Genomic DNA, 57,671 nt, shown 5'->3' on the forward strand with positions numbered 1-57,671 from the left:
AGATGCATTGAAAGGTACAGCACAAGGCTTGGTTGATGCATTACCTGCATCAGCAGCTAAAGATGATCTAGATGCTCGTTTAGATGCTCTAGATACAGTTGTACCAGCAGTGAACGATACAGATAGCAATGGTATTGCTGATGATGTTGATGCTGCGATTGCAGCAGCAACACAAGCGGTTCAAACTGCAGAAGCTAAGCATGATGAATTGGTAGAGGCAATTGCTGCTAAAAATGGTGTAATCAGTCCAGCAACGCAAGCTGAATTACAAGCGATCAAAGATCAATTGGATGCGTTGAAAGGTACAGCACAAGGCTTGGTTGATGCATTACCTGCATCAGCAGCTAAAGATGATCTAGATGCTCGTTTAGATGCTCTGGATACAGCAGTACCGGCAGTGAACGATTTAGATAACAATGGTATTGTCGATGATCTTCAAGAAATAGTACTTCCAGCGGATAACTCAGTTAATTTCATTCCTGAAGTGATTAACCCGACTACTAAATTACCTTCAGCAGAACAACAACTTGAAGATAAAACTGCATTTGCTGTAGCAAGTGTTGGCTTGGGTGCAGTGCTCGAAGCTAATGTTTTAACAGAAGTTCTTCAAAATTCATTAACAGTAGATGTTGCTGATGGGACAGTTCGCAACTTAACATTGAAATCACAATCAGGTGGTGTTTCGATCGTCTCGATGTACGATCTTAAAATTTATCAATTTGATGAAGAAACTGGTCAATACAAAGAGTACATGACTGAGAAACAATGGTTGAAAGCTTATTTACTGGCTGGTGTTTCTGAAGAATTGAACGTGAGCCTTCCTGAAGGTAAATATATTGTATTCTTAACACCTTCTGTTGGGGTAACAGTATTAAGTGGTTATACATTGAAGGTATTGAATGACATTATTCTGGATTATAATGAAGTTGTGTCAGTCGATGGCGAAGCAACTGGTAATGTAATCACAGATGCAGATGCTGTTGATGGTCAGGATGTACTGCCAACTGGTACGATTGTAGAGTCAGTTATGGCTGGTTCTAATGCAGCAATTACGTTGAATAGTAATTCTGAAACCGCGATCGAAGGTAAATTTGGTACGTTATTTATTAATCAAGACGGAAGCTATCGTTACGAGATTAATGAAGACTTTAAAGGCCCATTCGGGCAAGTAGATGAGTTTACCTATTACGTTAAAACAGAACTAGGTAATACAGCTTCTGCGAAGCTTAATATATCGATTGATAATAAAGTTGTTGAGGTAAAACAATCAGAAATCAACGACACTGTTATCATCAATCCACTTCCTGAGATTAAAGATATCACTGGTGAAGTGCCTAAATTAACAAATGTCAAAGTTCTAGATGTAAGTTTGTTAGATCCAGTTATTAAAGCTGGTGCAGTTGATTTATCTTCGTTCATGAATTTCACAGTGAATGAAAATAATGTTCGTGAAATGACTTTCCAAGGCGATGGCGGCGGTGTAAGTTTAACTTCATACTCGTTATTTATTTATAAATTCAACGCTGATACCAATGAATATGTCCAAGTTCACAGCATAAATAACTGGTACACAGTAATTTTAGGTGGTAAATCTGATGAAGTTACACTTAAATTTACAGAGGGTGACTATTATGCAGTGACTGTTCCAACAGGACTTAATGTGCTTGGTGGATCTGGTCTATATGTAAATAAAGACACACTTTATGATTATTCGACTGTTAAAACAGACAATGATTTTGTCGGTCAAACCTCAGGTCAGATTGAATTATCTAATGGTTCAGAAATCATTATTGCTGGTAATACTCAACTTGTTGAAGAATCAGAACTTCAAGGTGTCTATGGTAAATTAATTCTCAATAAGGATGGAACTTACCAATACTTCGTAAATAAACCTAGTGAAGGCACAAGCTTACCATATGGTGAAATCGAGACATTTACTTATGTCATTAAAGATCAGAATGGAAATAGTTCACTAGAAACGTTAACGATTAAAATTGATTTAGCTGTTGCGCAAGATGATTTTGAAGAATCTGAAATTGTAATGCAAAATAAATCAGAAACTATTGTGAATGATACAATTTTAGATATTGGTCTGGCTCAACGCACTATCGATGCTAAATTTGCAATAGCTGAAAACTCAGTCAGTACAGTTGCAATTTCTTTTGAAAGTACTCTATCTCTAACTTCATCACGAAGTATTAGTTACACAGTGAAAAATGCAGATGGCACAGTAGTTAAGACTGGTGAGTTAAATGCTGTTACTGGAAAAGTATTACAGTTAAATGATCTTCCCGCTGGTGTATATACTGTACAAGCTAATCTTGTTAATCCTGGCCTTGCTTATTTCGAGGACTCTACAATCACGTTTAATACAACTTACTTGAATGAATTTACTCCAGTTGCTTTAGATCCAGTTATTGGAAACGTTTCCAATAATGATGAAGGTTTAAATTCTATTAGTTCTTATACTATTAATGGATTAACGACGTCGACTTATAGTGGTAATCCTAGTGTAACTGTCGAAGGTAAATTTGGTACTCTTGTTTTCAATAATGATGGTAGCTATACGTATACACCATCAGGAAAAGGATTTGGTAAAGAAGAATTTAGCTATACTGTTTCGACAGTTGGTGGAACGACTTCAACAGCTACTTTAAGCTTTGATGTAAACAAATCATTTACAAGTTCGAAATTTAATGACGCATTCACTGGAAGTGATATCGCGGATAAATTAATCTTCAACTTACTTGATGAAGCCGATGCAACGGGTGGAAATGGTTTTGATACGTGGTCAGATTTCGAAGCAGGTGTCGATGTAATTGATGTATCTCAACTATTTGTTGATGCTAATACTTCAACTACATTCTCAACAGATTCGACTGATCAAGTTGCGGATATCTTAAGTAAATATATCACTGTTAAAGATTCTGTAATTTCAATCGATCGCGATGGTGAAGGTACACAATTTGAACCTACTCAATTGTTGAATATTGGTCCTCAAAATGCAGATCTGACGTTGGAGCAGTTACTTCAAAACGGTCAAATCATTTATTAATTCTTTAAAAATACGCATACTACGGTATGCGTTTTATCAAAAAAGGCGAAACAATGTTTCGCCTTTTTTATGTCAATTTAATCTTTTAATTCAGGAGGGAAACCATCTTCAGTCAAAACTTCAGCGATTTTTTCAAAGCTATATGTTGTACGAATATCTGCAATTTTGTTGGCAACATCTACATTGACGCTTGCATTAGGATCAAGTGACAATACAGATGCAGTGACACCTTTAGCACAACCCGAACAACTAATATTTTCAATAAATAATTTCATAATAACCTCTTGCGTTAGTTAACATCTATCACTGTCACGATTGAATATGTTCAATTTTATTCAGAATACTGCAGTTTGAAGTCGAATCATTAGAGCACATCTGACTCGCAGCCTTTAATTTTAAAATCATTGATTGCATCGAATGAATTTGTTCTGTCAAAAAGTGGATATGTTGATCTGTAATTTTTTTCACATCAGCACTTTTTCTGTCAGGATTTTTCCAAAGCTCAACTAAACTTTTGATTTGATCGATCGAAAAACCAAGATCTTTAGCATGTTTAATAAAACTTAAAGTCGAAAGGTCTTGCTCTGTGTAAACACGATAACCGCTAGCGCTTCTGATCGGAACAGAAATGAGATCGATTTTTTCGTAATATCGAATCATTTTAGCAGTTAAGCCTGAACGTCGTGCTAATTTGCCAATATTCATGATCTTTCCTTTGTTTAAGCGTCTAATTTAGTTTCAAAGTTTTGAGTCTTAAAGCATTCGCTAATACAAATATCGAAGAAAGTGCCATTCCGATCGCAGCTAAAACAGGTGAGAGCAGGATACCAGTCAATGGATAAAGGATACCTGCAGCAATCGGAATCAAACAAATATTGTATAGAAAAGCCCAGAACAGATTTTGATGAATATTTCTAATGGTCATTTCGCTTAATTTGATGGCTTTAGATAAGTTATTTAAATTTGATGACATTAAAATAAGGTCAGCCGTTTCAATGGCGACATCTGTACCTGAACCTATCGCAATACCGACTTGAGCTTGAGCAAGTGCTGGAGCATCATTAATCCCATCACCAACAAAAGCAACATTTCCATATCGCGTTTGAAGGGTCTCAACGATGTTTAACTTTTCATGTGGTTTGACCTGTGCATAAACTGCATTGATATTAAGTTGATTCGCCACATATTGCGCTGCATTTTGATGATCGCCAGTAATCAAAGCAATGTGCTTGTCGTTCTTTTTAAGTTGAGTCATTACCTCGTAGGTTTCAGGTCTTAATTGATCCGTGATTAAAATAATTGATGCAAGCTCACCATCGATGGAGACCGCGATGGGTGTTTGAGCTTCATCTAGTAATCTTTGATGGTGAGAGAGTGCATGAGAAAGCTTTGCATTTTCTCGAGTAATAAATTCTACAGATCCAATTTTAATATCCTGACCATTCAATTGTGCTTGAATGCCCAATCCTGAAATACTCTTAAACTCAGAAATTTCGATCATCTTTATATGATGATCGGATGCATATTGAACAATCGCTTTAGCAATTGGGTGCTCGGAATGATATTCAACGGATGCAACAGTTTGTAGAACCTGTTGATGTGTAAATGGTGCGAAAATCTCGATATGACTAATCGCAGGTTGCCCTATTGTTAATGTTCCAGTTTTATCAAATGCAAATGTTGAAATTTCTCGAAGTTTTTGAAGTGAAGTCGCATTTTTAAATAAAATTCCGTGTTCAGCAGCACGTCCCGTCGCAACCATTATCGACATCGGGGTTGCAAGTCCCATCGCACAAGGGCATGCAATAATCAAAACAGAAACGGCGTTAATCAAAGCATAGCTGAGATTAGGTTCAGGTCCAAGCACAAACCAAGCGATGAAAGTAATCATCGAAATCAAGAGGATAACTGGAACAAACCATAAGGTGATTTTATCGACTAAAGATTGTATGGGGAGCTTTTGTGTCTGAGCATTTTCAACCAACTGAATAATTGAAGATAAAATACTACTTTCAGCAGTATGCTTGGTTTCAATGACAAGAAATCCATTTTGATTGAGGGTTCCCCCAACAACTTCTGAACCCATCAATTTGTGGATTGGAAAAGATTCTCCACTGATCATTGACTCATCTACAAAGCCTTCACCTGAAATAACCACGCCATCTACAGGAATTTTTTCACCAGGCCGAACTTCAACCTGCATACCGATTGTAATTTTATCAATCGGTATATCTTTAGTCTGGAGGTCAGATACTCTAACTCGCGCTGTTTTAGGTTGTAAGCCAATCAGATGTTGAATCGCTGCAGAAGTTCGACCTTTAGCTCGTGCTTCTAGATATTTGCCTAACAAAATAAATGTAATAATGAGTGTTGCAGGCTCGTAATAGACATGTACTGACTGTTGTGGCAATAAACTTGGAAAGAACGTAGCAACAATAGAATATAAATAGGCAGCTCCTGATCCTAAACTCACTAAAGAATTCATGTCAGGATGTAAATTTATCAGTGACTTGATACCTTGTGTGAAAAAATGCCGTCCAGGTATAAAAATAACTAAAGTCGCAAGAATAAATTGGAATAACCAACTCTGATTCTGACTGATGTAAGTACCTATAAGATGATGAAATGAAGGCAAGAGGTGCGAGCCCATTTCAATGATAAATATAGGTAAACTGAGTACAAGTGCGATAATAAAATGCTTGAGAATTTTTTTTGATTCAAGTTCGCGATCTGGAAGTGCTGTGATCGCTTGCTGTTCAAGTACAGCTTCAAACCCTGATCTTACAATACGCTCAATAACTTGATCAACAGGAACTTGATAAAGTAGATCAATGCTTGCTGTCTCAGTCGCCAAACTTACTTGTGCTGCTAATACACCGGGTATTTTTAGTAAAGAACGTTCAACTCGGCTCACACAAGCAGCACAAGTCATGCCTAAAATTTTTAATTTTATTGTTGCCCATTTTTTAGTGTTAAAACCTGTTTTATTTACGGCTTGAATGATTTGTTGATCTTGTACATCTGTTGTTAACTCAATTTGTACTATTTCAGTGGCGAGGTTCACACTGGCATTTTGAATACCTTCGACTTTTTTTAATGAGTTTTCAACTCGGCTTACACAAGCAGCACAGGTCATTCCTTCAATTTTGATTTGAATAGATTTAGTTGAAGTAGATGACATACTTAACTCCATATGCTGATTGAAATAAGGTCATGATCATTCTAAACCTTCCCATTGTGGTAAGGTCAATAAGATTGTTTCTTGTTTCATCATTACTGATTAGAATCCAATTTAGGCGTATGTTCTTTCCTCACTTAAATTAAAAACAATATTCCAAAAATCCATTTAAATTGAATAAATTTTCTTAAATAAAAAATCATCAAAACAAATCAGAATAAAAAATAACCAACAAAAAGAATTATCGATATGATCTAAAGCATTCAATTTAATTGATTAACAATCTTCAAAATTTCAGATATTTATAAAAAATGGGTAATGATATGAATGATAAATTAAGTTTTGGTTTATTCGCGATTTTATTGAGTACCGTGGCATTAAGTTCTAATGCGCACAGCGCAGATTATAAATGGAAGCTAAGAGGTGCGATTAGCAATATTGATCCCACATCTTCTCCAGGTAGTATTTTTAATCAAACAGCACCCGTCACAATAGATGATGCTTGGGGAGTCACTGGCACGATCTCTTATTTTTATACACCAAATATTGCATTTGATGTATTAGTCGGTTTGCCACCAGAGCATAAAATTAATGTTGCTGGTAATGAAGTCGCAAAAACAAAACATTTACCTCCAATTTTCAGTGTGCAATATCACTTCTTACCCAATGAAAAGTTACAACCTTATGTGGGTCTGGGCTTAAATTACACCTATTTTTTTAATGACCGATTATATAGTGGTGATAAGTTCGATCTCTCAGATTCTTTTGGTTGGGCTGGTCAAATAGGCGTAGATTACCAATTTAACCCTCAATGGAGTGTTGGTGCTGATATCCGATATGCGGATATCAAAACTGATGTAAAAGTAAATGGAGAAAAGGTAGGAAGTGTGGACGTAGATCCAACGGTGTATAGTTTAAATATCGGATATAGATTCTAAATATTAGGGTTTAAAAAAAAGGAGTCAATGATAAGACTCCTTTTTTATAAATATCAACAACAACCTTCAATTAGCCATTGATGATCCCAGTAACACCAGTCACGATCATATCAATGGCAATCGTACCGATAAGCAATGCAGCAACACGACCCACGATATCTACATATAAGTCGATATAATTAGAATATTTATGCTGTAAATTATCATGCAAATATTTCATTAATATCAAAAGACTACAGGTTAAGAATAAGGTCATAAAGATGACTGTGATCGTCTGCCATAAACTTAATTGAATGCCAGTGATTACAGATGCAGAGATTGTTCCTGGACCGATCATAAAAGGCATGGCGATCGTACCAGCCAAATGGTTTGGTGCTCCACGCATGACCCCAATCGTATCAGCACCTTCAAATACATAACGGTATCCAATCACCAAGAAAATGATTCCACCAAAAATTTGGAAAGATTCAAATCGTGCATGAAGTACATCATTAAAGAAGGCTTCACCTGTTTTAGCAAAAATGACAAAAACCACAAAGCTAATCAAACTACCTTGGATCAGCGCCATATTAAAAACTTTTGCATCTGAATTTCGAATAATCCCAAGCATATAAATGCTCATTAAAAAGGGATTAAGCAACGAAAAAAATAGAGCAAAGGCGTTTAGACTTTCTGACATGGTCATTTTCCTTGTTTAGATGAGCTACTACTAACTAAATGTCACGATCAGGAAATTGTGGACGTTTACCTGGACTGATGCGGTTAATATGAAGGTACATCATATGACGTTCATATTTGTCCAAAATGTCGTTAATCACTTGTTCTTTGTTGTAACCGACCAAATCATTACCTTGTGAACCTTCAAACAAGTAACTTTCTAAACGATAGTAATAACGCTTTGTTCGTTTAGCACGGGTACTAAAGTTAGGGGTGTCATAACGAACGGGCCAAATCTCATATACGAAATTTTCTTCTTCATTCAAGTGAATAATGAGGTCCAAATGATAAAGTTCAGCATTATCTTCAAGACGCTTGGTATTCACATCGACTTTGACACCTTTGGATAAAAGTTCCTGTGCCACGGCATCCATTGCAGGTTTACACACGTCATCTAACATTTTTAATGTTTGTTCATGGCTTGGGTGCAGCATTACGCGACTGAGTCGCTTTTTCCAATTGAGAATATCCACATTGCCCACGACTGGCGCAGCATTTAAGCTAGTACTGGCTTGTCTGAAATCTTCCAATCTCAAGGATTTGTACAAACCCGCCATCACAAAGAATATGACAAAGCTAAAAGGCAGACCCATGATGATGGTTGTGTTCTGTAATGCAGTAATACCATTTGCCATCAGCATCGCTAAGGTTAATAAACCAATGGCTATAGCCCAAAATACGCTAAGCCATCTTGGAGAGTCATGCTCGATATTGGTGAATTTTGTTGTGAAATTACCCAAAACAAGAGCGCCTGAGTCTGCAGAAGTAACGTAAAATAATAATCCTGTAATTGTTGCTATACCTGCTAAGAAGGTAAAACCAGGATATTGTGCAAGTAGGTCATAGAAACCATGCGCTGGATTTTCTAAAACGGTTGTTGCAAGTTGTGCATTACCATCAAAAATTACATTGTGGAGCGCACTATTTCCAAAGATGGATAGCCAAGTCAATGTAAATAGTAGAGGAATAATCAACGTACCAAATACAAACTCACGAATGGTACGACCACGAGAAATTCGTGCTAAAAACAGACCGACAAATGGCGACCATGCAATCCACCAAGCCCAAAAGAAAAGCGTCCAACTGTTCATCCATTCTTTAGGTTGTTCGAATGGAAAACTCATTAAACTCAATTTCGGGAATTGACTGAGGTAATCACCTAAATTTTGGATTAAGCCTGCGAGTAAGAATTCTGTATTACCAATCAAAAGAATAAAGAGGAGTAACCCAATCGAGACATAGATATTGATTTCAGAAAGTACGCGAATCCCTTTATTCACACCTGCCGTTACTGAGATGACAGTAATAACCACTGCGATCCCGATTAGACCAGCTTGAATCCACAAATTTTCAGGTAGATTGAAGAGAACATGAAGACCATAATTGAGTTGTACGACACCAATACCACAGGTAGTCGCGATACCAAAAATTGTACCTAAGACGGCTGCTGTATCTACAGTGTGACCTATAGGGCCGTTAATTTTTTTTCCAAAAATAGGGTAGAGAGCTGAACGGATCGTAAGGGGAAGGTTATAACGATAACTGAAGTAACCTAAGGCTACACCAACCAATGCATACATGCTCCAACCAGTTAAACCATAATGAAACAAGGTCCATACCATAGACTGACGTGCTGCTTCAAAGGTTTGTCCTTCGCCCACAGGTGGGTTCATGTAATGCGATAAAGGTTCAGCCACGGAAAAGAACATGAGATCAATACCAATACCCGCAGAAAAGAGCATTGCAGACCAACTTAGTAAACTAAATTCAGGCTTAGAGTGTTTAGGTCCTAATTTAATTTCGCCATATCGAGAGCATGCGATAAATACAATAAAGACAAAATAGAGTGTCGCAGCCAACAGGTAATACCAACTAAAGGTTCTGCTTACCCAATTGAGGGTTTGTGTAATGACGTTATTAGCAGCTTCATTAAACAAAATTGTGGTGATCGAAAACAAAAGTATCAATGATGCTGATACATAGAACACGACCTTATTCAAACTATCCTGCGTTTGATCATTTTTGTTATGCATAAATCAGTGACCATTCAATGAGTAATGAAATGATCTACAGCGCAGTTCGATTTATATCCTGATAGAAGCTTGCTTGATCCACAATTACAAACTTTTGCAAATACAAAACAAACTGAGCTGTACATCATGGAAGTAATAGCACTATAATTTTTATTGATTGATCGTTCAATTAAAAAAACGTTTACTAATGTTACAGCGTTCTTATTGATAAACGCTGATTATAATCTCCTGTAGGTTTAGGTCATCTTATGCCAAAAGTTGGTATGCAACCCATTCGTCGTCAACAATTGATTGATGCCACTCTCTCCACTGTGAATGAGCTCGGTTTTGCTGATGCATCCATTCAACAGATCGCGCAAAGAGCAGGTGTCTCCACGGGCATTATTAGTCATTATTTTGGTGGCAAGAATGGATTGATTGAGGCAACCATGCGCTATTTACTACAGCAACTTGGAGAAAGTGTAAGGGATCTAAAATCAGAGGTTGGGCATTCTCCAGAAGATCGTTTAATGGCGATTGTTAAAGCGAATTTTGCAACTCCTCAGACCAATCAAGCCGCGATGAAAGTATGGCTCGCGTTTTGGGCTATTAGTTTGCATCAACCCGATCTACAACGATTACAGCAAGTGAATCACTGTCGGCTACATTCAAATTTAAAACATGAGTTTTTAAAACGTTTAAGCCCCATAAAAGCTGAACAAGCAGCCCAAGGGTTGGCTGCATTAATTGATGGGTTCTGGTTAAGGGGCGCATTAACAAGAAGTGAGATTGATACCGATCTTTCTATCCGTCTTTGCCATGCCTTTATCCAGCAGCAACTTACACAATAATTTTTAATATTTACTATATCTGAGGCTAATCGTATGAATAAATTCCCGTTACAACGTCCTTATATTCATGGACAATTCGTCGATGCTCAATCAGGTCAAACTTTTGATTCGATTAATCCAGCCACGGGTCAAGTTCTTGCGACCATTCAAGCATGTTCTCAACAGGATGTGGATCAAGCCATTCTATCTGCCCAACAAGGACAGAAAATTTGGGCAGAAATGACTTTTATGCAGCGTTCAAGAATTTTAAATAAAGCTGTAGCTATTTTACGTGAAAGAAATGATGAACTTGCCACCATTGAGTCCTTAGATAGTGGGAAAGCCTATAGTGAAACATCGACTGTAGATATTGTGACAGGTGCTGATGTACTCGAATACTACGCTGGAATTTTACCTGTACTCGAGGGTCAACAGATTCCTTTAAGAACAGATTCATTTGTCTATACACGCCGTGAACCTTTGGGAATTGTAGCTGGTATAGGAGCATGGAATTATCCAATTCAAATTGCCTTATGGAAGTCAGCACCTGCTTTGGCGGCGGGGAATGCAATGATTTTCAAAGCCAGCGAGATTACCCCATTAACAGCCTTTAAATTGGCAGAAATTTATACCGAAGCTGGAGTGCCAGATGGGGTATTCAATGTTGTAACAGGGGGCGGTGATATTGGTGCCTATTTAAGCCAGCATGTAGATATTGCGAAAATTTCATTTACTGGTGGTGTGAGCACTGGAAAAAAAGTGATGGCTCAAGCTGCTGAATCCAGTCTTAAAGAAGTCACGATGGAGTTGGGTGGGAAGTCACCATTAATTATTTGTGAAGATGCTGATTTAGACTTAGCTGCAGATATTGCAATGATGGCAAATTTCTATAGTTCTGGACAGGTTTGTACGAATGGGACACGAGTATTTATTCCAGAATCATTACAGCCAAAATTTGAAGAAAAGCTATTAGAACGTATTCCTTATATCCGCTTAGGTAATCCGCTTGATCCAGAAACAAATTTTGGACCAGTATCTAGCTTTGCGCATATGAATAAAATTTTGGCATTCATTGATTCTGCTAAAAGGGAGGGAGCACGTTTAGTGTGTGGTGGTTCTAGAGCAACAGATGATCATTTAAAAAATGGTGCTTTTGTACTGCCTACAATCTTCAGTGATTGTCGAGATGAGATGACCATTGTTCAAGAGGAAATCTTCGGTCCTGTGATGAGTATTTTGACATATACATCAGAAGAAGAAGTGATTCGTCGCGCTAATAATACTTCTTATGGATTAGCTGCTGGCGTGGTTACCCCTGATATTGTCAAAGCACATCGAATCATCCACCAAATTGAAGCAGGTATATGTTGGATCAATACGTGGGGTGAATCGCCAGCTGAAATGCCAGTCGGTGGCTATAAGCATTCTGGTGTAGGAAGAGAGAATGGTTTAACGACTTTACAACACTACACGCAAATCAAATCGGTACAAGTGGAATTAAGTCCATTTCAATCTGTATTTAAAGCCTAAGGAGAACACTATGACATATGATTACATTATCATAGGTGCAGGTTCTGCTGGGAATGTACTTGCAGCGAGACTCACCGAAGATCCAGATATTAAAGTTCTGCTCCTTGAAGCGGGTGGCCCTGACTACCGTTTAGATTTTAGAACTCAAATGCCTGCTGCTTTGGCTTATCCTTTACAAGGTCGACGTTATAATTGGGCATATTTGACCGATCCAGAACCACATATGAATAACCGCCGTATGGAATGTGGACGTGGTAAAGGTTTAGGTGGTTCATCATTAATTAATGGTATGTGTTATATCCGTGGGAATGCCATGGATTTAGAGCAATGGTCTCAAATGAAAGGACTCAGTCATTGGCGCTATGCTGAATGTTTACCTTACTATAAAAAAGCAGAGTCTAGAGATATTGGTGCAAATGAATATCACGGTGATCAAGGCCCAGTAAGTGTTGCTACGCCAAAGTCAGACAATAATGAGTTATTTCATGCAATGGTTGAAGCGGGTGTGCAAGCTGGATATCCACGTACGGATGATTTAAATGGATACCAACAAGAAGGCTTTGGTCCAATGGATCGTACGGTGACACCTCAAGGCAGACGTTCCAGTACCGCTCGTGGCTATTTAGATATGGCTAAAGGTCGTCAGAATTTAACGATTATTACGCATGCCACAACCAATCGAATCTTATTTGAAAAAAAACAAGCTATCGGTGTTGAATACATTCTTGGTCAAGATGTAACTAATTTACACAAGGTCTATGCTGAGCGAGAAGTATTGCTGTGCGCAGGTGCTATTGCATCGCCTCAAATTTTACAGCGCTCTGGGGTAGGAGCTAAGTCATTATTAGAGTCACTGGATGTAAAGGTTGTGCAAGATTTACCGGGAGTGGGTGAAAATCTGCAAGATCATTTAGAAATGTATCTTCAATACCAATGTAAGAAGCCCGTCAGTCTTTACCCTGCATTAAAATGGTATAACCAACCTAAAATTGGCGCTGAATGGCTGTTTTTGGGTAAAGGAATTGGTGCAAGCAATCAGTTTGAAGCAGGTGGATTCATTCGCTCTAGTGATGAGTTTGAGTGGCCGAATCTCCAGTATCACTTTTTACCAATTGCAATTAACTACAATGGTACCAATGCAATCAATGAACATGGTTTTCAAGCACATGTTGGATCTATGCGATCGCCGTCAAGAGGAAGAATTCGCTTAACCTCGAAAAATCCTTTTGATCATCCGAGCATTTTATTTAACTACATGAGCACTGAACAAGATTGGCGCGAATTCCGTGATGCAGTGAGAATTACACGAGAAATTATGCATCAGCCTGCATTAGATCAGTATCGAGGTAGAGAAATTAGTCCAGATTCAGCATTAAAAACAGATCAGCAAATTGATGAATTTGTAAAAAATCATGCAGAAACAGCGTATCATCCTTCGTGTAGCTGTAAAATGGGTGAAGATGATTTAGCTGTTGTAGATGGTTACGGTCGTGTCCATGAAATAGATGGGTTGCGAGTGGTCGATGCTTCTATCATGCCGCTGATTATTACTGGTAATCTCAATGCAACGACGATTATGATGGCCGAGAAGATTGCTGATCACATTCGTAATCGACCTGCTTTAACCCCTTCAGATGCACCATTTTATCGTGCAGAAACTTCACCCTTATTTTCGTAATTATAAATTTTATGATGATTAAAACGACTCAAGCAGTGCTGTTGAGCACTGCTAGCTTTATTATTTTACCCAGTTATGCAAACTCTACGAATCAAGAAACAAATTCACCAATTCAATTTGATGGATATGTCACATTAACCTCCAAATACATTTCACGTGGTTTAACAAATGCACCAGAAAATGATGACCTCGCAATTCAAACAGGTCTAAACCTCAGTTATAACAACTTCTATGTCGGGTATTGGGGGTCTACATTAGGCTACTCTTATGCTGAACTTCAAGGTGATAAGCGCCGTAAAACTGATAAATTAGAGCACGACTTTATTGTCGGCTATAGTTTTGATACTGGTAGGACAAATTGGAATATTTGGAATGCCACTTATTTCTATCCGAACACGTCAAATACAACTTCCAATGAAATGGGGGTAACTGCCACACACCAATTCAATGATAAAAACTCTTTATCAACCAGTTTATCTGCATATACATATGATGTCGTGTATGCAAACCAAGGGGATACTTATCTAAACGTAATATATACCCATCAACTCAATGATAAATTATCTGCTACAGCAAGTGCTGCAGCGAGCTATTTTAATGATAATGGGAAATATGAAGGTCTAGAGCTCGGTGATACAAAACGAGAATTTGCTTATCGCTTCTCATCTATCGGGCTAGATTATGCCTTGACACCAGAACTCGGATTGAGTGGACAATATATTTTTGGTGGTAAGAACCGCTATAACGAAAATCAGAAAAATTTAGGTGTAGTGGCTTTCACCTATAGTTTCTAATTTAAGAAAATCTTCAAATGCTTAGGATTAAATTTTGAATACCAAAATAGCCTAAGCAAAAGTGTAATTTTTAAATTAGACTCATCAATAAATAAAATATCGACATATCAAAGATTATTAGTAAAAAATTTATCAACTTAGTGTTTATTTAATGAGTGATAGAAGTAAAGCATTCACCAAAAATAGGTCATGAATATGACGAGGAGAGTAAAATTTTACGCAATTTTTTCACATGAATTTATTTAGAAATAGTTCTTGTGAAAAAAGTTCACTAAGATTTTTTGCTGTTACATAGATGACTATGCTCAAGTATTAACTGATTTCAGCCAAATTCATAAATCAACTAGATATCCTATAATTTATAATTCATGAAGGACAATGGATTAAAAAAATAGAACTATGAATGTTCATAATAAACATGAGGTTAGAATTTGATTCTCTCCAATATTAAAATAGGGCTTTTGATTTCTATCTTCAGAGATAAATAACTAAACGTCTAATCTCATTTATTAAGTTTTAATATTTTGAAGAATTTTGTTCTCATCATTAACGGCGCTATCGGAAAAATAGCAAAGATTTATGAAGAATATTTTTAATTGTTTTTATTTTATTGCTGTCATCAATATTACAAATATACCTTAGACAATATCTCCCTAAAATCATTGAACTTATTTCGCTTTTTGAGCCAGTATTAAGAAGGCTTTTAACCTGAGTGAGCTGGCTTATCTATGAGTAAAATCTCTAATTTAGATATCTAATTTTACTAAAATTAGTACGAGTCACTCAAAGAAAGCAAAAAAATTAAAATTTCAGCATTAAAATTCAGAGCTTTAAATGCTAAAGCTCTGAATTTAATAAGTTAACGTGTAATTTTCCAGGTTTGATATGAATTATTGCTTTGACATCCAATCATTTGTAGGCGTGCCATACTATTTGCACCATCAGCGGCATCAAGGCATAGACCTGTTTTTAAGTTGATATATTGGCTTGTGTGGCGACTATACATCCATCGTTGACTACTATCATTATTGCACGGCGCAACTTTAACGAAATTATCTTTAACATCGCCCATCAAACACGCATCCCGATGAGTTAAATATAAGCGATGGGTGTGATCCGTACTCAGACGTTGATTACCGTTGTTGAGATCACATGAATACAATCCCATTTGTTGACCACCATTCAAGCTATCTGCACAAAAACCTCGTGCACCATTTTTCAAAATGAAAGGTTTTTGCTGGGTATAATTGGCATTATTCACAGTAGAAATACAAGTAGAATCATCCGTGCAATGCGCTGATGCCACTTGTACACAGTTTCCATAAGTTTTAGTCGTTTGTGATTTAGACTTGATTGAAGAATTTGCTATTGCAGGATAGGTCGCAGAAACAGATGTATGAACATCAGCACAGCTGTTATAGCCATAAATGCCATTGGCTTGTTTGTGTTGTCTGAAATTTTCGGTAAATGTAGTTAGGCTGTCAAAACCACCCCAAAATTGTGGCACATTGATTTTTGCAATTTCAAGTTGTTTACCAGTACTCATGTCTTTAACAAAGGTTGAGACTGTACTGTCATTATTTTTCACAATCTTAAAATTATATTTCGTGCCTTCCTTCCATTCATAAGGTAAATCACATTGAACGCCATCACCTTCGTGATCGAATTGTCTGCAATACGCAGGGTATCCTGTTTTCCAAGATGTCGCTTTCCAGATTGAGAAATTTAAATATTTCTGATCATTGCTTCGTTGTTGCAATCCAACATAGCCACCATCACCATGCTTGATTGAAAATTGATTGGCCCAAAATGTATTACCATCATTTCCTGGCTCATTGGTAATGATGATTTGATTTTCGAGTGTTGCAAAGCCATTAGCAGGAATATTGTTCCAATGGTAGTCAGTCGAAACCATTCCGCCTGCAACCACGGCATACGCATTTGAAACTCCAAGTAACAAAGAAGTACTTAAAGTGGTACGAATAATGAGATCGGTCAAATTCATTGTTATATGCTCATATGATTATAAAAATTAAGTTATAGATTCTTTAGTTTTACTTATGATTCTATAGTGATGAATACAAATTAGAAACACTATAAATAAATTTTATTAAAGTTTAACTAAATAATAAACATATTGAAATGTTATAACATAGCAATTATGATTTAGGTTATTTCAAAAATCAAGATCATTCATTGATTGCAATAAGCGATCAAATGATGTGGTTGAACATGAAAACGAGTAACTCACCATGAATATTGATTCTTCACAACCGTATAAATTACCTGTCACTGTGCTATCTGGATTTCTTGGTGCAGGAAAAACCACACTTTTAAATCATATTTTAAATAATAGAGAAGGAAAACGTGTCGCAGTAATTGTGAACGATATGTCAGAAGTCAATATTGATGCGGCTTTAGTCAGAGAAGGTGGGGCGGAATTATCACGAACGGAAGAAAAACTCGTTGAAATGAGTAATGGATGTATTTGCTGTACTTTGAGAGAAGATTTATTAGTAGAAGTAAGACGATTAGCGGAAGAGAAAAAATTTGATCAACTCGTCATTGAATCTACCGGAATATCAGAGCCTCTACCTGTAGCCGAAACATTTACGTTTGAAGATGAAGACGGCGTATCTCTAAATGAGTACGCTCGTTTAGATACCATGGTGACCGTAGTCGATGCATTCAATTTTTTACGTGATTATCGTTCATATGATCTTCTTCATGAGCGTGGCGAATCACTTGGAGAATTTGACCAACGTACTGTTGTGGATTTACTGATAGATCAAATCGAATTTTGTGATGTTATTATTCTAAACAAAACTGATTTAATCGATGAGCATCAGAAGTCCCAGCTTTATGCGATTCTCAAAAAGCTTAACCCTAGAGCAAAAATTGAGGCATCCATATTTGGTCAGGTTGAACTCGATAAAATACTCAACACAGAGCTTTTTAATTTTGATGAAGCCTCACAAGCACCTGGTTGGTTAAAAGAATTAAGAGGAGAGCATACGCCTGAAACTGAACAATATGGAATCGAAAGTTTCGTATACAGAGCAAGAAGACCCTTTCACCCACAACGTTTTTACAATTTTATTCATTCAGAATGGAAAGGTGTTATACGCTCAAAAGGATTTTTTTGGCTTGCTGTGGAACCAACAATGGCTATGTCTTGGTCACAAGCTGGAGGTATGGCTCGGCATGGTCAAGCAGGATATTGGTGGGCTTCGGTACCACAAGAGGAATGGCCACAAGATACGCAATCTATTCAGGAAATTGAATCGAGTTGGCATCCAGAAACGGGTGATGCCAGACAGGAAATTGTTTTAATTGGTCAAGAGATGGATAAAGAGCAATTAATCCAAAATTTTGATCAATGTTTACTTACTGATTCGGAGATGAGTTTAGGACCAATCGTTTGGTGTAATTTCTTTAATCCATTTGAAGCTGAAAAAGAATTGCTCGCCTAAATTGAGCAAGGAATTCCTTAACAAATTAAGAGTAATCTGAGTTCTCCTGCATTTTCTTTTGGAGCACGGTGAACACAAGGAAGTACTTTCTGATCAGGATGATCTACAGCCAAACGCCAGAGATGACCAATTCCTAAATTTAAAGGTGTTGCACCATTTTTAGGTTGATAGTGAAGATCCATATAGGTCTCTTCAAGAAAATCGTCAAACTCATGGTCTTCGCCATCAAACAATGATTTAATTTTTTGACGGATTTCTGGAATATGAATTTTTTGTTCAACCTGATCATTGGAAATAATATCGCTAGCTGCCCCGTAATAGGTACATAGATATGTATCCGTTGCTAATGGCGATCGATCTACATGAAAAGAATATACATCAGTGCTGATAAAATTCAATTCTTCATCACGTTGATATTTTTTGATTAAGTTTAAAGACGGCGATGCACCCAATTCGGTGAGTAACATTATATCATTGAGGATAATGTCTCTCGCTTTGATTGCAGAGTCTGAAAGTTTGAGTTGCTCTAATTGAGTGATGGTAATTTCAGTAATATCTTCTATGAGTGTAAGTTTTTCAACGATTTCTTTGAAATTGTAATCTAAATGCCTATACCAACATAAAGCATTGACATGGTCTTCAAAAACTTCATTCGCTAATGCTTGGAAGGTATTCACCAATTTGGCTTGAGGATATGAGTGAATGAGTTCGAGCATATGATCTAAAACTTTTTAAAAACATATTATAGCTTTTAGCTCTAGACTTGATAAGACTGGATTTAGATGATTGATCGTTGTCCTATGTAGTAGGAGAGTGGGGCTTACACCCATAACTACACGATGTCAACAAAAACGATAGATACTCATTAAGGCTATTCTACGATTGGGTCTAAAAGATTAAACATAGCGTGAGTTTTTTTGTTGGCTACAATTTCTGTTTAGCTTTTTGACGGAGAACATACAAATATAAGCTTTCTACTTTTTCACGTGCCCATGGAGTAGTCCGTAGAAATCGTAAAGATGATTTAACACTTGGGTCGATGCAAAAACAACGAATTTCAATTTTACGACTTAATCCTTCAAAGCCTCCGTAGTAATCCAATAACTCATCTAAAATGTCAGCGAGTTTTTTTCCATGTAAAGGGTCATTGGAGGTGTTCATAGTTGATCAACTGAATTGTTTAAGATAAGCATTATAACCTGAGCTAGTTAAAAATTGAGAACGTTGCTGTATATACTCAATGAACCATCAAAAATGACAGATTGTGTTTTGGTTTTAAAAAAAATTTTCCTAATTTGAATTCTAATCATTCGTTCTTTTATGCCATGTAACAAGACGATGGGTAGTATTGGTGTGCTGTTTAAAATAAAGTAATAGGAGTTGATAATGTCTGGTATTCTGATTGTTGAATAACTTATATTATGTTTCTTAAGATATTTAGCAACGTGAATTTTCATGTTGCTGAGCTGTAGCATAGCAGCAAACAAACTGTGTAGGCCTACAGTCTCAGATATTTTATTTAACATAAAATGAAGTTATGCGACTTCAGAATGACTTAATACTTGAGAAAAAGATGACTGACAATCAAATAGATTATTCCACCTATGTACCTATTGGAGGAGATTTCTCTAATGTTTTTGATCATAATGATTATCGTGCAATGATTAATTCCCCAGATACTATGGGGGTTATTTTACGTGGGCATTTAATTCTAGAAGATTTTCTTAATATTTGGTGTGCCAAAATTACACATACAAATGATTTATTCTCAGGCCGAGGAAGTAATCCTTCATTTAAAGCTAAATTAAATATATCTAAGAATCTAGGTTTGAATGAAGATTTTTACGATGCTATTGACAAGTTTAATGACATAAGAAATAGATATTCACATCGTCGACAATATTTACTTGAAGATAGCCGTTTAGATTCACTTAGATTGAAAGTTGATGCCTTACCTTCAGGTCATAGTGGATTTCTGCCTTGTGATCAGCTATGTGTATATTTAGAAGGAACTAACATGACGACTGGTGAACGAGTAAAACAGGAATACCTTTATAAAGATGCTGATTTAAATAAGAAAATTATGATTGTATTTGTGACTTTAGTTATGAAGCTACTTATATGGATGCAAGAACAGTTTATTCAACGTAGAATTGATTATAAATTAATTTCAGATTTACCTGTGCCTAAATAAATGGTTTGAGCTATTGTAAATATGAAATTTAAACGTTTTTTTAAAAAAGATGAACCAAAAGCTGAGTTACCAAAGGTTGATAGAGAGAAATATAAAGCTCTTTATGAATATCAAAAAGCTCAGCTTGAAGATGAAAAAAATAGATTTGGTAAATTAGAAGATAAAGCAGCTAAATATTTAACTGCTTTGACTGTAGCAATAACTGCATATGTCCTAATAGTTAGATGGGTTTTTGAGTGGACTTCAAAGCCAGAGTATCTATATTTCTTATTAGTTAAGGCGGTTATTTCGATTACTTTTTTTCTTTTCTGTATTGCATGGGGCTTTATTCTCTCAAGCATAAAACTTCGTTCAGTTGCAAAGATGTCTTCAGATGAAAGTCTTATCAATTTTTTTAAAGAGAAAAAATTAGAATCTGTTTATTTAACATTAGCGAAAAATTATGCTCAAATTATATCTAAATATCGCATAGAAAATGAGAAAAAAACTGGATTAATGATTTGGGGATATAGGTTTACTATTGGTGCAGGTATCTTTTTTATGGTATCTATGATTCTTATTTTCTTTTATAAAATGGCTTAGATATGAGTATAGATCCAAATATTTCGCAAAATGATTCTGAAGCAGTACCAGAAGAGTTTGATGTTCCTTTCGTTGTAGATATTCTTGAAAGTGATCAATCTGGTGGAAGCACAAGTGAATACTTCAGCGAAGATTGATTTTTTATGAACAAAAAAGGAGTCCACGTTATCTAATGGTGGACTCTAGTCTTAAATTTGAGAATAAAAGGACAGTTAATCTTCCTTACCTAAAACTTCTTCTCGGCATTTTATAACTTCTTCTGCTTTTAGATTCTTCAAGTCATATTTAATCAGAGCATGTAGTACATCTGATTCTTTCATCAAAATTTTTTTCTTAATGACGGGTTTTATCTAAGATTCCTTGATACTGAATTCTTAGCCATCACAAATTATATAAACCAATGTTAAGGGTTGTTGTTCCAGATACTCTATTTAACATAATATACATTATGCGAAATTGTGGTAATTCAATCTCTGGTCAATCGACAAATCAATATTTCATGTGTATACATATGCTTAGTCAATTTTAAAGAAAATCGATTATGGAAAATCAAAAAAGAATTCACGCTTTCACGGATGATATATTAGGTACGAGTGATGCGATTGAGCTCTCAAACAGAATTCAATCTAAAGACATCTCAATTGATGAAGTTATAAGAGCTACGATTGAACGCGCAAAATTCTTAAATCCTCTGCTAAATGCAATTGAATTCGAAAACTTCGAACAAATACTTAAATCGCCTACTTTTAAACCAAATCAGATTTTTTCTGCAATCCCTACATTTATTAAGGATAATTTGGATCTTATTGGTTTTCCTACGCAACAAGGATCAACATCGTTCAAATCCAAGGAAAAGGTCAAAAATTCTAAAATTACTCAACAAATGTTAGATACAGGCTTAATTGCACTGGGTAAATCCAAAATGCCTGAATTTGGCTTAAATGCTTCAACAGAATTTAAGTCTGGGGATTACACACGCAATCCTTGGCATACTGATTATTCGTGTGGAGCTTCTTCAGGTGGAGCTGCGGCACTAGTAGCTTCAGGCGTAGTACCAATTGCACATGCAAATGATGGTGGTGGTTCGATACGAATTCCTGCAGCAAATTGCGGTTTAGTCGGTTTAAAGCCGACACGTGGTCGTTGGTATCCAAATGAAGGTTCGCAGTATTTACCAATTGACCTTGTTTCAGATGGTGTTTTAACACGTTCTGTGCGGGATACCGCGTTTTTCTTTGCTGAAATGGAAAAACAATATAAGCCAAAAAAATTACCCGAAATTGGCTTAATCCAGCATCCATCCAGCAAACCTTTACGGATTGGTCTTGTTTATGATTCATTACAAACCAATACTGATGCTGAGACCCGTCAAACTGTTGAGTCTACTGCTCAATTACTCAGGAATTTAGGTCATCATATTGAAGAATTTTCACTTCCTATTCCAGATTGGTTTGTAGATGATTTCAGCCACTATTGGGGTTTTTTATCATTTATGATTCAACAGTTTGGAAAACCGCTACTTAGCAAAGATTTTAACGTGAATGAGTTAGATCATCTAACAGTTGGGCTTGCAAACTTGTACAAGAAAAATTTCTATAAAACCCCTTTATTTTTATACCGTTTAAAGCAAATCCAACGCATCTATCAACAAATCTTCCAACAATATGATGTCATCCTTTCGCCAGTTTTAGCGCATGTTTCGCCTCAAATTGGATATCTTTCACCTCAACTCGAATTTGATGTTTTATTTGAGCGTTTAAGGAATTATGTGGCATTCACACCTATTCAAAATATCGCAGGTGCTCCAGCGATATCATTGCCGATGGGTATGACCAAATTAGATTCAAGACCGATAGGTATTCAGCTTTCTGCTGATTTGGGACAAGAACGTTTACTGATAGATCTCGCTTATCAGCTTGAACAGATACAACCTTTTAAAAAAATATTCGATTAAATTCATACGCTAAGGATCATTAATCAAATTCTTGATGATCCTTATCAACTATACTCAGTGCTTGTTTATCACTTTTTATGCATAATATATACATAAATGTGATTTAGAGATTTGTATGGATTTAACGAAGCATTCTGTGGAACGAATCATCCCAGCTTGGAAATGGTTAAGAAAATACAATACTCAAGATTTTAAATCTGATCTTCTTGCATCTGTGATCGTGCTTGCAATGCTTGTACCACAAGGCATGGCATATGCCATGATTGCAGGCTTACCTCCAATTATGGGGTTATATGCCAGTATTATCCCTATGATTGCTTATGCATTGATTGGAGGGAGTACTACCCTTTCAATTGGTCCAGTTGCATTAATCTCCATGATGACTTTTGCTACATTAAAGCCATTATATGAAGTGGGTTCACCAGTCTATATTCAAGCTTCCTATTTGCTAGCAGTAATGGTTGGCATAATTTCATTTTTATTGGGACTATTTAGATTTGGTTTTTTGATTCGTCTCATTAGCCATCCTGTGATTAAGAGTTTTATCATTGCTTCAGCTGTCTTAATTGCATTAGGTCAAATAAAATTTATTCTTAATATTCCATTGCAATCCAGTAATTTAATCGAATTTTTTACGAGTTTGGCTAAATATATTTCTTTATATGATTTGGCCAGCTTATCTTTGGGTTTAGCTTCAATTTTAGCGCTCATTTATTTACCACAATTACTTAAAATTCCAGCATTTTCAAATCATCAAAAATTAATGCAATTTGTACAAAAAGCATTACCGTTATGCTTAGTGCTTTTTTCAATCTTACTGGTTCAATCCTTTGATTTAACTGCCTATGGAATTAAAACAGTAGGTGAAATTCCAAGTGGATTACCCCCTATTCAAATGCCGTACTGGACTTGGGACATGGTAAAAATATTGCTTCCTGGCGCAGTAATGATCGCTATGGTGAGTTTCGTTGAATCTATTTCGATCGCGCAAGCTACGGCTTTTCAATCACGTAGTAATTTGAACAGTAATCAAGAGCTTGTTGCGCTCGGTGTTGCAAATTTTGGCGCTGGAATCAGTGGCGCATTTCCTGTCACTGGTAGCTTATCACGTACAGTGGTCAATGCTGATGCTGGTGCAAAAACACCTATGGCTGGGGTTTTATCCTCGCTACTTATTATTGTGGTCAGTCTATATTTTACAAGCCTATTTGAATATTTACCTTTAGGAGTATTGGCTGCAACAATCATTGTGTCGATATGGAAACTTGTTGAAATTAAACCATTTATAGAGGCTTGGAAATATTCTAAAGCAGATGGTTTAGCAATGACTCTTACATTTTTAGGAGTGCTGTGTGTAGATATTACGACAGGCTTAATGGTGGGTATTATTTCAACATTTGTGTTGCTATTATGGAGAATTAGCCGTCCACATATTGCAGTGATTGGTCTCGTTGAAGGCACGCAGCATTTTAGAAATATTTCAAGACACCAGGTTATTACCAGTAAAAGGCTCGTTTCGGTGAGAATTGATGAAAATTTGAGTTTTCTCAATGCAAACACCCTGAAGGAATTTATTATTTCAGAGGTTAGCCAACATGATGAGCTTCAACATGTGGTCATTAACTGTTCCAGTATTAGTAATATTGACTATTCAGCTTTAGAGACTCTTGAAGAAATGAATTCTGAGTTATCTAAACTCAATATTCAACTACACTTAAGCGAAGTTAAAGGTCCTGTTATGGATCGCTTAAATTCAACCAATTGGATACATCATCTGACAGGTAAAATATACCTCACTCATTTCCAAGCAGTGTATGAATTAGACCCGCATTTCAGCGAAAATAAATCATCTTTTGCATAAGAATTTGATATTCTTAAGTAAGAATTATCAAAAAAAATCCAGTGATTTGATTCACTTAATTTTTATTATGAATAAGTTTTATATTTAAAATCATTTTTAAGTATAGAATACCCCACTTATTTATCCGATTTTAAGCCAGACTCGGCATTATTAGGTTCAGTTATGTTCACTGCTCTAGCACGTTTGAGTTTAGTCACCAAAATCATTATCGCCATTATTCTTGGCGTTTTGGTGGCTATATTTTTTCCTCAAGTTGCACCACAATTAAGCTTGCTGGGTGATTTATTTATTAAAGCCCTTAAATCTGTTGCACCAATTCTTGTTTTTGTTTTGGTCCTTTCTTCGATTGCAAACTTTAAAGTTGGTGATAGCAGCAGTGCGAAAATCAAACCCATTATGATGATGTATGCCGTAGGTATGTTTTTATCTGCGTTAACTGCTGTCATTGTGAGTAATTTATTTCCAAGCACTCTTTTCTTAGATGTCGCTGCGCAAGCTGATTTACAACCACCTGGCAGCTTGACTGAAATTCTTAAAAATTTATTACTCAGTTTTGTTGCGAATCCTATCGTTGCATTAAGTGAAGCAAACTTTATTGGGATTTTGGGTTGGGCTGTTGCACTGGGTATAGCATTTCGTCATGCCACAGACACCACAAAACAGTGTCTGACGGATGCTGCGAATGCCGTGAATCACGTGATTCGTCTTGTCATCAGTTTTGCACCTTTCGGTATTTTGGGACTTGTTGCAGTGACTTTTGCAGATGCAGGTCTTAAAACCTTAGCAAGTTATGCACAATTATTGTCTGTTCTATTAGGGACTATGTTCTTTGTTGCACTTGTAATTAACCCAATTATGGTGGCATTTGTTACGCGTTCAAATCCTTATCCATTGGTTATTCAATGTCTACGTGAAAGTGGGATCACCGCATTTTTCACCCGTAGTTCAGCAGCAAATATTCCGGTGAACTTGGATCTTGCCAAGCGTTTGGGCGTGAATGAATCGACATCGAGTGTAGCAATCCCGTTGGGAGCTGCAATTAATATGGCGGGCGCATCAGTAACGATTACTGTATTAACATTAGCAGCGGTGAATACACTTGGTATTTCCGTTGACTTTACTACAATGCTTGTTCTTTCTGTTGTGGCTACTGTTTCTGCCTGCGGTGCTTCAGGTGTAGCGGGTGGTTCACTGTTATTGATTCCTGTCGCTTGTGGCTTATTCAATATTTCACCAGATGTGGCTATGCAAGTTGTAGCCATCGGTATGGTGATCAGTGTTCTACAAGATTCAACTGAAACAGCCCTCAACTCATCTACAGATGTATTGTTTACTGCTGCGGTTGATCGCGCTCCTTCAAAATAATATATTCATGGCATAAACTTTTAGAATGAAAGATATGCCATTTCAATTCCTTCCAAACTGGGTACAATTTGGGGCTTTCATGCTTGCAGTAAATGCAGGCATGATCAACGTTTTGGGTCTCATTTCTTTATTACATCAGTCAGTTTCACACATGACAGGCAATGCAAGTTTGCTTGCCATCGGTCTTATTGACCATGATTTCAAAGCTGTAATTTTTCTTATTCTTATTATCCTGAGTTATGTTTTAGGCTCTAGTTTTAGCGGTCTGATATTGGGGAATAGTCAATTTAAACTCGGGCGCAGATATGGTCTACCATTGAGTTTAGTGACTCTTTTTATTCTGCTCTGTTGGGTATTTATTCCCTATTATCCTCGTTATGCACTGCTATGGGCATGTTGTGCGATGGGTGTACAAAATGCCATGGTAAGTCATTATAAAGGTGCGATTATACGCACGACTCACCTTTCTGGTGTCTTAACCGATCTTGGTTTAGCATTTGGATATTTTGTAAGAGGTCTTACAACGGAATCCAGAAAAGTTATTTTGCATTTAGTGATTTTATTTGGTTTTATTATTGGCAGTACTGTTGCGGCATTCAGCTATCCTTATTTACAATTAGAAGCGTTTTTAATTCCTGCAGGTTTAAGTTTTTTACTGACCCTGATCTATTGGATTTTATATTTCCGTCATTGTTATTTTCAAAAATCGTAGTTGGTATTACTCATGGTAAAAAATGCCTTGCAAGCACAATTGCTCAAAGCTGGTTTAGTCGATCAAAAAAAGGCTAAAAAACTTTCTAAACAAGCTGTGCATGAGCAACGCACGGGTCAAAGCAACGAAGCTGAGATTAAAGCTAAAATTGAACAAGATTTAAAGCAAAAACTAGAAAAAGATCAGAATCTTAATCTTGAAATCAAACGCCAGCAAGATGAAAAAGCATTACGTGCAGCAGTAGTGCAAATGATTGGTCAACATAAAATCAAAGATATTGATGGTGAAATCAGCTACCAGTTCGTTGATGAAAATAAAATCAAGAAAATTTATATTAATCAACAAGTTTACAATGCACTCGTGGCAGGCACATTAGTCATCGCTAAAGATCAAGCCGGTTATGCAGTTCTACCAAGAGCGCTATCTGAGCGGATTAATGAAAAAGTCGAAGGATTTATTATTGTGAATAATGCTGAGAAAAATGAAGCTATTACAGATGAGGAAGATCCATATGCAGCTTATGTTATTCCAGATGATTTAATGTGGTAAATTACTCTAAAGCCTAATTTATTAGGCTTTTTTAACGCTTTATATGTGATTCAGATTGCGGTTCAGCAAGTATAAATTCACGATTAAGTTGCTTTGAGTCATATTGCTGCTTCCAATCATCACGAGATGAGTCTATCAATTTTCTGCGCTCGTCTTCTATTCTCTGATTCGATTTTTTTTCAATCGATGGTATTTTGGAGAGCTCAAAAAAATCAATGGATTGACTTTCTCTCATTATTTTTTCATTTTCTAACTGCTGAAGATGAGCAAGTTCAATAATGCTTCTTTGAGGAGCTTTCGCAAAAAGCAAAGAACACAGAGAGATCGATATAAAAAAGATTAAATTAGATTTAAATATGGGTTTTATAATTTGAAAATGTAATGACGATAATCTACGAAATTTTTATAGTGTGACTTATTTCACATTAATTTTATTTAAAATAGAATTTCATAAAATGTATTTCAAGTAATTAATTTAATCTATTCTGTTTGATAAACGTTAACTCTAATAAATTTAATAACTTAAACCATTAAGCTAATGCCAATTCATTTAGAGGTGATCAAGTTGGACAGATTAAATTTTGTAACTCAAATCCAAGAATGGTCAGATCAATTTCCTTGGTTAGAGATGTTGACCTCTCTGAGCATTCTTATTCTCATTGCATTTATCGCAAATTTTATTGCTAAACAAGTGGTCGTCCGTGGTATTCGCAAAATTATTAGCAAACTACGTTTTAGTTATAGTGATGTCTTAGCGGAACATAGCGTTATTCGAAGAATTGCAAACATTGTCCCAGCATTGGTGATTATGAATGGAATTGTGACGGTTCCTCACCTGTCTGAAAAAGTCATTACATTGATTCAGATGTTTGCACAAGCCTTCATTTTCTTAACCATTGCCTTGGCAATTAGTCAGCTTCTCACCATTTTTAATATTATTTATCAACGTAATCCTAAATCTCACAATAAGCCAATTAAGGGTTATTTACAGTTAGTTAAACTCATTATTTTTGTTGTTTGTGCACTGATGGTCATAGGAACATTTCTTAAAAAAGATGTTTTCACGCTATTGGCAGGTTTCGGGGCAATGGCAGCAGTGCTCATGCTGGTTTTCCAAAATACAATTCTATCTCTAGTGGCTTCAGTTCAAATCTCTTCATATGACATGGTTCGGATTGGTGATTGGATTGAAATGCCAACCTTAAATGCGGATGGCGATGTCATTGATATGTCATTACATACGGTGACCGTACAAAACTTTGATAAGACCTATACCACTATTCCGACCAATCGTTTGGTGACAGATACTTTTAAGAACTGGCGAGGTATGCAAGAGCAAGGTGTTCGTCGTATTAAACGTGCACTCTATATCGATCAAAATAGTGTTCACTTCTTATCTGCAATGGAATACAGCAAACTTAAAGAATTTCTGATTTTAGAAAAGTATCTGGATGAGAAACAAACTGAGTTAAAAAACTTTAATCAGCAATACGCAAATAATGGGGTCAATAACCAACGTCGTTTAACCAATTTAGGAACATTCCGCGCATATATTGAATACTATTTAAAAAATCATCCAGGTATTGCACAAAATCAGTCCTTAATCGTTCGTCAATTACAACCGACAGGTGAAGGTTTGCCTATAGAAATTTATGCTTTTACAAATACGACAGCATGGGTGGCTTATGAGGCGATCCAATCCGATATTTTTGATCATCTTTTGGCGATTCTTCCTGAGTTTGGATTAAAAATATTCCAGATTCCTTCTGGGAATGATTTCAAGATTCCTCAAGACACAGTAAACTGAGTTTTGATTAGATGAATTAAGATTAGTCGTATGCTGCAGTGGTTTGAAAGACTCGTTGATCCATATCCATCCAAAGATTTAAATCAGCCCTTGCCGAAGAAATTTTTTCCATTTGTTTGGCAAGCAGCATCAGGAGTTAAGCGCTATCTCTTGGTGTTGGTGTTATTTACTGCAGCAACAGCTTCATTTGAAGCTATTTTCTTCTCTCAAATTGGTCATTTAGTTGATTGGTTGTCCGCATCGACGCCTCAAAATTTTCTCGAAAATAACCAAACAAATCTGATGATTTTGTCTGGTTTTTTACTTGCTAATATTTTCTTTGCAAGTTTGCAATCAATCATAAGGCATCAGATATTATTCAGCAGCTTTCCAATGCGCTTGCGTTGGCGTTTTCACAATTTATTACTTCTTCAAGGCTTGGACTTTTTTCATAATGATTTTGCAGGTCGATTGTCAGCTAAAGTCATGCAAACTTCACTTGCAGTTCGTGAATTTTGGGTAATTTTGGGGGATATCGTTACTTATGTGGTGATTTATTTTATTACCATCAGTGTGGTTTTAGGAAACGTCTCCCCTCTTCTCCTTATTCCCCTGATGGCATGGCTGATTTTATTCATTGGCGCGGCATCCTTCTTTATCCCGCGACTTGGAAAAATTTCAAAAAAGCAGGCTGATGCACGCGCGGTGATGACTGGTCGTGTGACTGATGCTTATACAAATATACAAACAGTAAAATTGTTTGCACATGCTGGTCGTGAAAGCCAATATGCCAAAGAGTCTATGCAACTTTTTATGAAGACGGTGTATACCCAGATGCGTCTGGGAACTGCTTATGAAATTAGCATTAATCTACTGACCGCAATTTTATTTTTTGGCGTTTTAGGTACAGCAGTTTGGCTTTGGTTTATTGGTGAAGCAAACATCGGTGTGATCGCCGCAACGACAGCCATGATTTTAAAGCTGAATAGTATGGCTTCTTTTATGATGTGGCAAACTTCAGCCTTATTTGAAAATATTGGTACCATCCAAGATGGGATGACCACGCTAGCCAAACCAATAGCAATTCAAGACAAAGAAGCTGCACTGCCACTCGAGGTACACTCTGGTGCGATTAAATTTGATAATGTGAGCTTTGCATATAATCAAAAAAATGTTATTAATCACTTGAATTTAGAAATTAAACCGGGTGAAAAAATTGGAATTGTCGGTCGGTCTGGTGCTGGAAAATCGACACTGATCCAACTACTACTTCATTTTTATCAAACCCAACAAGGTAAAATTTATATCGATGGCCAAGCGATTGATGAAGTCACCCAAGATAGTTTAAGAAAAAACATTGCTCTCGTGACGCAGGATACTTCTTTGCTGCATCGAAGTGTTGCTGAGAATATTAAATATGGTCGACCTGAAGCGACCGATGAAGAAATGTATGAAGCTGTCCGTAAAGCTCGAGCAGAAGAGTTTATTCCACAGCTTACAGATCTACGTGGTCAGACAGGATATGACGCTTATGTAGGTGAGCGTGGTGTAAAATTATCTGGTGGGCAAAGACAGCGTATAGCAATTGCACGGGTATTCCTAAAAGATGCTCCAATTTTGATTTTAGATGAAGCAACCAGCGCACTCGATTCAGAAGTGGAGGCTGCGATTCAGGCAAGCCTTGATGACCTGATGGAAGGTAAAACGGTAATTGCAATTGCACACCGCCTTTCAACAATCGCTCAAATGGATCGATTAATTGTTTTGGATCAAGGAAATATCGTAGAACAAGGATCTCACGATGAGCTGATCCAACAGAATGGAATTTATGCCCAACTTTGGCAACGCCAAACGGGTGGATTTTTAGTTGAACAAAAAGTGAAAGACAAGGAATTAGACGAAGATGCTTTATCTTGATGATTTAAAAGTGGGTGATCAGTTTAAAAGTCGTGAATATGAGTTAACACTCGAAGAAATTAAAGAATTTGCACAAAAATATGACCCTCAAGTCTTTCATACTGATGAAGAGGCTGCAAAAGATCATCCTATTTTTCAAGGTATCGCAGCCAGTGGTTGGCAAACTTCAGCCATTACCATGCGTCTCTGGACTGAATGTTTTCCAATTGCCAAGGGGCTTATCGGTTCAGAGTCAAGCTTAAGATGGCCAAAACCAGCTCGTGCAGGTGATCGTTTGCATGTGGAAGTTGAAATTGTTGCTATCAATCCTTCAAAAACAAAGCTAGATCGTGGAATTGTGAGTTATGTCACACAAACAAAAAATCAGCATGGTGATGTTTTGTTGATTTCAACCACAAAAATTGTCGTTTTTAAGGCTTAAACATCGGTTTCACACTAGATTTGTCCGACAAAATTGGTATTTTCTATCTGGAATTTATGTCAGTATTATTTTCACCAAAAATTATGAAAAAAATTGTGTAAAGCAATGGATCGCACATGAAAACAGTTTCAGTTCGCCCAGATTTAGGCATTCCAGGTGTTTACGGACTCTTACTTTTAGATGTTGTTTCTCGTTGGGGTTATAGTGCTGAGTCGCTATTCGCTCCCTTTGGATTCACCAACGAGCAACTTGCCGATCCTGAATTTAGAATTCCACTACATGTAGCGAATGAGATGATTATTCTCGCGCGCAAAATGACAGGTGAAAGTTCTCTTGGTTATCATCTTGGAAACCAAATGCGGATTTCTATCCATGGTTTTATTGGCTATGCCATTATGACCTCGAATGAGATTACTGATGCACTTATTTTAGCCAATCGCTTTATACAACTGCGTATGCCTTTTCTGCAATTTCATTTCTCGACATTTACAGAACAAGTTTCTTTGCAGTTACAATGTGATATTGATCTTGAACCGCTGAGAACTGAAATTGTCATGGCTTTGACTTTTGGTGTCATTACCATGGCAAAAGCACTGACAGGCATAAATGATTTGTATGGCGAAATTAATTTCGACTTTCCTAAACCTGAAGGCTTTGACAAATACATCAGTCGTCTACACCCTAAAACGATTATTCATTTTGACCAGACTCATTTTCTTGCCAGTTTCGATAAAAGTTATTTAGGCTTGAAGATGGTTAACGCAGATCCGATTGCCAGTCAAATTGCAATTAATCAGTGTGAAGCAGAACTATCAGAGCTTGGAGAACGCCGTCGAATTTCAATGCGTGTTCGCGATATTTTGACACATTCTGAACAGCACTATTTAAGTATTGAAAATGTGGCAGATCGCCTGCATATGTCTGATCGTACACTGAAACGTCAGTTGGCTGCAGAAGGAACTTCTTTTTCAACCTTAGTGGATGAAGTTCGATATCGTCATGCAACCTCCCTACTGTCACGTACTGACTATTCACTTGAACAAATCGCAGATGAACTCGGTTATTCAGATGTTGCGAATTTCAGTCGTGCATTTAAACGTTGGAGTGGTCGAAGTCCAAGCAGTTGGCGTAAAGATCCATATTTATAGAACTTTCGTTTTTAAATAAAACACTGTATAACACAAGAAAATTTTTCAAATCGAATTGAGGAGTCGTGATGAATCATCCTTCAGAGCTTAAATATGCTCGCACACACGAATGGGTACGTATTGAAGGTGATCTCGTTGTTACTGGGATCTCAGATCACGCACAAGATGCATTGGGTGATCTTGTCTATGTAGAAGCACCTGAAGTAGGTCGTGAATTGACTGCTGGTGAACAAGCGGGTGTAGTTGAGTCTGTGAAAACAGCTTCTGATATTCATGCTCCTGTAAGTGGTGTAGTTGTAGAAATTAATGAAAATCTAGAAGATGATCCAGATTTTGTAAATGATGATCCCTATGGCAAAGGCTGGATCTACAAAATTAAACCATCTAATTTGGCAGATGTAGAACAACTTCTCTCAAATACAGATTATGAATCAGGTTTGTGATATTTATGACCAGTCTTCGGACTGGTTTTTTATTTATACATTTTCGGATGAATGGCTCACTTTTTGCTGTAATTTTCATGTAATTTGATTATAATTAATTCAACTTCTCTCCCTACTTCATTGCTGACCAAAACCAAAAATAATTTTATTTGGCACAGATTGAAGCTTTTAATGGTTCAATATTTCAAGGTTGTCTATGTCTTCTATACATGCTGAGCATCTATGGAATAAATCTTTTATTCTGTGTCTAATTAATAACTTATTTATTTTCATCTTCTATTTTGCTCAGACAACGATATTGCCAATTTATATTCTTAATGATTTAAATGGTAATATTACCCAAGCTGGGCTTGCACTGACTTTGTTTCTAGCTTCATCGATCGCAATACGACCGTTTACCGGTCTCATTATCGAGAAGATTGGGCTTAAAAAAGCACTTTATATCTCTGAGTCATTTTTTGTACTGCTCTCTTTCGCTTATATCTTTGCTGATAATCTAACCTTATTACTGGTCATTCGGTTACTACAAGGAATTTGGTTCAGTATTTTGACCACTGCCATGATACCAATCGTCAATGACTTCATTCCAAATCAGCGTAAAGGTGAAGGCATGGGCTATTTTGTCATGTCAGTCAATCTTGCCATTGTACTAGGACCCATGTTGGGCTTGATTCTCATTCAACCATGGGGATATATTCCAGTGGCTACACTTTTAGCTGCAATTGTTTTTATTGGTTATTTGTTCTGCTTTTTGATCCCGATCCAGACACAATTTCAAACTGTTAAGCGCAAAACAAAAATTAGTGTTCATGATTTTGTTGAGATTAAAGCTTTACCTGTTGCGATGATGGCGATGCTCATCTCATTTTCTTATGCAAGTATCATGTCTTTTATCTCGACATATGCTGAATCAAAAAATTTATTGACCTATGCGAGCTTATTCTTTGCTGTTTTTGCAATTTCCATGATGCTTCTAAGACCCTTCACAGGAAAGTTATATGACTCTAAGGGTCCTGCCTACGTTGTCTATCCAGCGATTGTGAGCTTTAGCATTGGGCTATTCATTCTAAGCCAAATTCATTCTGCTGCCGGATTATTGATATCTGCTGTCTTTATTGGTATAGGCTTTGGGTCTGCTCAGCCATGTCTCCAAACGCAAGCCATTCAAGCTGTTGCACGTGAACGAGTTGGACATGCGAGTTCAACTTTTTACACCTTTTACGATATTGGCATCGCATTAGGTTCTTTTATTCTAGGTATTGTGATCACACACTATCAGTATTCGATTGCATATATATTATGCGCTATATTGACGCTTTTGAGCTTGCTGTTTTACCGCTTCGTTGTTCAAACTAAAGTTAAAACGGTCTAGATAGCTAAAAATTTGTCCAAAAAAAAGCCTTCAGATGAAGGCTTTTTTATTTAATTAGCTCTCTGCATCTTCATCAAACATACTGAAGGTTTGTGAAGAGGTTTCAGCATTCTCTCGGACGCGTGTACTTTTTAGCTTAATCTGTAGACGTAATTCATTTTTAGAGTCAGCATTACGAATGGCTTCATCATAACTGATCGCACCTTCGTTATATAAATCAAATAATGCTTGGTCAAATGTTTGCATACCAAGTTCTCGCGACTTGGTCATAATTTCTTTCAACTCATGAAAGTTACCTTTCAAAATCAAATCAGAAACTAAAGGTGTATTTAGCATGACCTCTACAGCAGCTCTACGTCCGACACCATCTTCAGTTCGAACTAAACGTTGAGAAATAATGGCTTTCATATTTGATGAAAGATCCATAAGCAACTGATTGCGCCGTTCTTCAGGGAAAAAGTTGATAATTCGATCCAAGGTTTGATTGGCATTATTCGAATGTAACGTGCCTAAGCACAGATGACCGGTCTCTGCAAAAGCGATCGCATGCTCCATGGTCTCCGTATCACGGATTTCGCCAATTAAAATTACATCTGGTGCCTGACGAAGTGTATTTTTAAGCGCATTATGCCATGAGTGACAGTCCACTCCGACTTCTCGGTGAGTGACCATTGATTTTTTATGTTTATGCACGTATTCAACTGGATCTTCTACAGTAATGATGTGCCCTGCTGAGTTCTCATTACGGTAATCAATCATGGCAGCAAGTGAAGTAGATTTACCCGATCCAGTGCCACCAACCACTAGAATTAAACCTCGCTTTTCCATTACCACATCTTTCAATGTTTCTGGTAATTTCAACTTTTCAAAGTTTGGAATTTCAGAGGTAATGGTACGAATGACCATCCCTACATTAAGTTGCTGTTGAAAAACATTCACGCGAAAGCGCGATACATCTGGGACATTAATGGCAAAATTACATTCTAATTCACTCTCAAATTCTGCTCTTTGTTTTTCATTCATTAAGCTATAAGCGAATAGCTTTGTTTTTTCTGCAGTCAGAGCTTGAGAACTTAAAGGCTTCATTGCACCTTGATGTTTCATACTTGGTGGAAAATCAGCTGAAATAAATAAATCCGATCCCTCATGGTCAAAAACGCTTTTAAGCAATCTGAACATGAATTGCCGAGCTTCGCTAAGTAATTCATTACTGAACATTAATTTCCCCAAGTTATAAATATTAAATACTTAAAATACTAATAGAAATATAAGGTTATTTCAGCTGTTTCATCAAATATTTAATGCTTTAAACGAACATTCAAATCTTAAGGGCATAAAAAAGAACCCATATTTCATGAGTTCTTTTTTACGAATTATATTAGGAGAGTTGTTGGGCAATATCCAAAATCAATTGCTCTGTACTTAACCAACCCAAGCATCCATCAGTCACTGATTGACCATAAGTCATGTGATCAGAAATTTTCTGATTGCCATCGACTAAAAAGCTTTCTAGCATGACGCCGCGGACTTGTGTTTGAGGTCGTTCATTCACAATTTGCTTTAATACAGCAGGTTGATTCAATGGATTCTTAGCACTGTTTCCATGGCTACAATCAATAATCAAAGATGGTAATATATGGTTATTGTTTTCTTGAATCTTTTTAATTTCAGCGAATTGGTAATTTGTACCCTGATTCGATCCACGTAAGATCAAATGTGCGTGCGGATTACCCTTTGAAGATAAAATGCTTGGAGCACCATCTTGACTTAAACCAAGAAATTGATGCGGTTGTGAAGCGGACTGAATGGCATCCAATGCAATTTGGATTGATCCATCTGTACCATTTTTGAACCCAATGCTATAAGGCATATGGCTAGATATTTCACGGTGAATTTGCGATTCGCTTGTTCTCGCCCCAATCGCGCCCCATGAAATCAAATCATCAAAATATCCTGTTGCCATTGGGCTTAAGATTTCTGTGGCCAACGGCAAACCCATTTCAGCAATTTGAATGAAGAATGATCTAGACTGTTCAAGTCCTTTTTGCATATCTGCTGAACCATTTAAATCTGGATCATACAAGAAGCCTTTCCATCCTACAGTGGTGCGAGGTTTTTCAATATAAGTACGCATCACGATGAAAATCTGATCTTTGACTTGTTCTTGCAGTTGTTTTAATTTTTGTGCGTATTCGAGGGTTGCTTTAGGATCATGAATCGAACATGGACCAGTAATGACCAATAAACGTGGATCATGACCCGCTAAAATGTCTTGTATTGTTTGGCGATGTTGACGAATTTGAAGTGAAACTATCGGACTAACAGGTAAAGTTGATTTTAGTTCTAATGGTAAGCTTAATTTTTTTTCTAAAGTATGTTGAGCCGTGGTTATAAGCTGAGAATTAATTGCATTCATCTTGAATTCCTTTGGGCAGCAATTGCCCTATCTTTTATTTGAGCGTGAGGTGTCTATTGGCTGGGTTTTGTTCTTGACTAAAATAGAACCAATAACCGTTGCTAAAATAAAAAGTATTCAATGTTTTCATGAGATGCTCCTATATTTGTTGAGATGAAAAAAAACCTGATTGGTGTTGCCAATCAGGTATAAACTTGATGGGCAACATTTTTGTTGCCCGAACACGTCTAGGCAACTAGATGTTAAATTGCCAAAAATAATAATAAGCGTTAGTAATCAAGTGTGTCGTTTTCATCAAATTATCTAAAATATAACCCTTAAAAGTAAAATACGCATAAATAAACTGATTGACAAGCAATTTATATAAAAAATATCGTTATATCAATCATAACTCAAATATATCAATGGTTTATTGCTTATCTGTAGGAAGCCAATCTTTTATAGCACATACTTGTTTGAGCATCAGTTGCTCAGCCTCAGACTTACAAATCGCTTGGCTAAATAAAAAGCCTTGACCATATGCACAGCCAACATCCTGAAGACTTAAGAGCTGTTGGCATGTTTCGACACCTTCTGCGATTACATCCAATGACAGAATAGGTCCGAGCTTAGCAATGCCCTCTACAATTGAATTGATTGACTTTTCCTCATTCATTCGATTCACAAAAGCATAATCAATCTTGAGACAGTCGACAGGATAATCTCTTAAATGCGTCATTGAAGAATGACCGGTTCCGAAATCATCCAATGAGATTCGAAGACCATAATTTTTGAGCTTTTGTAGTGCTCGAATCACAAATTCTATTCCACGCTCAGCCAGAATATGTTCTGTAATCTCAACCTCGATTAAATGAGCAGGAATTTGATGTCGTTCTAAACGTTGAATTAACAATTCTGCATAATTGTCACGCATGAATTCAACTGGAGAGGCATTAATTGAGATCGGTACAAGTTGAACGCCCTTAGACATCCAATCTGCCATGTCACTGAAAATCTTTTGATGCATGATTTCACTGATTTTACTGGCCAGCTCATAATCGTTAAACGCTTCTGAGATTGAAGCTGGATAATGAAGTTGCTGCTGTGTATCATGCCAACGCATCAAAGCCTCAAATCCGATTAGCTGACAGTTATCTAAGCGAACCTTAGGTTGATAATACGGTTCGATTAAATTGTCCTGTATGATATAGCGAGCAGTATCAAGTTGTTGCATCTTCTTTTCAGCAAGTGCAAACATTTCGTCATCATACATACGATACCCACCACGACCTTTTTCTTTAAGATCATTTAGAGCGGTATCCGCACATTTCATCAATCCGAATACATCTTGAGCATCTTTAGGATAAATGGCACATCCAATACTCATCCCACTATTAATCACTTTTCCTGCATAAGTAATGGGGGCAATATTTTGTTTAAGCACTTTCTGTGTAGTTTGATGTAATTCTTCTTCTGAGGTCATCCCTGAGACAATAATTGCAAATTCATCTCCACCTAAACGTGAAACAATACACTTGCGATCCAAACTCTTTTGCAGACGTTTAGATAAGACTTTAAGTAGATGATCTCCAGCAGGATGACCTAAAGTATCGTTAATGTTTTTAAAATGATCGAGATCAATAAACATCATACCAATAAGTGTTTTTTCACGATTTGCTTGTGAAATCGCCGCTTTTAATTTATTTTTGAAGGCACGACGATTCATCAGACCAGTCAGATCATCATATTCACTGCTGATTTTTAGTTTAGCTTCGGCAACACGTTGACGGGTAATATCACGTGATACACAGAGAATACTGGTCGTATTTCCTTGTTCATCATGCACAGGTGTTAAAATATTATCCCAATACATCACAGTATCGCCGTGTGTGCTCATCCCCGCAAAACGGGCATTCTTCCCTCGAGCTGCTGTTTTAATCGCTTTTGCCCCCTGTTCACGTACTTCAGGTGGTAACAGCGTTAACCAATCCATTCCAAATTTCTTAACACGCTCTTGACCCAGTAATGCCATGCATCCAGATTTGTTCATGTGTTCAAGCTTGCCATCTGGTGTGATAATTTTTATACAGTCTACGCTGACATCGAGCATATCTGTATTGGCACGCAAGGCCTCAGCAGTTTCACGCATTTTGATTGTACGATCATGGATATTTGTGCAACTTATCATCCAATTTTGCTGGTTGGATTGAATCACCTTAGGTTCAGCAAGCATTAAGAACCAAAGATATTCACCTGATTTATTTTTTATACGACACTCTTTTTCAAATTTCTGACCGTTTTTTTGAGCATCATTCCAAATCTGATAAAGATGTTCAGCATCATCAGGATGAACAAATTTAAGCCAGTCTACGTCACGTAAGATTTGCGTATCCGCACCGATATATTGTTTAAATGCGAGATTACAATACCCTGAGTTGGTGTGACTGACCCAAATCAAATTGGGCAGTAAATCGAGTGCAAATTTAAAGTCATCTGACAGTGTTAGATGCAAAGGCACAGCTTTGGACTGTAAATGATCAGCTCTATTCAGATCCAGAATGCTCATAGTTCACCTATTCGAAAATAACAACCCATCAAAATGACGAATACAAAAATCAGCGTAAAAATTTAGAATTTAATTAATCAGTATTTAAATTTAGTTAATAATGATTATTAATCATCATTAATTATAAAATACGTGATAATAATAACACTTAAATGGATTAAATTAATACAAATACCATTTCTGCATGATACATAATTTTTATCACTTGTGAATATTAAATAGACAAAATGCATAAAAAATAATGAAATACGACACAATAATGAATTTATTTGATAATTCGACATCTTAGAATTAAATAATTTCGATTTTAATTAAAAAAAATACCTACTTATATTAAGTAGGTGTTGAATAATATAAAAATAATCTAAACTTATTATTAATTTATTATAAAAAATCTTTAATGTTTTTGATAACCTCACTTGGTTTTTCTGCATGTAACCAATGTCCAGTGCCATCAATCGTCACAAATTTAGCTTTAGGATATTGGAACCGAATAAGATCGTTATCACGCTCGAGATTAATATAATCGGATAATTCTCCTTTTAAAAACAAAGTTTCATTCGATTGTGGATTAAGACGTTCCCATGACAAAATCTGAAAATATTGTTGTTTAAGTGCATCTAAGTTGAATAGCCACTGTCCATTGCGGAAAGATTTGAGCAGAAATTGAATAACGCCAATTTCATTAATATATTTCTGCATCAACTCGGTTGCCTCCTTTCTTGAAACAACTTGAGCTTTTTGAACTTCTTCTAAAGCTTTGAAAATTTGATCATGATGAGATTTTTGATAAGCGACGGGTGCCATATCAAGTACAATCAACTTAACTACTCGATGTGGTACAAGGTTTGCTAAGTGCATGGCAACTTTCCCCCCCATCGAATGACCAATGATGTGAAATTGTTGCACATTCATATCATCTAAAGTTTCTACAACATCTTGCGCCATGAGTTGATAACTCATTTGATTAGAATGAGGTGATAAACCGTGATTACGCAAATCAATTTGGATGACATCATGCGTTTCCTGAAATGCTCTCGCGAGCATGCCGAGGTTCGATAAACTACCAAAAAGACCATGAATCAGAACAAGAGCAGGTTGACGTTGATTCGCATTTGATTTGGTGATCTCAGCATTTAGTCGCATATATATACTCAAATAGCTTTAAAAATGTGATTCAAATTCTAACAGTAGAGTTTGTATTTTAGTGTTAGTTTAATTTTTATTTATATAATTCAGTAAATTAAAGACAATCAAAAAAATTCGGTTATAAGTAAAAGTATTGAGTTTTATAAAAATTAGTCCTGTAATTCGATCTTGTGATCGTGCGGAAATTATATATATTATCCGATTAAACTTTTTACTTTGAACATTTTAGGAAATTTAGACCATGTTTCATCATGTAGATGCTTATGCAGGTGACCCTATTCTTTCACTTATGGAAGAATATAGTAAAGATGAGCGTACTCAAAAAGTGAATTTGAGTATTGGTCTATATTATAACGAAGACAGTATTGTACCTCAGTTAAATGCGGTCAAAGCTGCGTACAAAAATATTGAACCGAGCAACGATAAAGTTAAACTTTATTTACCAATGGATGGTTTGAAATCTTATAACGAAGCGACTCAAGCATTAGTTTTAGGTCCTGATAGTCAAGCACGTAAAGATGGTCGTGCTGTCACGATTCAGACACTTGGTGGCTCAGGCGCACTTAAAGTCGGTGCTGATTTTTTGAAAAAATATTTCCCTGAGTCAGATATCTGGGTAAGTCAGCCAACTTGGGATAATCATATCGCAATTTTTAATGGCGCTGGTATCCAATCTCATTTCTATCCTTATTTTGATGCTGAAACAAATGGCGTTAACGTTCCAGCGATGCTTGAGGAATTAAAAACATTAAAAGCAAAAAGTATTGTTTTGCTTCATCCTTGCTGCCATAACCCAACTGGTGCAGATTTAACGCCAGCAGAATGGGATCAAGTGATCGAAGTACTTAAGACGAATGATCTTATTCCATTCCTTGACATCGCTTACCAAGGTTTCGGTAAAGGTCTTGAAGAAGATGCATACCTTATTCGTGCTTTAGATAAATCAGGTATGAATTTCATTGTGAGTAATTCATTCTCAAAAATCTTCTCACTGTATGGTGAGCGTGTCGGTGGCTTAACATTTGTCTGTGATGATCAAGCTACTGCTCAAAAAGTGCTTGGACAATTAAAAGCAACTGTACGCCGTATTTATTCTAGTCCAGCAAGCACAGGTGCATTGTTGGTTGAAAACGTGTTAAACAACGCAGATCTAACTGCTCAATGGCAAGCTGAATTACAAGAAATGCGTGAACGTATTATTAAAATGCGTGAATTGTTAAATGCTAAATTGAGTGCGGCTCTGCCTGAACGTGACTTTAGCTATCTAGTAAAACAACAAGGTATGTTCAGTTATACAGGTTTGACTGGCGAACAAGTGGATATTTTGAAAGATAAATATGGTATTTATTTAGTCCGTAGTGGCCGTATGTGCGCAGCAGGATTAAACTTGAATAATATTGATTATGTGGCTGATTCAATTGCAGAAGTTTTGAAAACTACAGCTTAAAAATAAAAAAACGGGCATATCGCCCGTTTTTTATTGCCCAATTAAAAATGTACAACTGTACGGATTGATTTACCTTCGTGCATTAACTCAAAGGCTTTATTAATGTCTTCTAGCCCCATAGTATGAGTAACAAAAGGTTCTAATTGAATGTCACCCTTCATCGCATCTTCAACCATTTTTGGTAATTGAGTACGACCTTTTACACCACCAAATGCTGTACCCATCCATTTACGTCCAGTCACTAATTGGAATGGACGAGTTGAGATTTCTTGACCAGCACCAGCTACACCGATAATGACAGATTGACCCCAACCACGGTGTGCACATTCAAGCGCTGAACGCATCACGTTTGTATTACCGATACACTCGAATGAATGATCTACCCCCCATCCAGTCATTTCTACAATCACTTGTTGAATAGGTTGATCATAGTCCTTAGGATTGAGGAAATCTGTTGCACCAAACTGTTCAGCCAATTTAAATTTTTCTGGATTGGTATCCACTACAATAATCCGGCCAGCTTTGGCTTGTTTAGCACCTTGAACAACTGCTAAACCAATACCACCTAAACCGAACACAGCAACAGTGTCACCTTCCTGTACTTTTGCAGTATTATGAACCGCACCAATACCAGTCGTCACGCCACAACCCAATAAACAAACGTGTTCAGGGTTTGCTTCAGGATTAATTTTTGCTAACGATACTTCGGCAACAACTGTGTATTCACTGAATGTTGAACACCCCATATAATGGTAAATAGGTTCGCCATTATAAGAGAATCGAGTCGTTCCATCAGGCATAACACCTTTACCTTGAGTGGCACGTACAGAGACACATAAGTTTGTTTTATTTGATTTGCAGAACAAACATTCGCCACATTCTGCAGTATAAAGTGGAATGACATGATCACCTGGTTTTACACTGGTTACGCCTTCACCAACTTCAACTACAATACCTGCACCTTCGTGACCAAGTACCGCAGGGAATACGCCCTCTGGGTCTTCACCAGAAAGTGTAAATGCATCTGTATGACAAACACCTGTATGCGTAATTTTCACCAATACTTCACCAGCTTGTGGTGGAGCAACATCTAATTCAACAATTTGTAATGGCTGACCTGGACCGAATGCCACCGCTGCACGAGATTTCATGATGAAAACTTCCTTTGTAAATTAAGATTTAAAAGATAAGTTACAGTAACCGCTTTTGATAAAAACATTCAACTATTTGATTGATGATATTATAGCCATACAACTGAACAATAAGATTTAGGAACGACAGCTTTGATGCTTATGTTGCGACATATATTGTGTTTACTCACATTCTTTATTTTAACTGGATGTAATTTGGCGATGAATACAAGTATAAAACAAGCCCCAATCCAACCTCATACCACACTTTGGCTCAGCAATACACCAGAAACAAGACGCAATATTGAACAAGGTTTAACCGCATTTTTACCACTTCATGATCCTTTTATGAGTATGGCTTCACGTGTTCATTTAATACGTGAAGCAAATCATACGATCGATTTACAGTACTATATCTGGGAAAATGATGTGATAGGTCAGCATTTATTGTCTGACCTACTCAAAGCAGCTGATCGTAATGTGAAGGTTCGACTGTTAATTGATGATCAAAATGGCACTCAATTAGACTCGACCTTAAGTGCATTGTCTAAACATCCTAATATCGAAATTAAGCTATTTAATCCCTACAAATTTCGCAGCTTTAGAGTTTTGGATTATGTGTTTCGCTTTAATAAAGTCAATCATAGAATGCATAACAAACTGATTATTGCTGACGGAGCGATTGCTGTTACTGGGGGGCGTAATATCAGTAATGAATATTTTGATGCCAGTGACAATTTTCAATTCGCGGATATGGATATTTTATTTGCAGGGCAATCAGTTTCAGCTGCAAACACGGTGTTTCACCAATTTTGGAATGATGAGCTGAGTTATAATATTCAGCAAATAATTCCTCAGTCTCAAAAAGAATTAGCGTATTTAAGATCGCATTATTCAACCAAGCAAAATTTTCAAGGTGCTGAAACTAAAAAACGTATTGATCAAGCAGAACGTTTTTTAGAAGAAAATTTAAAAAAACATCCTATTCGTTGGTCTAAAGCTCATTTTGTTGCAGACAGCCCCAATAAAATCAGAGCGAAAGCTCAATCTCATGAACTGCTGTTTAATCAGTTCAAATCCATTATGGGGAAACCTGCTCAAGAAATAAACTTGGTGTCTGCCTATTTTGTTCCTACTGTTCATGGTGAGTCTTTCCTCAAACAATTGAGTGAGCAGAATGTCAAAGTTCGAGTTTTAACAAACTCATATTTGGCAAATGATGTCCCGATTGTTCATGCATTTTATCAAAAATATCGAACCCCACTCTTAAGGTCAGATGTAAAACTTTACGAGTTTAAACCTTATATTGAACGGTCTGATCGGACTTGGTATGAAATTATGACGGGTAATGTTATTCCTGCGAAAGGAAAAAATGCGTCGCGTCTTCATGCTAAATTTTTTACTGTAGATGATAAAGTTTTTATTGGAACATTCAATTTTGATCCACGTTCAGCGTATTTGAATACTGAACTTGGACTGATCATTGAGTCAGCCGATTTTAAAACAGAGATATCTCAATCTTTAGATGAAAATCTTCCCAAAGTTGCCTATCAACTACATTTGGATGCACATCAAAACTTAAGATGGGAAGAACAACGAGGTGAAGAAAAGTTAATACATGATCATGACCCTGAAACGACTCGTTTTCAGAGATTTATGTTCAAGTCTTTGTCCTATCTCCCAATCGAATGGATGATGTAAATTCTTTGTTGTGACTGGTTTGTACAACCAGGATAAATTGCATTATTATTCACGTTTTATTTTTTGAACCCTTGGTTCTACTCTACTCCCATGCAATTTTTTGATCTTAGTCGACAGTATAATCTGAACGACATACTCACCCCTTTTTTATCACTTGAAGATTTATCTCAGCATGAATGGTATTTAGCTAAAATTAGTGTTGATTATGATTGCCTTACTGATGAAGACTTAGTTGAAGGTTCTATCACGTTAAAATCTAACCATAATGTTCAAATTGATTTGGCTTGGTTAATTTTAGACAATGGTCATGAGTTACAAGTTTTTTTCAAAGGCATTGAAACCTCTGTCTCAGAACAAACGCTCGTGATTGTGAAGGGTGCCCGCTTAGTTGATGAAGAAGGACAAGAATTATCTGCTCAAGCATTATCTTTATGGATTGATGGTACTCTACTCAATATGCTTCCACATATTCGTAAAGAAATTAAATCACGTTTAAACTTGTGGGATTATGTAGATTATGATGTGTAATAAGCATCTCGATTGACTTTAACAGGTTGTTAAATTAATCCAATTGACTGGAAAAGTTCACGATAGTATTCGGCTTTCTTTTCAAGAGCTAAAGGATAAGCTCTTGAAGAAGATGGCATACGATGAATTCGGATATCTTTGTTATCAAATTGCAGATCCACGACTGTACCCATTTTAACTTTAGTGTGTACAGACGCATTCATTGACTTTAATAAGGTCTCAGTTGCTTTATCACCTGTGGTCATAATATCTCGACAATATGGAATTTTTTTAAGCAATAGAAACATATCTGTCGGTGTAACGATTTCTAGAAATTGATCTGAGGCATTGTCTTTCAAACGCCGTACTTGATAGGCTGTATCAAATATTGCAATGCCCAACTCATTTAGAAAATCTTTCAGCATTTGCTCTTTGAATTGTTTATTTTCACGGTCTAGAAAATAATAAGAGTCTTGAAAAAAGATCAACCCATATATTTTCCACATATCATTTTGAAAATTCGGATAATAAAAATCCATTTTCCATCTTGCTTTCGGCGGAGGAAAACTACCAAGCATGAGCAATTTGGCTTGTTGAGGTACAAATGGCTCAAGTGGATGTGTTTCGATATCACTCATATCAAATTTCGGTCTAACTTTTCGATCTACAGTGATTTTGAATAATCGAACTAATTTTTTTTGCCCAAAGCTGATAGATTTCTTTACTTGGATGAAATCCATCCTCAGCCATCTTCAAATTGAGTTGTTTATACTCATCCAAATCATATTTAACCAATTCAAATTTTGGTTGTGGTTCAATCCAATTTTCCAATTCAACATTCATTTGATGGGCATATTTTCCAAACAACCAAGCTAAAGGATTTGGTAATGCAGGAAACTCATTCATCGGTGGAACTCCAGTCGCGATAATGAGCTTGGGTGAAAATTTCTCAGCGATCAGTGAATATAATTGTTCTTGTAGGCAGATCCATTTTTGTGGTGAGATGAGCTGTGTTACATCATTGACCCCTATCGAAGTTACTACAATATCAAACTGATCGTTATTAATAGCCTGTATAGTTCGAATTACATCTGAAGTACGATTTCCAGTTTTTGCAATTAATGACCAGCGAATTTGAAAATGATCTCTTAGTTCTTGTAACAATGTTCCGCTTAGCGCATCTTCTTGAAATTGCACACCCACACCAGCAGCAGCTGAATCACCTAAAATTAAAATTGATATTTGAGGGCCATTACCAACCAAACCATTTCTTTCCCCCAAAGCTTCTGCTAAACGAGGTGTATTTTTCTTGACTTGGTAACCTTGCACAAGTAAAGCTGGAATGAGTGCGATTGTCGCTAATTTAAGAAACATGTATTTGATTTTAGGTTTTGATATTTCCTATTTTAAACGATTTTTTGATATTTTCATTGCTATTTATTATTGAAAATAATTATCATTTACAATGATTAATTCAAAGCTAAAATCTATGAATCATCATATCAAATTTTTTTCTATATTGATGTTAATGAGTGCCGCAGTAAGTGCTGATCTTTCTGTAAATCATTCATTACAAGTCAGCACTCAACTTTATGCCCCTGCATGTGAAGATATGGATGCCAAAAGTAAAGTGCTTCAGCAAATCCAAAACAAGATTCAGATGCATCCTGAGCAAAAAAATCATCTCCTCGATCAATTTTGGTCGGAAACTCGTAAAAATCAAACCCCAATAATTGAACATTCTAATGAAACACACCAACGTGTCATTTATTTATATCGTGGTGCAAAACACAATGTGCGATTAATCGGTGGTCCGAGTAATGATCATGAGTGGTTAACTCGACTTAAAGGTACTGATATTTGGTTTAAAGAAAGTATTGTTGATTCAAGATTTATCGGAAGTTATAGTTTTGCTGTGGATTCGCCGAATATCGATGGATATTTATCAAATTACTGCCCACATTTAAACCCAAATTTAAAAGAATCACGAGATCAGCGTCGATCTATTTTAAAGGTACAACAACTCGACCCTTTCAATCCTCATAAGTGGTTTGATTCTAAAAACATTGCCATAAAAACGAATACCACGCTGAGGAATGAAAATATCGCAAAACTTAGTCGAGCGCCTAACTTTATTGATCCAACTCAAATGGCTGAAAATAGTGAAAAACAATTAGTTTCATCCGTGTTGAAAAGTAAAGTTTTGGGAAATGATCGTCTTATTCAGATTTATGCAACTCCACCTCAAGTCGGAAAATCATATATCACACTGATTTTTTTTGATGGTGAGCAATATGCGCATTTAGTTAAAGTTCCCCAGATATTAGATCAGTTGGTTCAACAACAGCAACTCCCACCTATACAGGCTGTTTTTGTTGGACATCCTAATGATCAATTACGTGCTAAAGAACTTAGCCCCAATCCAGAATACACACAGTTTTTTCAAGAAGAATTATTGCCTTGGATGAGTCAATATTTGCCCTATCAACGTGATCACAACAAAACAGTCTTATTGGGTTCAAGTTTAGGTGGTCTGAGTTCTGCTTATTTGGCGTTAAAAACATCCAATGATATTAGTCACGTCGTGCCACTTTCTGGTTCATTTTGGTGGAAATCTGATCCAAACGATACAATCAATGGTATGAGTAAACTGATCAGAGCTTCAACATTAGACAATACAAAGAAACTCAATTGGTATATTTCAGCCAATAGCTATGAATATTCGAGACAAAATAATAGCTTAAGCATTCTAGAAACCTCTCCGATTGTCGCTCAGGATTTAATCGATCAGGGACACAATGTTCACTATCAAGAATATATAGGCGGACATTCATATGCCGTTTGGCAAATCGTCATACAAGATGCTTTGAAATATTTCTTTAAAAATAAATCCCACTAAATGTGGGATTTATAAGACGTTATTTTAACTCAGCTTATTGACGAGCTGAAGCGGTAAAACCTTCATTGCAAAACCCAATGGCAACCATGGCCACTTTGGTACATATGCTTTGACTGGTTGCTTTTCGATTGCTTCAGCTAATAGTCGTGATCCTGTGGCTTGATCGACCTCAAAAGGTAATTTTCCAGCACCTTCATTAATTTCAGTTCGAATGTAACCAGGATAAATCGTTGAAACTTTAATTGGTGTTCCAAGAAGTTCAGCCCGAATCCCTTCGGCTAAATGTGCAATTCCCGCTTTACTGGCAGCATAAGCTGTAAGATGTTTTGGCATACCACGCAAAGCACTCATCGATGATATTACAACTAAATGTCCTGAATTTTGAGATCTAAAAATTTCGACCGCTGCTTCACATTGTGCCATCGCAGAAATAAAATTAGTTTCAACTGTTCCTTTATTAATCGCAAAATTACCTTTACCGATACGACGTCCTTCGCCCACACCAGCATTGACTATCACTCGATCGATAGTGCCTAGCTCATCTTTAAACTCTTTAAATACACGGAAGACTTGCTCATCATCCGTGACATCCAATACCTTCGCACTTACTTTTACCTGATAGCGTTGTTCTATTTCATCTTTTAAAGCATACAACCTTTCTAAACGACGAGCACAGATCGCTAGGTTATATCCTTTTTTTGCAAACTCTTGTGCCATCCCAGCACCGATACCTGAGCTTGCACCTGTAATTAATATAGTTTTGTTCATTCCATTTTCTCTCTATGGCATATAGCCTTGATCAAATCCAAGTGAGCAAATCACGATCTTGTTCTTTTAAATAATGATGTTCATTTAAACTGAGTAATTGTGGTTCTGTACCAACCAATCTCAAGGTGGTAAAACTGGTATTAGTGATTGCCCAGTTCAATGCAAAAGTTTTGTCTGCACTTAAACCAAGTAAATGCCCTGCAACGACAGATATCACACCACCAGACGTATAAACTACGGCATAGCGAGGTTTTTCTGTTTCAAGTTGTATACATAGTTTGTTCAAGCCATGAAGCACTCGTTGCTGAAATTGAGGCCAGCTTTCATCATAATCATGATGATGATCCCCCTTAGTCCAACGTTGAATTGCACCTTCAAAAATTTTTCCTAAATAGGCACGAGGATCTACAGCTTGACCAACATCTTTTTTAAGTAATGCAGGATCTGCAAAACGTGGTTCATATTTTGCAAACACTTGTTGATGATTGAACTCGTTCCAATGTGGATCGATATCAATCTGACTGTCAGGAAAACATTCATTCAAAGAGATATACGCCGTTTGCTGATGACGTTTCATCGAGCCAGCTATGACATATGGTCGCTCTTGTAGTAACTTTTGAAAATATTGTCCCAACACACGTGCTTGAACTTCACCTTTCTGAGAAAGCTGATCATAACTTTCAGCACCAAATGAAGCTTGACCATGTCTGACCAAATATATTGTCGTCATCTTGGCAGAATATCCTGTAATTTTGCGAGATAAGTTTTTGCAATTTCATTCGCTTCAAGCTTTTGTATACCTATGAGTTTTAAAGCACGAATATGTAATGCATGAATCACAATCCAAAAATCCTTAAATGCAGGATTATCCGTTTGTTTATGGTAATAACGATAATAAATTTGTTGTGCTATGACCGCTAATCTAAAGATCCCAAAAACTTCATAGAACGTCCAGTTAGATGGCTTTAGTCCTGTTTTTTCTAGGTAATAATCCACAACTTCTTTACGTGTAAACATGCCTTTAAGATGTGTAGGTTGTCGACGTGTCGATTTAAAGATCATATTGTCGTTTTCTTCAACCCAATATGCTAAGGCTGATCCTAAATCCATAAGTGGATCACCAATTGTCGCCATTTCCCAATCCAACACCCCGATGACCTCAGTAGGCTGTTGAGGATTCAAAATGACATTATCAAAACGCCAATCGTTGTGAATAATACAGTTGGTTGAATCCTCAGGAATATTGTCTTTAAGCCAATTTCGTACAAACTTAAAGGTCGGCACATTGATGGTATGGGCTTTGTCGTAGCGACTGTCCCAACCTTCGACCTGACGACGGCAGTAACCCTCACCTTTTCCAATTTGCTCAAGTGCTGTTCCTTGATAAGGAACTTGGTGCAATTCAATCAATTTGTCTAAAACATTTATACAAAGCTGATGCACATCAAATTCAGTGAGTTTTAGTTCTGGTGGAAGCTTTGCCCTTGGTATAATTCCCTCGATTCGCTGCATCACATAAAAATCGCATCCGAGTACAGATTCATCTTGACATAATGCCAGCATTTTGGGCACGACTGGATATAGATCTTTTAAAGTTTTCTGAACATTATGTTCTCGAACCATATCATGAGCAGATTTAGCTTTGGTTCCTGCGGGTGGTCTTCTTAATATCAGATCTGCATTGCTATATTTTAGCCGGTATGTCCAGTTTGAAGCTCCACCAGAATATTGTGTAACTTCTACAGGCTCAATCACTTCCACACCATTTTGATTTAACCAGTTTGTGACTGAAACGATATCGAGCTCTTCACCACGTCTGACTTGCCCTGCTGTATCTATAACTGACATATTTCTTCCTTAAATCGAGTGCTCATCTTATTGAGAATGACGAGTTGAAAAACCACGTTTCGCAAGTTCCAATTTTGCAATCATGCCTTTATGCACCTCATCTGGCCCATCTGCCAAACGTAATGCACGCGCTTGTGCAAAAAAACCTGTCAATGGCGTATCTCTAGATAGACCTGCACCGCCGTGAATTTGCATTGCCATATCGACAACTTTTTCCAAAACACTAGGTGCAACGACTTTAATTGCAGAGATTTCAGTGAGTGCAGCCATATTGCCCAGTTTATCCATTTTATATGCCGCATATAAGGTCAAAAGACGTGCTTGATCGATGGCAACACGCGCTTCCGCGACTCTTTCCAAATTACCACCAAGTTTCAAAATTTCCTTACCGAATGCTTTTCTTTGCATTCCACGATCAATCATTAATTCCAATGATTTCTCAGCAGCACCGATACAACGCATGCAATGATGAATACGTCCTGGACCAAGTCGCCCCTGTGCAATCTCAAACCCTTGACCTGCTCCACCAATAAAATGAGTGACTGGAACACGAACATTATTAAAGGTTACTTCTCCATGACCGTGTGGCGCATCATAATCACCAAATACAGGTAACATTCTTTCAATTTTTACGCCCTCAGTTTCAACTGGAACTAAAACCATTGAATGTTGTTGATGTCGACCTTTATTTGCGTCTGGTGTATGTGCCATAAATATAATGATTTTTGCATTAGGATCGCCTAAACCCGAAGACCACCATTTGCGTCCATTTAAAACAATTTCGTCTCCCTCAATTACAGCAGTGGCTTGCATGTTCGTCGCATCTGAAGAAGCAACTTCTGGTTCAGTCATGCAAAATACGGATCGAATTTTTCCGTCTAAGAGAGGTTTTAACCATTGCTCTTTTTGTTGTTCTGAGCCATAGCGCCAAATTAACTCCATATTACCGCTATCTGGCGCATTACAATTGAAAACCGTAGGAGCCAATAAACTACGGCCAGTTAACTCAGCAATGTGTGCATATTCTTGAACTGTTAAACCTTGACCAAATTCTGGGTCTGGTAAAAAAAGATTCCACAAATTTTGCGATTTAGCTTTTTGTTTGAGTACTTCAAGTTCTGCTGGCCACATCCATGATGTCCAATCATCACTTGAATTTAATTGATGAGCTTTATGCCAAAATTCTTGTTCTATAGGCTCTATTTCGTCTTGAATAAAGCGTTGTGCTAAATCATAAAAGTGTTTAGCTTTTTCCGTTAATTGAAACATTAATCCCTCGAACTATATTCTCATCACGCTTTACATCAACATAGCTTGAAACCTACTATGAATGAAATGATTTATTTAAATATTACTTTATGAATAGAATTCATCAGGAATCTGTGGATCTGAGCGCTTTTTCACACATTGATATCAATCTATATCCATTATTTATTGCGATATACGAACATCAAAGTATCAGTAAAGCCGCAAATTTGATGTGTATTACACAATCTGCAGCCAGTCACGCTTTACAGCGATTAAGATTACAATTGAAAGATGATCTTTTTATCCGAAGTGGTATAAAGATGGTTGCGACACCCTTTTCACATCAAATTTATCCACGAATAAAAGAAACATTAATCGCAATTCAGCATATCTCGACTCATCATATATCTTTTGATCCACTGACGATTCAATCTATTCGTATAGCAATTCATGATGAAATTGAGCCTTTAATTTTTCCGCAGTTAATCCGTCATTTTCGTGATTTAGGACTAGCGACACGGTTTCAAAGTATCAAATTAGATCGAACTAATTGGGCAAAAGATTTATTGTCACAGCAACTTGATTTAGTGGTCGATCTTCAACAGAAAGTTGATGAGAAAATTTATTTTAACCCTTTAGTGAATGATCGCTTTGTCATATGTGGTTTGACAACCATCGAAAATTTAGAACAATACAAACATGCCCAACATATTGGTGTTTCATCAAGGCATTCTGGTGTGCTTATTGAAGATTTACATTTTAAAAAGTTGAATATTCAACGTGATATTTTTTTACGCTGTCAACACTATTCAACGGCACTACAAATTTTGAAGGAGTATCCTGACACATTGCTAACCTTACCTTTTAGTATTTTAAAAAATTTGAAATTACCTCAAGATTTAAAAATTTCTGAACTCCCTATTGAACTGCCTTTAATGAAAATGGGAATTTATTGCAATTCACAATTAGCATCACACCAAAAGTTTGAGTATTTAATTTCAGAAATTAATAAAATTTTTGCTTAGGCTATTTATGGCGGTGATAGATGATAAAACTTAGGCTATTTAGTAGAAAATCTGTGTGAACACCATCTGTTCAATATTGAATCAAACACTCACTTGGAGTTGATTTATCATATTAAGGCTTGTTTTCTCTTGTATTTTCTATGTTTGATCAACTCCCTGCATCATGGCTTATTGGGCTAGGTGCGATTTTATGCTTATTACTTCTTATCATTTTTAGACAAGTAAGAATTTATCTTCTTCAAGTATTTAAACCTTTTAAAAAAGGAAAAACTTATTGGTGCCGTGTTACAGCGGTGAGTGATGGTGACACCCTCTCCTGCCATCGTTTGAATTTAAGACGTTCTAAAACTAAATTACGCTTTGCTTTTGTAGATGCGCCTGAATCTAATCAAAGTTACGGGCTTGAATCCCAACGCTTAGTTAAGAAAATGATTCAAGGTAAAATTGTTCGTGTAAAAATCACGGATATTGATCGTTATGGACGTTGCGTGGGTGTGGTCTACCGCTATCGCAAGAATATGAATGAAGAATTAGTGAGGCGTGGTGGTGCGTGGGTTTACGAAGAATACATACGTGATCCAAAGCAATTAAAATATATGATCTCGCTACAAGATAGTGCAAAACGCAATAAACGAGGTCTCTGGCGCGGGACCCGTCCTATTCGACCAAGTACTTTTAGAAAACAAAAAAACTAATATTTTCAGTACCCTGATTATCAATAAGTGCATTACGCTTGATTCGTCTAATAATTGAGCGTAAATTCAAGCCAACAAACTAGTTAGCTTGGTTAACTATATGCAAAACTCTCCCAAATTCCGTGTCGTATTGCTGCGAAGTGCGCGACTCTTTAGTGACCGTTTAAATGATATCTTGGCTCAATACCAACTGAACTATTCAATGTGGCAGTTGATTTATCATATCTATGATCATGACTCCATCACTTCAATTGATTTGGCTCATGAACTCAATGTTTCGAAACCATCAATTGCAAAACGCATTAATACTTTACATAAATTAGATGTTATTCAGTTTTTAGAATCATCTGATAAACGCCAAAAATTAATTCAATTAACCGAAAAAGGTAGAGATCTTTATCAAATTTGTACAATTCAGATTGATCAATTTGAACAACAGTTTTTGAATCAAGTAAATCCTGAAGACATTGCTCAAAGTGCTGAGACACTTCAACTGTTTTTGTCTATTTTAGAGCGTTATAAAAGCTTAAATATCGTGGAGGAGTTATGAGTACTTCCTCAAATCAAGTTAATCAGCCTCTTTGGACACGTAACTTTATTTTGGTCAGTTTAATTAACTTTCAATTGGTACTGACTTTTTATCTTCTCGTCATTGTCATTGTGGGATTTTCGATAGCAGAACTTGGAGCGACGACGGCGCAGGCTGGTTTAATATCAGGATTTTTTATTGTGGGTACACTGATTGGTCGTTTATTGGTGGCTAAATTCCTCGTTAAATTCGGTTCTAAAGTCACCATGCTGGTCGGACTCACTGGATTTCTCATATTTTCAGGCTTTTATTTTCTCCATTTAGAGGTTGGAACTTTATTAATCGTTCGATTCTTGCATGGCTTTATGATGGGGGTTGCCTCCACCGTATTTGGCACAATTATCGCTCAAATTATTCCCGCAACCCGTCGTGGTGAAGGTATAGGTTACTACAGTATGAGTAGTACTTTAGGAACTGCAATTGGACCATTTTTGGCAATCTGGCTAATGCTTCATGTCAGTTACAACATTATTTTTGCCCTATCTTCAATCCTTGCAGTTTTATGTTTAATTACAGCTTTATTTATTCAAGTTCCTCAATTGCAACAGGTTTCGTCTATACCTGATCAGGCCCATACTCAAAATAGTTTTCTATCTCAATATATTGAAAAGAGCGCCTTACCCATTGCTCTGATCATGTTGGTAAGCTCCCTCTTTTACTCTGGTGTTCTATCGTTTATTAATTTTTATGCCAAAGAAATTGATCTGGTTGAAGCAGCATCATTTTTCTTTCTCATTTATGCGTTGACGATTCTGCTCTCTCGTCCTATTACGGGACCACTGATGGATAAAAAAGGCGAAAATATAATTATGTATCCGGCCTTTCTCATTATGGCACTTGCATTCTTCTTGTTAAGCCAAGCTAACAGTTCGGGCCTTTTGTTGATTTGCGCAGGATTATTAGGTTTAGGCTACGGTAATATCCAGTCAATTTGCCAAACAATTGCAGTGAAAAGTACTAGTTTGGAACGAATGGGATTTGCAACCTCAACTTATTTTATCTTTTTAGATGCAGGTTTGGGATTCGGTCCTTATTTCTTAGGTTTAGCTTTAGATTTGATCAGTTACCAACAACTCTATTTATATAGTGCTATGGGTACTTTATTTTGCATTGTCTTATATTATGTATTACATGGGAATAAAGTTAGAAATGTGAATATTGCTTAGGCTATTTATGGGTTTAAAAAAAGCACTCCAATGAGTGCTTTTCCATATTTTATTTAAACATTTTAAAACGTGTGGCGTCGTCAATATAGCCTTTATCGAAAGCCTCTCCTTCTTTAGATCCAAATACCAATTGTGCGCGTAGTTTCCACGAAGCCGGTACAGCCCATTCAGATTGGACTTGATCATCTACAATCGGATTATAATGTTGAAGGTTTGCACCTAAACCTTCTGTATGTAAAGCTGTCCAAACCGCAAACTGTGCCATTGCTGTTGAATGTTCCGCCCAAATTGGGAAGTTTTCCGCATACGAAGGATATTTCTCTTGTAAGTCAGTGATTGTATCCATTTCTTCGAAAAATAATACAGTGCCTACGCCTGCAGCAAAGCTATCCATTTTTGCAGAAGTTTTTGCTGCACTCGCCTCGTCCTTCGCATATGACTTTAGCTTCTCTTTCACAAAGCCCCAAAACTTTTCATGTTCAGCGTTAAATAAAATCACCGCACGTGAAGATTGAGAGTTAAAAGATGATGGGCTTTGTTTAATCGCATTCTGAATAAGATCTGTTAAGTACTCAGGAGATTGTTCAACTGCTTTTCCTAAAGCATAAATCGTACGGCGTTTTTGAATTAAATCTAAAAATTGATTCGACATTTTCTGAAATCCTTTGGTATTTCCTCGGGGAAATACGATACTCTGACCTTTAATTCATTAGAAATACTTAACCAAAGATTAAATATTCAACAAATCAAATATGTTGTAGTGTTACATTAAGCATTTATCAGACCAACATCTATCCATTTTGAACCCTAATTCGAAGATTTGATTTTATTCGTATTTTTTTTACCCAATAGTAAAAAGCCCTCCATGATAGAGGGCTTTTCTTGGCATATGTAAGCTTAAAATTTAGCTTCAAGAACCTGAGCCGATACTTGGTTTTTCCATAGGGAGCGTAAGGTTGGCAAATAGAATTTTTCACCTAACTCTACTAATTCAGCATCAATCGCCGTATGAACTTCATGCATGAACAAATAGTCTAAATCTACCGTACTGAGCTTAGGTTGTTCTTTAGAAAACTTTGCTCTTTTTTGTTGAGCAGTTTTTACTAGCTGATCTGCAAATTCACGATTTTTGAATTGTGTAATGGCATTTAGACGCAGTTCAATAACACCCCAACCTGTCAGTAGAAGTTTGAACGTTTCAAAATCTTTTGTTGTTGATTCCCACGTCATGTCTTCTAGATTTTCATCTTTAGGCAGAACAGGAAGTAGTAATTCCATGATACTTGGGAAGATTTTTTTAAAGTTAAGAATAAATTTAACAGGATGTTCACCTGGATAATCTTGAAATTGAACATTTTTTTGAACATCTGTTAAATATATATCGAGCATTGAAAATTTCCGTAGATTGGCTGTCTTAAGTCTAAGATAAGAACTTTGATACAACAGCAATTAAAAGCAATGTGTATTTTAACAATTGTGACGAGTTAATCAATCTCATAATAATTACATGACTATGTGATGAAGTTTTTACTTATTTTTTTAATGTTTTACAGTTATCGCATAATAAATCTTCCTCCGTTGAATATTTCGTTAATTTCTCTATTAATCTCATGATAGCTATCATTATTAGCCACCCTGAGCCCGTTAAAATTGTTAATGTAATGTTCCGAAGATTATTAAATTTATGTTTCTTTCTATTCTGAACTTCATCATCAATACCTTGCTTACAATTGATACATTCTGGTTCTTTGTTCTCTTCCCACCTTTTATGCAAAATTTCGAGTTGATTGTAAATTTTAGGACTATCAATCTCTCTTAAATATTCAATTACAGGTTGGAAGAGGTTGTAATTAGCTTTAAGTATTGATTTGAAACTACTTTTTATTAATTCTTCATCTAAGTTGTTATGTCTGATTCCAATTGCTACAAATTCCAAAAAATTTAATAAATATGTTACAGCCGATTTTTCCTCATCTTCCAATGAATTAAATTTTTCTCTAGTCAATTGCACTTTATCTTTCGACTCTAC

At 36.5% G+C, this 57,671-nt stretch carries 52 protein-coding genes (1 of these 52 running past the window's edge); 29 read left to right on the forward strand and 23 right to left on the reverse strand.

The window, feature by feature from the left end; genetic code table 11:
- On the forward strand, window positions 1-3,055 hold a 3,055-nt coding region (locus AC1M9N_RS00005; protein WP_481953990.1), incomplete at its 5' end, for a BapA/Bap/LapF family large adhesin.
- Between the two features lie 77 nt (window positions 3,056-3,132).
- On the opposite strand, the gene AC1M9N_RS00010 is transcribed toward AC1M9N_RS00005, so the two are convergent.
- From AC1M9N_RS00010 to AC1M9N_RS00020, 3 genes are read right to left on the reverse strand one after another with little or no spacing between them, the layout of a single operon-like run.
- Window positions 3,133-3,330, reverse strand: coding sequence for a heavy-metal-associated domain-containing protein (locus AC1M9N_RS00010; RefSeq protein WP_035268662.1), 198 nt, complete (start codon window positions 3,328-3,330; stop codon window positions 3,133-3,135).
- Between the two features lie 34 nt (window positions 3,331-3,364).
- The gene (gene cueR / locus AC1M9N_RS00015) at window positions 3,365-3,760 is read right to left on the reverse strand and encodes a Cu(I)-responsive transcriptional regulator (protein ID WP_481953991.1); all 396 of its coding nucleotides are present in this window, start codon (window positions 3,758-3,760) and stop codon (window positions 3,365-3,367) included.
- Between the two features lie 22 nt (window positions 3,761-3,782).
- The gene (locus AC1M9N_RS00020) at window positions 3,783-6,248 is read right to left on the reverse strand and encodes a heavy metal translocating P-type ATPase (protein WP_481953992.1); all 2,466 of its coding nucleotides are present in this window, start codon (window positions 6,246-6,248) and stop codon (window positions 3,783-3,785) included.
- 308 nt (window positions 6,249-6,556) lie between these two features.
- Here AC1M9N_RS00020 and AC1M9N_RS00025 point away from each other — a divergent pair, with 308 nt between their 5' ends.
- Window positions 6,557-7,171: an OmpW/AlkL family protein gene (locus AC1M9N_RS00025; RefSeq protein WP_481953993.1), complete on the forward strand. Its 615-nt coding sequence runs from the start codon at window positions 6,557-6,559 to the stop codon at window positions 7,169-7,171.
- A 70-nt stretch (window positions 7,172-7,241) separates the two neighbouring features.
- Here the strand turns inward: AC1M9N_RS00025 and AC1M9N_RS00030 are convergent, their stop codons facing one another.
- The gene (locus AC1M9N_RS00030; RefSeq protein WP_035268656.1) at window positions 7,242-7,850 is read right to left on the reverse strand and encodes a MarC family protein; all 609 of its coding nucleotides are present in this window, start codon (window positions 7,848-7,850) and stop codon (window positions 7,242-7,244) included.
- 34 nt (window positions 7,851-7,884) lie between these two features.
- A complete protein-coding gene (locus tag AC1M9N_RS00035) occupies window positions 7,885-9,921 on the reverse strand; it encodes a choline transporter (protein WP_481953994.1) in 2,037 nt (678 codons plus the stop codon).
- 248 nt (window positions 9,922-10,169) lie between these two features.
- Between AC1M9N_RS00035 and betI the strand changes: the two genes are divergently transcribed.
- Genes betI through AC1M9N_RS00055 form a run of 4 tightly spaced genes read left to right on the forward strand, consistent with a single transcriptional unit; the run spans window position 10,170 to window position 14,732 of the window.
- Window positions 10,170-10,751, forward strand: coding sequence for a transcriptional regulator BetI (gene betI / locus AC1M9N_RS00040; RefSeq protein ID WP_481609663.1), 582 nt, complete (start codon window positions 10,170-10,172; stop codon window positions 10,749-10,751).
- A 33-nt stretch (window positions 10,752-10,784) separates the two neighbouring features.
- The gene (gene betB, locus AC1M9N_RS00045) at window positions 10,785-12,260 is read left to right on the forward strand and encodes a betaine-aldehyde dehydrogenase (protein WP_481953995.1); all 1,476 of its coding nucleotides are present in this window, start codon (window positions 10,785-10,787) and stop codon (window positions 12,258-12,260) included.
- 10 nt (window positions 12,261-12,270) lie between these two features.
- A complete protein-coding gene (gene betA / locus AC1M9N_RS00050) occupies window positions 12,271-13,938 on the forward strand; it encodes a choline dehydrogenase (RefSeq protein ID WP_481953996.1) in 1,668 nt (555 codons plus the stop codon).
- Between the two features lie 14 nt (window positions 13,939-13,952).
- Window positions 13,953-14,732, forward strand: a complete 780-nt coding sequence (locus tag AC1M9N_RS00055; RefSeq protein WP_481953997.1) for a TorF family putative porin — start codon at window positions 13,953-13,955, stop codon at window positions 14,730-14,732.
- Between the two features lie 859 nt (window positions 14,733-15,591).
- Here the strand turns inward: AC1M9N_RS00055 and AC1M9N_RS00060 are convergent.
- A complete protein-coding gene (locus tag AC1M9N_RS00060; RefSeq protein WP_481953998.1) occupies window positions 15,592-16,737 on the reverse strand; it encodes an RICIN domain-containing protein in 1,146 nt (381 codons plus the stop codon).
- A gap of 247 nt (window positions 16,738-16,984) precedes the next feature.
- On the opposite strand from AC1M9N_RS00060, the gene zigA reads away from it, so the two are divergent.
- A complete protein-coding gene (zigA, locus tag AC1M9N_RS00065) occupies window positions 16,985-18,205 on the forward strand; it encodes a zinc metallochaperone GTPase ZigA (protein ID WP_481953999.1) in 1,221 nt (406 codons plus the stop codon).
- Between the two features lie 17 nt (window positions 18,206-18,222).
- On the opposite strand, the gene AC1M9N_RS00070 is transcribed toward zigA, so the two are convergent.
- Both AC1M9N_RS00070 and AC1M9N_RS00075 read right to left on the reverse strand, forming a co-directional pair.
- On the reverse strand, window positions 18,223-18,921 hold the full coding sequence (locus tag AC1M9N_RS00070; RefSeq protein ID WP_481954000.1) for a DUF1826 domain-containing protein: 699 nt from the start codon (window positions 18,919-18,921) through the stop codon (window positions 18,223-18,225).
- 208 nt (window positions 18,922-19,129) lie between these two features.
- Entirely contained in the window at window positions 19,130-19,366 is a 237-nt protein-coding gene (locus tag AC1M9N_RS00075; protein ID WP_035268632.1) for a VF530 family protein, read from the reverse strand.
- 412 nt (window positions 19,367-19,778) lie between these two features.
- On the opposite strand from AC1M9N_RS00075, the gene AC1M9N_RS00080 reads away from it, so the two are divergent.
- From AC1M9N_RS00080 to AC1M9N_RS00115, 8 genes are all read left to right on the forward strand, one after another.
- Window positions 19,779-20,399 (forward strand): hypothetical protein, encoded by a 621-nt coding sequence (locus tag AC1M9N_RS00080; RefSeq protein ID WP_481954001.1) that lies wholly within the window; start codon window positions 19,779-19,781, stop codon window positions 20,397-20,399.
- A 21-nt stretch (window positions 20,400-20,420) separates the two neighbouring features.
- Window positions 20,421-20,981, forward strand: a complete 561-nt coding sequence (locus AC1M9N_RS00085) for a hypothetical protein (protein ID WP_481954002.1) — start codon at window positions 20,421-20,423, stop codon at window positions 20,979-20,981.
- A 2-nt stretch (window positions 20,982-20,983) separates the two neighbouring features.
- Window positions 20,984-21,118, forward strand: a complete 135-nt coding sequence (locus tag AC1M9N_RS00090) for a hypothetical protein (protein ID WP_257978080.1) — start codon at window positions 20,984-20,986, stop codon at window positions 21,116-21,118.
- Between the two features lie 404 nt (window positions 21,119-21,522).
- Window positions 21,523-22,935, forward strand: coding sequence for an amidase (locus tag AC1M9N_RS00095; protein WP_481954003.1), 1,413 nt, complete (start codon window positions 21,523-21,525; stop codon window positions 22,933-22,935).
- Window positions 22,936-23,050: 115 nt separating this feature from the next.
- Complete coding sequence (locus tag AC1M9N_RS00100; RefSeq protein ID WP_481954004.1) at window positions 23,051-24,796, forward strand: SulP family inorganic anion transporter; 1,746 nt, start codon at window positions 23,051-23,053, stop codon at window positions 24,794-24,796.
- A 162-nt stretch (window positions 24,797-24,958) separates the two neighbouring features.
- Window positions 24,959-26,161, forward strand: coding sequence for a serine/threonine transporter SstT (gene sstT / locus AC1M9N_RS00105; protein ID WP_481954005.1), 1,203 nt, complete (start codon window positions 24,959-24,961; stop codon window positions 26,159-26,161).
- Between the two features lie 34 nt (window positions 26,162-26,195).
- Window positions 26,196-26,873, forward strand: coding sequence for a YoaK family protein (locus AC1M9N_RS00110; protein WP_092766442.1), 678 nt, complete (start codon window positions 26,196-26,198; stop codon window positions 26,871-26,873).
- Between the two features lie 12 nt (window positions 26,874-26,885).
- The gene (locus AC1M9N_RS00115; protein WP_481595267.1) at window positions 26,886-27,422 is read left to right on the forward strand and encodes a DUF2058 domain-containing protein; all 537 of its coding nucleotides are present in this window, start codon (window positions 26,886-26,888) and stop codon (window positions 27,420-27,422) included.
- Between the two features lie 31 nt (window positions 27,423-27,453).
- Here AC1M9N_RS00115 and AC1M9N_RS00120 read toward each other — a convergent pair whose 3' ends face one another.
- Window positions 27,454-27,732 (reverse strand): hypothetical protein, encoded by a 279-nt coding sequence (locus AC1M9N_RS00120; RefSeq protein WP_481954006.1) that lies wholly within the window; start codon window positions 27,730-27,732, stop codon window positions 27,454-27,456.
- Between the two features lie 255 nt (window positions 27,733-27,987).
- Here AC1M9N_RS00120 and AC1M9N_RS00125 point away from each other — a divergent pair, with 255 nt between their 5' ends.
- The 6 genes from AC1M9N_RS00125 to AC1M9N_RS00150 all read left to right on the forward strand — a co-directional run bounded on the left by AC1M9N_RS00125 (window position 27,988) and on the right by AC1M9N_RS00150 (window position 34,509).
- On the forward strand, window positions 27,988-29,229 hold the full coding sequence (locus tag AC1M9N_RS00125) for a mechanosensitive ion channel family protein (RefSeq protein WP_228143075.1): 1,242 nt from the start codon (window positions 27,988-27,990) through the stop codon (window positions 29,227-29,229).
- 30 nt (window positions 29,230-29,259) lie between these two features.
- Window positions 29,260-31,125 (forward strand): ABC transporter ATP-binding protein, encoded by a 1,866-nt coding sequence (locus tag AC1M9N_RS00130; RefSeq protein WP_481595268.1) that lies wholly within the window; start codon window positions 29,260-29,262, stop codon window positions 31,123-31,125.
- Window positions 31,112-31,546 (forward strand): MaoC family dehydratase, encoded by a 435-nt coding sequence (locus AC1M9N_RS00135; RefSeq protein WP_035267505.1) that lies wholly within the window; start codon window positions 31,112-31,114, stop codon window positions 31,544-31,546. The genes AC1M9N_RS00130 and AC1M9N_RS00135 overlap by 14 nt, the downstream gene beginning before the upstream one ends.
- 116 nt (window positions 31,547-31,662) lie before the next feature.
- On the forward strand, window positions 31,663-32,694 hold the full coding sequence (locus tag AC1M9N_RS00140) for an AraC family transcriptional regulator (protein ID WP_179997980.1): 1,032 nt from the start codon (window positions 31,663-31,665) through the stop codon (window positions 32,692-32,694).
- Window positions 32,695-32,762: 68 nt separating this feature from the next.
- A complete protein-coding gene (gcvH, locus tag AC1M9N_RS00145; RefSeq protein WP_035267502.1) occupies window positions 32,763-33,137 on the forward strand; it encodes a glycine cleavage system protein GcvH in 375 nt (124 codons plus the stop codon).
- Window positions 33,138-33,333: 196 nt separating this feature from the next.
- Window positions 33,334-34,509 carry an MFS transporter gene (locus tag AC1M9N_RS00150; RefSeq protein WP_481609653.1) on the forward strand — a complete coding sequence of 392 codons (1,176 nt, stop codon included), beginning with the start codon at window positions 33,334-33,336 and terminating at the stop codon, window positions 34,507-34,509.
- Window positions 34,510-34,563: 54 nt separating this feature from the next.
- Here the strand turns inward: AC1M9N_RS00150 and AC1M9N_RS00155 are convergent, their stop codons facing one another.
- The 4 genes from AC1M9N_RS00155 to AC1M9N_RS00170 all read right to left on the reverse strand — a co-directional run bounded on the left by AC1M9N_RS00155 (window position 34,564) and on the right by AC1M9N_RS00170 (window position 40,616).
- Window positions 34,564-35,727, reverse strand: a complete 1,164-nt coding sequence (locus AC1M9N_RS00155) for a PilT/PilU family type 4a pilus ATPase (RefSeq protein WP_481954007.1) — start codon at window positions 35,725-35,727, stop codon at window positions 34,564-34,566.
- Window positions 35,728-35,887: 160 nt separating this feature from the next.
- Window positions 35,888-36,925, reverse strand: a complete 1,038-nt coding sequence (locus AC1M9N_RS00160; RefSeq protein ID WP_481954008.1) for a 3-deoxy-7-phosphoheptulonate synthase — start codon at window positions 36,923-36,925, stop codon at window positions 35,888-35,890.
- 409 nt (window positions 36,926-37,334) lie between these two features.
- On the reverse strand, window positions 37,335-39,470 hold the full coding sequence (locus AC1M9N_RS00165; protein WP_481954009.1) for a sensor domain-containing protein: 2,136 nt from the start codon (window positions 39,468-39,470) through the stop codon (window positions 37,335-37,337).
- Window positions 39,471-39,854: 384 nt separating this feature from the next.
- The gene (locus tag AC1M9N_RS00170) at window positions 39,855-40,616 is read right to left on the reverse strand and encodes an alpha/beta fold hydrolase (RefSeq protein ID WP_481588125.1); all 762 of its coding nucleotides are present in this window, start codon (window positions 40,614-40,616) and stop codon (window positions 39,855-39,857) included.
- Window positions 40,617-40,860: 244 nt separating this feature from the next.
- On the opposite strand from AC1M9N_RS00170, the gene AC1M9N_RS00175 reads away from it, so the two are divergent.
- A complete protein-coding gene (locus AC1M9N_RS00175) occupies window positions 40,861-42,066 on the forward strand; it encodes an amino acid aminotransferase (RefSeq protein WP_481954010.1) in 1,206 nt (401 codons plus the stop codon).
- Between the two features lie 41 nt (window positions 42,067-42,107).
- Here the strand turns inward: AC1M9N_RS00175 and AC1M9N_RS00180 are convergent, their stop codons facing one another.
- A complete protein-coding gene (locus AC1M9N_RS00180; RefSeq protein WP_481590036.1) occupies window positions 42,108-43,217 on the reverse strand; it encodes an S-(hydroxymethyl)glutathione dehydrogenase/class III alcohol dehydrogenase in 1,110 nt (369 codons plus the stop codon).
- Window positions 43,218-43,418: 201 nt separating this feature from the next.
- Here AC1M9N_RS00180 and AC1M9N_RS00185 point away from each other — a divergent pair, with 201 nt between their 5' ends.
- Both AC1M9N_RS00185 and AC1M9N_RS00190 read left to right on the forward strand, forming a co-directional pair.
- Complete coding sequence (locus tag AC1M9N_RS00185; protein WP_481954011.1) at window positions 43,419-44,897, forward strand: phospholipase D family protein; 1,479 nt, start codon at window positions 43,419-43,421, stop codon at window positions 44,895-44,897.
- A gap of 90 nt (window positions 44,898-44,987) precedes the next feature.
- Window positions 44,988-45,425 (forward strand): hypothetical protein, encoded by a 438-nt coding sequence (locus AC1M9N_RS00190; protein WP_481587909.1) that lies wholly within the window; start codon window positions 44,988-44,990, stop codon window positions 45,423-45,425.
- Window positions 45,426-45,454: 29 nt separating this feature from the next.
- Here AC1M9N_RS00190 and AC1M9N_RS00195 read toward each other — a convergent pair whose 3' ends face one another.
- Entirely contained in the window at window positions 45,455-46,042 is a 588-nt protein-coding gene (locus tag AC1M9N_RS00195; RefSeq protein ID WP_481954012.1) for a uracil-DNA glycosylase family protein, read from the reverse strand.
- A gap of 13 nt (window positions 46,043-46,055) precedes the next feature.
- Window positions 46,056-46,778: an SGNH/GDSL hydrolase family protein gene (locus tag AC1M9N_RS00200; RefSeq protein WP_481587907.1), complete on the reverse strand. Its 723-nt coding sequence runs from the start codon at window positions 46,776-46,778 to the stop codon at window positions 46,056-46,058.
- Between the two features lie 154 nt (window positions 46,779-46,932).
- Here AC1M9N_RS00200 and AC1M9N_RS00205 point away from each other — a divergent pair, with 154 nt between their 5' ends.
- A complete protein-coding gene (locus AC1M9N_RS00205) occupies window positions 46,933-48,303 on the forward strand; it encodes an alpha/beta hydrolase-fold protein (RefSeq protein WP_481954013.1) in 1,371 nt (456 codons plus the stop codon).
- Window positions 48,304-48,327: 24 nt separating this feature from the next.
- On the opposite strand, the gene AC1M9N_RS00210 is transcribed toward AC1M9N_RS00205, so the two are convergent.
- From AC1M9N_RS00210 to AC1M9N_RS00225, 4 genes are read right to left on the reverse strand one after another with little or no spacing between them, the layout of a single operon-like run.
- Window positions 48,328-49,071: an SDR family oxidoreductase gene (locus AC1M9N_RS00210; protein WP_481954014.1), complete on the reverse strand. Its 744-nt coding sequence runs from the start codon at window positions 49,069-49,071 to the stop codon at window positions 48,328-48,330.
- A 31-nt stretch (window positions 49,072-49,102) separates the two neighbouring features.
- Window positions 49,103-49,801, reverse strand: coding sequence for a histidine phosphatase family protein (locus AC1M9N_RS00215; RefSeq protein WP_481954015.1), 699 nt, complete (start codon window positions 49,799-49,801; stop codon window positions 49,103-49,105).
- Window positions 49,798-50,919, reverse strand: a complete 1,122-nt coding sequence (locus AC1M9N_RS00220; RefSeq protein ID WP_481954016.1) for a phosphotransferase family protein — start codon at window positions 50,917-50,919, stop codon at window positions 49,798-49,800. Before AC1M9N_RS00220 ends, AC1M9N_RS00215 begins: the two co-directional genes overlap by 4 nt.
- Before the next feature lie 27 nt (window positions 50,920-50,946).
- Window positions 50,947-52,188, reverse strand: coding sequence for an acyl-CoA dehydrogenase family protein (locus tag AC1M9N_RS00225; RefSeq protein ID WP_481590971.1), 1,242 nt, complete (start codon window positions 52,186-52,188; stop codon window positions 50,947-50,949).
- 89 nt (window positions 52,189-52,277) lie between these two features.
- Here AC1M9N_RS00225 and AC1M9N_RS00230 point away from each other — a divergent pair, with 89 nt between their 5' ends.
- The 4 genes from AC1M9N_RS00230 (at window position 52,278) to AC1M9N_RS00245 (ending at window position 55,642) form a co-directional block, all read left to right on the forward strand.
- Window positions 52,278-53,192 (forward strand): LysR family transcriptional regulator, encoded by a 915-nt coding sequence (locus tag AC1M9N_RS00230; protein WP_481954017.1) that lies wholly within the window; start codon window positions 52,278-52,280, stop codon window positions 53,190-53,192.
- A gap of 140 nt (window positions 53,193-53,332) precedes the next feature.
- Complete coding sequence (locus tag AC1M9N_RS00235; RefSeq protein ID WP_481594629.1) at window positions 53,333-53,887, forward strand: thermonuclease family protein; 555 nt, start codon at window positions 53,333-53,335, stop codon at window positions 53,885-53,887.
- Between the two features lie 100 nt (window positions 53,888-53,987).
- Window positions 53,988-54,437 (forward strand): MarR family winged helix-turn-helix transcriptional regulator, encoded by a 450-nt coding sequence (locus AC1M9N_RS00240; protein ID WP_179997997.1) that lies wholly within the window; start codon window positions 53,988-53,990, stop codon window positions 54,435-54,437.
- The gene (locus tag AC1M9N_RS00245; RefSeq protein WP_481954018.1) at window positions 54,434-55,642 is read left to right on the forward strand and encodes an MFS transporter; all 1,209 of its coding nucleotides are present in this window, start codon (window positions 54,434-54,436) and stop codon (window positions 55,640-55,642) included. Before AC1M9N_RS00240 ends, AC1M9N_RS00245 begins: the two co-directional genes overlap by 4 nt.
- Before the next feature lie 49 nt (window positions 55,643-55,691).
- Here AC1M9N_RS00245 and AC1M9N_RS00250 read toward each other — a convergent pair whose 3' ends face one another.
- From AC1M9N_RS00250 to AC1M9N_RS00260, 3 genes are all read right to left on the reverse strand, one after another.
- Window positions 55,692-56,294, reverse strand: coding sequence for a nitroreductase family protein (locus AC1M9N_RS00250; protein ID WP_481597086.1), 603 nt, complete (start codon window positions 56,292-56,294; stop codon window positions 55,692-55,694).
- A gap of 245 nt (window positions 56,295-56,539) precedes the next feature.
- On the reverse strand, window positions 56,540-57,031 hold the full coding sequence (locus AC1M9N_RS00255) for a hypothetical protein (protein WP_035267803.1): 492 nt from the start codon (window positions 57,029-57,031) through the stop codon (window positions 56,540-56,542).
- Window positions 57,032-57,173: 142 nt separating this feature from the next.
- Window positions 57,174-57,671: the 3' portion of a DUF4760 domain-containing protein gene (locus tag AC1M9N_RS00260; RefSeq protein ID WP_481607348.1), read on the reverse strand. The gene runs 441 nt beyond the window's last position; 498 of the gene's 939 nt are visible here — the last part of the coding sequence; its start codon lies beyond the right edge, outside the window; it ends in the stop codon at window positions 57,174-57,176.

Source organism: Acinetobacter sp. ANC_7655 (assembly GCF_056784015.1).

Coding starts and splice junctions, on each gene's coding strand:
- AC1M9N_RS00010 (WP_035268662.1), bottom strand. CDS start 3,330: ATGAAATTATTTATTGAAAATATTAGTTGTTCGGGTTGTGCTAAAGGT.
- cueR (WP_481953991.1), bottom strand. CDS start 3,760: ATGAATATTGGCAAATTAGCACGACGTTCAGGCTTAACTGCTAAAATG.
- AC1M9N_RS00020 (WP_481953992.1), bottom strand. CDS start 6,248: ATGGAGTTAAGTATGTCATCTACTTCAACTAAATCTATTCAAATCAAA.
- AC1M9N_RS00025 (WP_481953993.1), top strand. CDS start 6,557: ATGAATGATAAATTAAGTTTTGGTTTATTCGCGATTTTATTGAGTACC.
- AC1M9N_RS00030 (WP_035268656.1), bottom strand. CDS start 7,850: ATGTCAGAAAGTCTAAACGCCTTTGCTCTATTTTTTTCGTTGCTTAAT.
- AC1M9N_RS00035 (WP_481953994.1), bottom strand. CDS start 9,921: ATGCATAACAAAAATGATCAAACGCAGGATAGTTTGAATAAGGTCGTG.
- betI (WP_481609663.1), top strand. CDS start 10,170: ATGCCAAAAGTTGGTATGCAACCCATTCGTCGTCAACAATTGATTGAT.
- betB (WP_481953995.1), top strand. CDS start 10,785: ATGAATAAATTCCCGTTACAACGTCCTTATATTCATGGACAATTCGTC.
- betA (WP_481953996.1), top strand. CDS start 12,271: ATGACATATGATTACATTATCATAGGTGCAGGTTCTGCTGGGAATGTA.
- AC1M9N_RS00055 (WP_481953997.1), top strand. CDS start 13,953: ATGATTAAAACGACTCAAGCAGTGCTGTTGAGCACTGCTAGCTTTATT.
- AC1M9N_RS00060 (WP_481953998.1), bottom strand. CDS start 16,737: ATGAATTTGACCGATCTCATTATTCGTACCACTTTAAGTACTTCTTTG.
- zigA (WP_481953999.1), top strand. CDS start 16,985: ATGAATATTGATTCTTCACAACCGTATAAATTACCTGTCACTGTGCTA.
- AC1M9N_RS00070 (WP_481954000.1), bottom strand. CDS start 18,921: ATGCTCGAACTCATTCACTCATATCCTCAAGCCAAATTGGTGAATACC.
- AC1M9N_RS00075 (WP_035268632.1), bottom strand. CDS start 19,366: ATGAACACCTCCAATGACCCTTTACATGGAAAAAAACTCGCTGACATT.
- AC1M9N_RS00080 (WP_481954001.1), top strand. CDS start 19,779: ATGACTGACAATCAAATAGATTATTCCACCTATGTACCTATTGGAGGA.
- AC1M9N_RS00085 (WP_481954002.1), top strand. CDS start 20,421: ATGAAATTTAAACGTTTTTTTAAAAAAGATGAACCAAAAGCTGAGTTA.
- AC1M9N_RS00090 (WP_257978080.1), top strand. CDS start 20,984: ATGAGTATAGATCCAAATATTTCGCAAAATGATTCTGAAGCAGTACCA.
- AC1M9N_RS00095 (WP_481954003.1), top strand. CDS start 21,523: ATGGAAAATCAAAAAAGAATTCACGCTTTCACGGATGATATATTAGGT.
- AC1M9N_RS00100 (WP_481954004.1), top strand. CDS start 23,051: ATGGATTTAACGAAGCATTCTGTGGAACGAATCATCCCAGCTTGGAAA.
- sstT (WP_481954005.1), top strand. CDS start 24,959: ATGTTCACTGCTCTAGCACGTTTGAGTTTAGTCACCAAAATCATTATC.
- AC1M9N_RS00110 (WP_092766442.1), top strand. CDS start 26,196: ATGCCATTTCAATTCCTTCCAAACTGGGTACAATTTGGGGCTTTCATG.
- AC1M9N_RS00115 (WP_481595267.1), top strand. CDS start 26,886: ATGGTAAAAAATGCCTTGCAAGCACAATTGCTCAAAGCTGGTTTAGTC.
- AC1M9N_RS00130 (WP_481595268.1), top strand. CDS start 29,260: ATGCTGCAGTGGTTTGAAAGACTCGTTGATCCATATCCATCCAAAGAT.
- AC1M9N_RS00135 (WP_035267505.1), top strand. CDS start 31,112: ATGCTTTATCTTGATGATTTAAAAGTGGGTGATCAGTTTAAAAGTCGT.
- AC1M9N_RS00140 (WP_179997980.1), top strand. CDS start 31,663: ATGAAAACAGTTTCAGTTCGCCCAGATTTAGGCATTCCAGGTGTTTAC.
- gcvH (WP_035267502.1), top strand. CDS start 32,763: ATGAATCATCCTTCAGAGCTTAAATATGCTCGCACACACGAATGGGTA.
- AC1M9N_RS00150 (WP_481609653.1), top strand. CDS start 33,334: ATGTCTTCTATACATGCTGAGCATCTATGGAATAAATCTTTTATTCTG.
- AC1M9N_RS00155 (WP_481954007.1), bottom strand. CDS start 35,727: ATGTTCAGTAATGAATTACTTAGCGAAGCTCGGCAATTCATGTTCAGA.
- AC1M9N_RS00160 (WP_481954008.1), bottom strand. CDS start 36,925: ATGAATGCAATTAATTCTCAGCTTATAACCACGGCTCAACATACTTTA.
- AC1M9N_RS00165 (WP_481954009.1), bottom strand. CDS start 39,470: ATGAGCATTCTGGATCTGAATAGAGCTGATCATTTACAGTCCAAAGCT.
- AC1M9N_RS00170 (WP_481588125.1), bottom strand. CDS start 40,616: ATGCGACTAAATGCTGAGATCACCAAATCAAATGCGAATCAACGTCAA.
- AC1M9N_RS00175 (WP_481954010.1), top strand. CDS start 40,861: ATGTTTCATCATGTAGATGCTTATGCAGGTGACCCTATTCTTTCACTT.
- AC1M9N_RS00180 (WP_481590036.1), bottom strand. CDS start 43,217: ATGAAATCTCGTGCAGCGGTGGCATTCGGTCCAGGTCAGCCATTACAA.
- AC1M9N_RS00185 (WP_481954011.1), top strand. CDS start 43,419: ATGAATACAAGTATAAAACAAGCCCCAATCCAACCTCATACCACACTT.
- AC1M9N_RS00190 (WP_481587909.1), top strand. CDS start 44,988: ATGCAATTTTTTGATCTTAGTCGACAGTATAATCTGAACGACATACTC.
- AC1M9N_RS00195 (WP_481954012.1), bottom strand. CDS start 46,042: ATGAGTGATATCGAAACACATCCACTTGAGCCATTTGTACCTCAACAA.
- AC1M9N_RS00200 (WP_481587907.1), bottom strand. CDS start 46,778: ATGTTTCTTAAATTAGCGACAATCGCACTCATTCCAGCTTTACTTGTG.
- AC1M9N_RS00205 (WP_481954013.1), top strand. CDS start 46,933: ATGAGTGCCGCAGTAAGTGCTGATCTTTCTGTAAATCATTCATTACAA.
- AC1M9N_RS00210 (WP_481954014.1), bottom strand. CDS start 49,071: ATGAACAAAACTATATTAATTACAGGTGCAAGCTCAGGTATCGGTGCT.
- AC1M9N_RS00215 (WP_481954015.1), bottom strand. CDS start 49,801: ATGACGACAATATATTTGGTCAGACATGGTCAAGCTTCATTTGGTGCT.
- AC1M9N_RS00220 (WP_481954016.1), bottom strand. CDS start 50,919: ATGTCAGTTATAGATACAGCAGGGCAAGTCAGACGTGGTGAAGAGCTC.
- AC1M9N_RS00225 (WP_481590971.1), bottom strand. CDS start 52,188: ATGTTTCAATTAACGGAAAAAGCTAAACACTTTTATGATTTAGCACAA.
- AC1M9N_RS00230 (WP_481954017.1), top strand. CDS start 52,278: ATGAATAGAATTCATCAGGAATCTGTGGATCTGAGCGCTTTTTCACAC.
- AC1M9N_RS00235 (WP_481594629.1), top strand. CDS start 53,333: ATGTTTGATCAACTCCCTGCATCATGGCTTATTGGGCTAGGTGCGATT.
- AC1M9N_RS00240 (WP_179997997.1), top strand. CDS start 53,988: ATGCAAAACTCTCCCAAATTCCGTGTCGTATTGCTGCGAAGTGCGCGA.
- AC1M9N_RS00245 (WP_481954018.1), top strand. CDS start 54,434: ATGAGTACTTCCTCAAATCAAGTTAATCAGCCTCTTTGGACACGTAAC.
- AC1M9N_RS00250 (WP_481597086.1), bottom strand. CDS start 56,294: ATGTCGAATCAATTTTTAGATTTAATTCAAAAACGCCGTACGATTTAT.
- AC1M9N_RS00255 (WP_035267803.1), bottom strand. CDS start 57,031: ATGCTCGATATATATTTAACAGATGTTCAAAAAAATGTTCAATTTCAA.